The following is a 57,671-nucleotide window of genomic DNA, read 5'->3' on the forward strand; positions in this document are numbered from 1 at the left end:
AAGCCAGGCCAAAAAGAAGACAGCTGCGCCGATGACGGCTTGCGGTACGCCGGTGCCAAGCAAGACCGACGCAAACACTGAGGCTGCACTTAGTGCCAGTAAGATTCCCCAGGCCCGGAAGATTGGATCGCTTAACAATCTGTCACCTCAACAGGTAGATGACGGGGAACAGCAATACCCAAACGAGATCAACCATATGCCAGAAGGCAGCGCCGGTTTCGATATTCCGGGGTGTTGCGAAAAAAGAAACCAGCCCTAGGATGACGATGCCTGCGAGCACATGGGCCGCATGGAAACCAGTGAGCAGGTAATAGAAGGTGAAAAACGGATGCGTTTCCGTCGTTATACCTTGCCCGGCCTTCTCGACATATTCCCAGGTCTTGATCACAAGGAAAACGCAGCCCAGCGCCATGGCCGAAAAAAGGGCAAACCGGCTCTGTTTCTTTCGACCAGTTGAACACAGCCGGTAAGCCAGCGCTGCGAAATACCCGCTGGTGATCAATACGATTGTGTTGATGCCTGCTGAAACGCGGTGCAAGTGATCCTGCGCTTCAGCAAAGCCGGCTGGATCGGTAATCCGAACACTTAGGAAAGCCGCCAGCCCAGCACCAAAAACCAGGAGTTCACTGATGATCAGCACCCACATGAGCAATTCGCCCGGGAGCTGATCCAAAAGCCCTGGTTTCTGAGCGCCGGTGGCCATCCGGGTCTCAGCCACCGACAAGCTGGCGGTAGATCTGCGGCAAGGCCTGGGTCAGCCGGTCCGGATGCGGGATCACCGCAAACCCACCTTGGCCGAACAGCCTCGGGAACCAGGACTGGCCGGATTTGTCGATCGTCACGCCGAACACAGATTGACCGGCCCTACGGGCTTCGCGCACCGCCATCCGAGTGTCTTCAATACCGTGACGTCCCTCATAATGATCCAGATCATTGGGTTTGCCGTCCGTGATGACCAGCAGAAGTTTCCGTTTTCTGCTTTGTCCCGCAAGCTCCGAAGACGTGTGCCGCATGGCAGCACCAAGCCGGGTATAAAATCCCGGTTTTAGTCCACTGATGCGTTGTTCAACCAGCTGTGACATCGGCTCATCGAAGCGTTTACAGGATTGCAGATAAACCCGGTGGCGCTTGAGGGATGAGAACGCATTGATCGAAAAATCATCACCGCAAGCGTTCAAACCCCACGCCAAGGCCGTTAACGCTTCGCGTTCGATGTCGATGACAGCCCGCTCACCAACGGCGCTTTCCGTTGACCGGGACACATCCAATAAAATGGACACGGCAAGATCGCGGGCTTCCGGCCGCGTTTGCATCCAGATCCGGTCGTTCCCGGTGCCGGTCGCCAGCCTCTCAACTTGGGAGCGGACGGCGGCTTCCATATCAAGATTGTCGCCTTCCAAATGACCGCGTGTTGTCACACGGCCCGGACGGAGCGCTTCAAACTGCTTTTTCACAGAGCGGATACGCCGGGCTGCTCTTGGGTCCGTCTTGGCGATCAGATGATCCGGATCCGGTGTGGCGACACTTGAAAAGACACAGACATGATCAGGCAGGTATGCCCCACTGCGCACATCCCATTCCGGATAAAGCGTTCTGCCGGACAGTCTTTCCCGATCAACATCCTCCGGTGCCAGGTCCAGATGAAGCTTCAGCCGTGTCGCCGGCGCTTTGGACACCTGGCCAAGGCCGATTTCATCCTGATCGTCGGCAGCCTTTTTCGCATCGTCGTTTTCGTCGTCATCAACACGGCGGTTCAGATTGAGAAACTCCGCCCAACTCAGGATCGCTTCGAACTTGTGGAGGATAAGACTGTCTTGGCGTTCGGCCTGATCGGCTTTCCGCCGCCGGGCGCGAATTGTCTTGTTGCCTCCAGCCTCTTCCGTCTCTCCTTCGGTCTCGCGGTTTTCAACTTCATCGCCAGCTGAAAAGACCAACTCGCGGAGATCTGGCCACAAAGGGATAGGCCGGAACGGATGGTACCCGCGCGGGGCGTTAATGGCGCTGAAATCACCCTTGGCGACCAAGGCTTTCAAGTCGCGAACATCGGGAGATAAGTCGGCGGGATCGCCAAGCATATGACGGATCAAAGCCTCGATATCTTTCTCGCGGCCCGGCAGCTTCATTTCTGGCCGCTGGCGAAGCGTGCCATTGCAAAGTTCGCTGTAAAGACCCTTCAATCCCGGTGCGGCTTCAATGGTGGCATCCGTCATATCCAAAGCGAGTTTGAGAGCTCTCAAATCTGCCCGCAACGGATCTTCTTCGGCCGGCAGTGGGATCGCATGCGCAGTCATCCCCGTCAGCCAGAGGTAAAGCGCAGCATTGGCTTCGCGGAACGGAAATACCGCCAATTGGGCCGGCAGCCGTAACACTTCGCCATCAAAACTTGCTCTTGGAAGCAATTCTGCTTCGGTCCCGAGCCGCCTCAGAAAACTGAGGCGGTGACGGGATACTTCTTCGGAGACCGGGCGGATCTCAACACTGTGAAGCCCTCCCAGTCCCCGAAAGAAGACTGCAAGTCGCCCGCCGACCTCATTGAGGCCGACCGCGGCTCCATGATGCACCTCAGGCGCATCCAGGCGACTTGCAAATGAATGCCATAGTTTCCCGACCGTTTCTTCGGGTTCCCATGGTTCAAAATCGATCTTGCCCATCGGTCTGGCCTCACCCAAACACGGCCGTGACAAGATCTAGGAGCCCGCGTTTCACGTCCTCATCATCTGTGAGAGGCTCAATCATGGCCGCCAGAATGGCTCGTTCAACTGGCATACCTTGGGCAATCAAAGTTGCGGCATAGACGACAAGGCGGGTGGAAACCCCCTCCTCGAGATCCTGCCCTTTGAGCGCCCTGAGTTTGTTGGCAAGACGGACCAGGGATTTTACCCGCGCTACGTCCAACCCGCTTTCCTCTGCAACAACCTCTGCTTCAAGATCAGCTGCCGGGAAATCGAATTCCATTGAAACAAAACGCTGACGTGTTGAGGGTTTCAGCGTCTTGAGAATGTTTTGGTAGCCAGGGTTATAGGAGGCGACCAGCATGAAGCCGGGCGCGGCCACCAGTTCTTCGCTGGTCCGGTCGATCGGCAATGTGCGCCGGTCGTCGGTCAGCGGATGGAGCACGACGGTCACATCCTTGCGCGCTTCCACCACCTCATCAAGGTAACAGATCGCCCCTTCGCGAACTGCGCGGGTCAACGGACCATCAACCCAGACGGTTTCACCGCCCTTTAGAAGATATCTGCCGATCAGGTCGGCTGCCGACAAGTCATCATGACAAGCGACGGTATAAAGTTTGCGGCCGAGTTTAGCGGCCATGTGTGCCACAAAGCGGGTCTTACCGCAGCCAGTCGGGCCTTTCAAAAGGACCGGCAAACCGTTGGCGTGAGCGGCTTCAAAAACCGTGCACTCATCGCCTTGCGGCAGATAGAAGGGGGCAGATGCCGCCCCCTTTGCCAAGGATACACTTCCTTCCATTGGAATTACTCCGCAGGAGCTGCGGCAGTGTCGCCACGCTCGATGATTTCTTTCCGCGGAACTGCAACCGCGTAGATGAAGAGCAACGCTCCGATGACAACCGCGATACCGGAGCCGAAGCGCATCCAGTAGAACAGTGCCAGCTGATCCTGAACGTCCATGAAGTAGTCGCCGTTGACCCGTTGCAGGTGTGTTTGGATTGTACCGGCAAATGTCAGGACGAAGGTCATGAAGGTCATACCACCGGTCATCAACCAGAAGGATGCCATGTTCAGAACTTGGTTGTACGGATCACGACCGCGCAAGATAGGCATTGCGTAGGAGATGATCGCCAGGTTCAGCGATACATAAGCACCGAAGAAGGCCAGGTGACCGTGGGCCGCTGTGATCTGCGTGCCGTGGGTGTAGTAGTTCACGCCATGCAGAGTGTGCAGGAAGCCCCAGACGCCAGCACCGAAGAAGGCAAGTGTGGCACAGCCGAGCGACCACAGAAGTGCAGCCTTGTTCGGATGATCCCGGCGGCCTTTCCAGACCATTACGAAGGCAAAGGCCATCATTGCGAAGAACGGAATGACTTCCAAGGATGAGAAGATAGATCCTATCCACTGCCAGTAAGCCGGAGTACCGATCCAATAGTAGTGGTGACCCGTTCCAAGGATACCGGAGAACAGAGCTGCGGCAACGATGACGTAGAGCCATTTTTCAACGATCTCGCGGTCAACACCCGTCAGCTTCAGCATCAGGTAAGCAAGGATCGAGGCCATGATCAGTTCCCAAACGCCTTCAACCCAAAGATGGACAATGTACCACCAGTACTGCTTATCAAGCGCCAGGTTTGAAGGGTTGTAGAAGGCGAAGAGGAACAGCAGCGCCAGCCCCCACAGACCGAGCAGCAGGATGTTGGAAATGGCTGTCTTCTTGCCTTTCAGCACGGTCATGGTGATGTTGTACAAGAACATCAATGCAGCAACCACGATACCGACCTTGACCCATTTGGGCTGCTCGATGAATTCACGGCCTTCTTTGCCGAGCAGGAAGTTGCCTTCAAACAGGTTGAAGACGTAGGTGACAACCACACCCAGTGTGCCGACCACCAGAATCAGTAACTGTAGGTAGGCCAACTTTGGCGAATGCAGCTCCCGCTCCGCTTCTTCCGGTACGAGGAAATAGGCGGCGCCAAAGAAGCCGAGCAGAAGCCAGACGATCAGGCTGTTGGTGTGCAACATCCGGATGATGTTGAAAGGCAGCAACTCCGAAAGGAAGTTGGGCTGGACATAGACAAAGCCCGCCAGCAAACCGCCGATCACCTGGATGGCAAAGAGGCCCATAGCGACGGCGAAATACGCCAGGGCAACTTTCTGAGATTCGTATTTCATCTTAAGTTCCTTTTGCGTTCCAATCAGCCGGCGTCGTTCGGCGGCCAGTCCTGGGCGTCGATCTTGTCGGTCCAGATCAGGAAGTTCGCCAAGTCGCGGATTTCCTTATCGGTGAGATTGAAATTCGGCATCTGCCGGCGGCCTTCGATGCCGGTCGGCATAGCTTCCATCCAGGCTTTGAGCGTTTCGAAAGCCCCTTCCGGGTCGTCCAGGACGCCCCAGCGGGTCATCACATTGCCGACTTCCGGAGCGTAGTAGCCCCCCTCGCCGAGGATCGTATGACAGTTGATGCAAGCGTGTTTTTCCCACACGTGCTTACCTGAAGCGACACTTTCGGTGATACCCGCGTGGTCGGTAGACGTCCCGGTGATGTAGAAGTGGCTGTGCACCGACAGCCCTAGGAAGATGAGGATGAAGAACAGTGACCCGCCATAGAATATATTTCGGGCCATGCTTTTAGTCATGACTTCGCGCATTACGCGCTCCTTTCCCCGTGTTGATAGTGGCGAAAGAGTGGCAGCGCGGCGCCTTTTTTCCTTAACCAAAGTCAAGTTTGGTTTCGGCTGGATTGCGAATCGTGAATTTCGCGAATTGTTTCCGCCATTTTTTTCCAATGGCTTAGACGTAATATTCCTTACTATTCACAGATGAGCCGCCACCAGCCGCAGAAACTTGCCATTCCGGGGCCGGTCTATTGTCTGCAGTTCCCAAGTTCTGTGCACATTTTTGCCATCTTTAGCCTCTGACCACCGGCACTCTTAGCAAAAGTCAAGGAACGACTCTCCAGTCCGACGCAACTTGCACCTGCCTCACCTGGATTTGGAGATGAATATGTCACATCCAAGAAATTATAAGCGGGCCGGCCGCGCGTTAGCCGCCAGCTTTGCTCTGATGCTGGGCGGCGTGGCAACGCCCGCTTTAGCTGAAGGCCCCACCTTGAGCGAGGAGGCCTTCGAAAGTTCCAAGCAGCTCTATTTTGAAAGATGCGCCGGTTGTCACGGTGTTCTTCGCAAAGGCGCTACAGGCAAAAGCCTCGAACCAATTGTGAAGAAAAAGAATGCTGATGGCACTGTCACAGAAACCGGTACCTTGAAGCTTGGCCAGGAACGTCTTGAGAAAATCATCTCCTGGGGTACCGAAGGCGGCATGAACAACTTCTCGGACATCATGACCGAGCAAGAAATCAAGGACATGGCGACCTACATCATGATGGAGCCGCCGAAGCCGCCTGAAATGTCCCTTGCGCAGATGAAAGAAACCCGCAAGGTCTATGTCGAACCCAAGGACTACCCGACCAAGCCTCTGCACGGCCGGAACTGGGAAAACTTCTTCGTCGTAATCGAGCGTGACGTAGGTAAGGTTGCTGTCATCGATGGCGACACCAAGGAAGTCCTTGCTCACATCCCGACCGGCTACGCCGTGCACGTGCTGAAAGCGTCTGAGCATCACAAGCTGGACGAACCGGAAAATCCGGGCCGCTTCTGGTACACAATGGGCCGTGATGGCAAGATGACCAAGATCGATCTCTGGCAGACGCCAGACAAGATGTTGGTTTCCGAGGTCTCTATCGGTTATGACGCTCGTGACGTTGCCGTGTCTGGCGATGGCAAATACGTCATCGGCGGTGCCTATTGGCCTCCACACTTTGCCATCGTTGATGCGCACACAATGGAGCCGGTCAAGGTTGTCTCGACCCGCGGCGTCAACGTCGACGGTGACTATGTAGAAGAAAGCCGCGTGGCAGCTATCTACACCACACCGAACGAGCCCACCTGGATCGTAGCGGTTAAAGAACTCGGTCAGCTGTGGCAAGTTGATTACACCGACCTGGATAACCTCCGGATCGACAAGATCAATTCTGCTAAGTTCCTGCACGACGGTTTCTTTGATCCAACAGGCCGGTACTTCCAGATTGCGGCGAACGCGTCGAACAAAATGGTCGTTGTGGACACCAAAACCCACAAACTTGAAGCCATGATCGACACAGCTCCACTGCCGCACCCGGGACCTGGCGCCAACTGGAATGATCCGAACTGCGGACCGGTTGCCGGTACCACCCACCTTGGTGAAGGTACCGTGACGGTTTGGGGCAACGATCCTGAAGGTCACCCCGATAAAGCATGGAAAACCTGCTACGAAGTCGAAACCGACGGCGCAGGCCTGTTCATCCGGACACACCCGAACTCCAAGTACATCTGGGCTGACCAGACGAAACATCCGGAGCCGGAAGTTCAGCAATCTGTTCAAGTCATCTCGAAAGAGACCGGCGAGATTGTGAAAACTATCCAGATCACGGAAGAAGAAGGGAACGTCGCCGTTCACTTCGAATTCAACCAGGATGGTTCGGAAGTTTGGGTCTCCAAATGGAACCGCGCAACTTCGAAAGAGCCAAACGGCGAAATGGTCATCTATGACGCCGAAACTCTGGAAGAAAAAGCACGGGTCAAGGGCCTCTATGCTCCGACCGGCAAGTTCAACGTCTACAACCGTTCGAACCACGTCACATAAAACGACTTAGCTCACATAGGAGGGCGGGCAATCGCCCGCCCTCCTTTTTTGCAAGCGATGCCGGGGCTTTATTGGCACTGCCAGCCGGAACTTACCGATCTTTCCCAGCGTCCTGCATTCCGATTTTCGGCGGCCTTGAAAACAGGCCCGAAAAGACACTCAAAACGGAGCCTGGACATGAGCGAGAGCAGTCAAGGTCAACAAAAAAAGCCGATCTGGCGGCGCTACCTTCTTTGGGGAATGCCCATCGGGGGCGTTGCAGCTGCTTTTGTGGCCGGCATTGTTTTCTGGGGCGGTTTCAACACCGCAATGGAAGCCACCAACACCAAACAATTCTGCATCTCCTGTCACGAGATGCGCGACTTCGTCTATGAAGAATACAAAGGCACCATTCATGACGTGAACCGCTCCGGTGTCGGCGCGGTCTGTTCGGATTGCCACGTTCCAAAAGACTGGACCCACAAAGTAATCCGGAAGATCAAGGCGTCCAGGGAACTCTGGGGCAAGATGGTCGGCACTATCAACACCCGCGAGAAATTCGAAAACAAGCGGCTATATCTGGCAAAGAACGAGTGGGAACGCATGAAAGCGACCGATTCCGTTGAATGCCGGAACTGTCACGACTTCGAATCGATGATGCCGGAGTTCCAAAAACCACGCGCCCGGCAGCAGCACATGAACGCCATGACCAATGGCCAGACATGTATCGACTGCCACAAGGGGATCGCACACTCCGACGCCCGGGACCGTGCTGATGAGGCTTACTTAGAAAAACTCGAAGCGCCGAACCCAAAGTTCGTTCGGGAAATTCCGCAAGAGTATCTGGATAGCCTTGCGCGGATCGAAGCCAAGGAAGCTGAAGAAGCTGCAGCCGCCAAAGCTGCTCAGAAAGCCCAGCGCGAAGCTGTTCAGGCTCAAATTGCAGCTGCAGTCGAGTCAGCCGTTGCCGAGGCCACAGCTGCACAAGATAGTGCTTCTGGAGCATCGGATGCTGGCGGTTCAGGCGGCGGAAACGTCGCTGCGAATGTCGACTGGAACGCGGTTCCTGTCAGTGACATGACCCTGTTCTACCCAGGCCAAGCGTCCTTTGAGTGGGTGCAAAACGGCAAGACCCATGGCGGCGCACGCCCGTTCACCAAGGGCGGTGATGCTTGCACCACATGCCACGCCAAGGAGCTGGAAACCATCGGCAACAAACTCGTCGCTGGTGGCGAATTGGAACCGACCCCGATCCCTGGCAAGCGCGGCACGATCGATGCGACCGTTCAAGCGGCACATGATGATGAAAATCTCTATGTCCGTCTGCAATGGCCCGATGCTGGACACAACCCGGCCCCGTTCGTCGATGGCGGCAAAATGGATCCGGACAACCAGATCAAGGTTGCCATGATGATCACCGGCGACGGGATCGAATATGGCGATCAAGCAGGCTGCTGGGCATCGTGTCATGCGGACAACACCTACATGCCGTTTGACCCGGGCGCCGACGCCATTTCCGGCAATGCCGATGTGGCAGCCCAGCTGGAAGCCAAGGATACGATTACAAAGTATCTGACCGAGAGCCGGACCAAGGTGGAAATCAAAGGCCGCCGCGGCAAAGCGCAAGGTGGCTGGGACAAGCTGAAGCCTGCTGATGAGGTTGCAGCCCTGTTCGACGATGGCACCTACCTCGATCTGCTCCGTGTCTATGCGGACGGTTCGGCAACCAACGGCTACCTGCTCGACCGCCGGGTGAAAAACGACGGTGAAATTGCAGCCGAGGCCAATCTAGCAGGCGGCATGTGGACCGTCGTCTTCTCGCGGCCTCTGGCCTCGGATGCTCCGGGAGATGTACCGCTCGAAGCTGGCAAGACCTATACAGTCGGCTTTGCCATTCACGACGATTTCTCGTCCGCCCGTTTCCACCATGTGACGCTGAACACCAGCCTCGCATTGGATGACGACAGCGCACAGATTAACGTCGCAAAACAATAATATACCAGTGATGGGCGGCCAGATTATCTGGCCGCCCATTTTCTATTTGCGTGGGAGAAATCAAATGTTTCCAGGAATTCGCCAACTTCCCCTCGCCCTATTGGCAGTCTTGAGTGTTCCGGCAGTGTCAGTCGCTGATGAAGCGGCTGAGCTTTGCGCCAAAGCCGAAGAGCGTTACGTCGACATTTTTGGTCAACCCTCGTCAGCGGCAGACGGTGTAACCGTCGTAACGATGTATAAATACCGGTTTTGTCCTGAAAAGCTCACGGTTCCGGTCGGCACGACCGTCCGCTGGGTGAATGTGGACAAGAGAACCAGTCACAGCGTTCACTTGAAAGAAGCGGGCGAACCGGAATCAGACCGGCTCTTCCCTGAGGAAGCTTTTGAGTTCACGTTCCTTTCCGCAGGAAGCCAGCAGTATCTGTGTGGCCCACATTGGGAGACTCAGGAAATGATTGGCATGGTTACAGTAACCGATTGAATTAACGAAACATTGCGGCTTGGCAAAAAATGACTTGAGCTTGACGATAGTCAATCCGGTTCCTCGTTAAACGGGCGATTATAGTCCCGAAGATTTCAGGAAAAACGAGGTCCCGAATGACTGGTAAAGTCTATCTCATTGGAGCTGGTCCCGGCGACCCTGAACTGCTGACAGTGAAAGCCACCCGCATGATCGGCACAGCCGATGTGGTGGTTTATGACCGGCTGGTCTCACCGGAGATTCTGGCACTCGCACCGAGCAATGCCGAGATGGTGTCTGTCGGCAAATCCCCGGATAATCATCCTGTGCCGCAAGAACGGATCAACGAAATCCTCGTTGAACTGGCAACGGCCGGCAAAACAGTTGCCCGCTTGAAAGGTGGCGATCCCTTGATTTTCGGCCGCGGGTCGGAAGAGGCTGCTGTCTTGGTTGAACACGGAGTTCCGGTGGAATACGCACCGGGGATCACCGCTGCTCAGGGTGCAGCTGCCTCCAGCGGCGTTCCTCTGACACACCGAGGATTGGCGACCGGTGTCCGCTATGTCACCGGCCACCGGCAAGCCAACGGGTCGCTTGATCTCGACTGGAAAAGCCTGGCAAGTGAAGAGACAACGTTGGTGGTCTATATGGGGGTCGCCAATATCGGACAGATCGCCCTGCGCTTGATGGCTGAAGGTTTGAGCGATCAGACGCCTGTTATGGCCATTGCGCAGGCCACCACACCGCGTGAAACCCGGCATTTCTCCCGGCTTGGCGATATTGCCATCGACGCCCGCGAAGCTGGTCTCAAAGCGCCGGTTTTGTTCGTCATCGGCAAGGTCGTCACGCTAAGCGCCGAATGGCCGTCGGCCGCTGAAACCCTTGAAATGGTGGAGGCAATACCGGCAAGGCAGCGGGCCAATGCTTAGGATATTGGCCGCTGGCCTGTTTATGATTTCGGCCGTCCAAGCTGAAGAGTTCGTCTCCTCTGACGAACTTAAAAACCTCGTCCATCAGGATTGCGGGTCATGCCATGGGCTTACTCTAAAGGGCGGTCTCGGACCCGATATCCGGCCGGATACGCTTTCTCACTATGACGCTGAAACGCTCGCGACAGTGGTTCTTGACGGAATCCCTGGAACCGCCATGCCGCCCTGGCGGCCGTTGATCAGCGAGGGTGATGCCAAGCGCATCGCCGAATATTTGTTGCAAGGAGAGTTGAAATGAAATGGATTTCAGGCGCGCTTCTGGCCCTGATGCTTGGAACCTCAGCTCACTCCGACACGATTGTTGCAACAGGCGATTTGGGGCTGGTGGTGGAGCGGGCAACCGGCTCTCTTCTTCTTGTTGATCAATCGGAAAGATCATCGATTGGGCAAATCACCGGACTTGGGGATCTCTCGCACGCGAGCCTTGTCTATTCACCCGATCAACGGTTTGCCTATGTGTTCGGCCGCGATGGCGGCCTGACCAAGATCGACATCACCGAAAAGAAAATCGTCAACCGGGTCGTGCAATCCGGCAATGCAATTGGCGGGGCGATTTCCGACGATGGCAAACTGGTCGCGGTGTCCAATTACGAACCGGGCGGTGTCCGGATTTTTGATGCCGACACGCTCGAAATGGTCGCGGACCTGCCGACCGATTCCAAAACCATTGGCCTCGTCGACGCGCCGGGACGCCGATTTGTCTTCACCTTGTGGGATGAAGGCGAAACCTGGATTGCCGATATGTCTGGCGGTGAGCCAAAAATCACCAAGATCACCGATATTGGCGTCAACCCTTATGACGCGCTCATCACCGGCGACGGTCGCCTCTATATCACCGGTCTGTTTGGCGAAGACGGCCTGACGGCCATTGATTTGTGGGACCAGACACCCGAACCGATCCGCGTCTTGCCCAACTACGGCCGCGGGCAAAAGGATTTGCCGGTCTATAAGATGCCGCATCTGGAAGGCTGGGCACGAGCCGGACGGGAGTTTGTCTTACCAGCGGTCGGCCACCATCAAATTCTTTGGGTCGACGGTGAAAATCTGGAAGAGACAGGGCGGACAGACACTTATGGCCAGCCGGTGTTTGCCATGTCACGGCCCGATGGCCGGCAGGTCTGGGTGAACTTTGCTCATCCTTTAAATGACACCATTCAAGTGGTCGATACCGTGAGCAAGGAAGTCGTTCACGAGTTCAAACCGGGCAAAGCGGTGCTTCATATGGAATTCACACCACGTGGACATGAAGTTTGGGTGTCGGTTCGTGATGCTGGAAAGGTCATGATCTACGACACGCAGACCTTCGAAAAACTCGGTGAAATCGACGCTGAAAGCCCTTCCGGGATTTTCTTTACCTCCCGCGCTCACAAGACGGGTTTGTAAACCATGGACCGGATTGGAGATCCCCTTGACCGCCGGCTCTTAAACGACTGGCAGCGCGACTTTCCTGTAACACAACAGCCGTTCCTGCAGATCGCGGAGGAGCTGGATTGTAGCGAACAAACCGTCCTTGGGCGGCTGGAAAACCTGCATGCAACTGGCCGGATAACCCGGGTTGGGGCGACTTGTGCGCCGAACACAGTATCCGCAAGCACACTCGCTGCACTTGCAGCGCCGCCAGAGGCAATAGAAGAGGTTGCTGCAATCGTCGGCAGTCAGCCGGGCGTAAACCACTCTTATCTGCGCGAAAACGACTGGAACCTCTGGTTCGTTGCAACAGGCCCGGACAGGGAATTTGTCGACGCCAGCTTGCAAGATATTCAGTCGCAAACGGGACTGGACGTGCTGGATTTGCGCCTTGTACGGCCATTCAATGTCGACCTCGGGTTCAAACTCAACGGCGGAATGGACCGGCCACCAGTGCCCCGGCCGGTCTTGATAGAGCGCCTGCAGGGGGACGACGATCACCTTCTGCAGGCGCTTACCAAAGGCATGCCGATTGTCTCCCGTCCCTACAAACACATTGCTGATGAGTTAGGCGTTCCCGAGTCCCATGTTCTTGACCGAGTGTCGGACTTGGTGGACGGCGGAATCATCTCGCGCCTTGGTGTCATTGTCCGCCACAGAGCGCTTGGCTGGAGTTCCAACGCCATGGTGGTCTGGGATATCTCCTCCGAGCGGATCGATGCCGCCGGACCGGCCCTGTGCAATCTGCCAGGTGTGACACTGTGTTATGAGCGCAGACCTGTTCCAGGTGTCTGGCCTTACCGGCTTTACTGCATGATCCATGCGCAAAGCCGCAACGACGCGCTTGAAGTTCTCGAAGCTGCGAAACATCTGCCGGAGCTGGCCGGCATCGACTGCAAGGTTCTCTTCTCGAGCCGCTGCTTCAAACAAACCGGTGCCCTCATCAGCCGGCGGGGAGCTGCAGCATGACCCATGAACTGACCCAGCAAGACCGCGACCTTATCAACTTGATGCAGGAAGACCTGCCGCTGACGTCCCATCCCTTTGAACAGGCCGCGCGCCAACTTGGTATCGAGGAAAAGGATGTTGTCGACCGCCTGCTTCATCTCCGCGATGCGGGCGTTCTTACGCGTTTCGGTCCATTTTTTGATGCCGAAGCTTTAGGAGGCGCCTTTTGCCTGTGCGCAATTGCCGTCCCAGAAGAGCGCTTCGAAGAGGTCTTAACGAAAGTCAATGCTTTCGAAGAGGTCGCGCATAACTATCAGCGGGACCACAAACTGAACATGTGGTTCGTGCTGGCGACTGAAAATCAGGCTGGCATCGAACAAACCGCAAAAGCCATTGAGCGCGATACCGGTCTCAAGGTTCTCCTGTTTCCCAAGGAACAGGAATTCTTCATCGGGTTTCGAGTGAAAGCATGAAATTGGATCCGAAAGACAGAGCAATTGTTGAAGCAACCCAGGCCGGTTTACCGCTGGTCCCAAACCCTTTCAAGGTGGTTGCCGATACGTTGGGCATGGCGGAAGACGACCTAATTGAACGCTTCCGGCAGCTCAAGGAGCAAGGCATCGTCCGCCGGATCGGTGCAGCTCCAAACCATTACCGTCTGGGCATGACAGCCAATGGCATGACTGTTTGGGACGTTGACGATGCAGTTGTGGACTCACTCGGCGAGAAAGTCGGCTCTCTGCCCTTTGTCACCCATTGTTACCGCCGCCCGCGCGCCTTGCCGGACTGGCCCTACAATCTCTTTGCAATGGTGCATGGAGACAGCCGCGACGAGGTCATGGCCAAACGCGAGCAAGTCGCAGACTTGCTTGGAGACGCCGTGAAAGCACGGGACGTGCTCTTTTCCACCCGGATATTGAAAAAGACCGGTATGCGGCTGCGCAGGAAGGAAAGCTAAAACATGTTTCGCCTGTCAGAGTATATGCACCAGATCGTGGCCCCGACGCCGGTTCGCGTCCGCAAAAGCACTGGCCCTGTCAAACCCGTCGTGATCTGGAACCTGACGCGCCGCTGTAACTTGCGCTGCCGTCATTGTTATACCGTCTCTGCCGATGTCGATTTTCCAGGTGAACTGACCCACGAACAGGCAATGGAAACCCTGGATGATCTGGGACAGTTCAAAATCCCGGCTCTGATCCTATCCGGCGGAGAACCGATCGACCGCAAGGATCTCTTTGAGATTGCGGTGAAGGCCCGTCCGATGGTCCGTATGCTTGCGCTGTCCACCAACGGCACCAAACTGCACGGCGAGATGGCCGACCGGGTGGCCGACGTTGGCTTCGATTATGTCGGCATTTCCATTGACGGCATCGGCGCGACCAACGACTGGTTCCGCGGCGTCGAAGGTGCCTACCGCGATGCTGTCAAAGGCGTCCGCGAGTGCAAGGCCCGCGGTATCAAGGTCGGCCTTCGCTTCACCATCACTGAAGGCAATCACACTCATTTACCGGATCTGCTAAACCTTTGCGACGACGAGGGTGTCGACAAGTTCTACCTGTCCCATCTGGTCTATGCAGGCCGCGGCGACAAACACCGTGGCGAAGATGCCGTGCATGAACGCTCCCGCAAGGGCATGGATCTTCTGATCGACCGTGCCTGGGCCGGCGTCAATGGGAGCCGTCCGCTGGACATCGTGACCGGCAACAACGATGCCGATGCCGTCTATTTCTTGAATTGGGTCCGCCGTGAGTTCGGCGACGACACAGCCGAACATGTGCGCACGCACCTGGTCGTCTGGGGCGGCAATTCCTCGGGCCTTGGAGTGGCCAATATCGACACCCAGGGCAATGTCCACCCCGACACCTATTGGTCCGATTACACAATCGGTAGCGTCAAAGACACGCCGTTCTCTGAACTTTGGACCGGCAGCGATCCAATGCTGGCGCAGCTGCGCACCCGTCCACGTCCATTGAAAGGCCGCTGTGGGGCCTGTGCGTTCAAGGATGTCTGCGGTGGCAACACCCGCATCCGCGCCTTGCAGCTGACCGGCGATCCTTGGGCGGAGGATCCAGCCTGTTATTTGAGTGACCAGGAAATCGGTCTTGAGGACAGCCTGCATGAGCGTCTGACCGTTACTCCTTTCAAAGGAAAGAGCCATGATCCGGTTCATCGCTTCACTTAGCGCCGCAGTCATTTGTGCGTCTACGGCGCTGGCGGAGCCGGCAAAAATCTACCAGGATGCCTGTCAGGACTGCCACGGCGCCAATCGCCTGGGCGGGCTCGGCCCTGCTCTGATCCCGCAAACGCTGAAACGCATGCGCGGACCGAAGCTTGAAAAAGTCATCCGGGATGGCCGCGTGGCATCACAAATGCCGGCCTTCACCGACAGCCTCAGCGACGAAGAAATCAAGGCGCTTGCTGAGTACATCAAAACACCGCTTGATGAAGTTCCGCCTTGGGATGAAGAGCAAATTGAAGCCAGCCGCCACTTAAACGAAGACTATAAACCGGTCGAAAAACCGGTTTGGTCCTCCGACCCGATGAACATAACTCTGGCCGTTGAGACTGGAGATCATCACGTCAGCGTTTTAGACGGCGACACGTTCGAACGGCTCGACCGATTCCCGACGCCTTTTGCCGTGCACGGCGGTCCGAAGTTCGATCCCAAGGGCCGGTATGTGTTCATCATGTCGCGTGACGGCTGGGTACAGAAATACGATCTCTACGCTCTTCAGGAAGTTGGCCGTGTCCGAGCCGGCCTCAACAGCCGTAACATTGCGATGAGCCATGACGGCAAGTGGCTGGCAGTCGCCAACTATCTGCCGAACACGCTGACCATCCTGTCGACAAAAGACCTCAGCGTTGCGGAAGTCCACGAAGTCAAAGGCAAGGATGGGACACCGAGCCGCGTCTCTGCAGTTTATCAAGCGCCGCCGCGCGAAAGTTTCGTACTGGCTCTGAAGGACGTGCCGGAGATCTGGGAAGTGTTTTATGGTCCCAATCCGCCGCAGATGGGCTTTGCTCACGATTGGCGTATGGAAGGCCCGGTGAAACATCCCTCACCTTTCCCGATCCGGAAAATCACGACGCCGGATTACTTGGACGACTTCTTCTTTGACCAATCCTATGAATACGTCATGGGCGCGTCGCGCAGCGGCGAAGGCGGTCTGGTGATCGATCTGGTGATTGGTCAGAAGACGGCTGATTTGGATTTGCCCGGCATGCCGCATCTTGGGTCCGGCATCACTTGGAAATACGGTGACACCACCGTGATGGCGACACCTCATCTGAAAGATGGGACTGTTTCGGTCATCGATATGAAAACCTGGAAGACTGTGAAACGCATCGAAACGCTTGGTCCTGGCTTTTTTATGCGCAGCCACGAAAATTCGCCCTATGTATGGGCTGATGTCTTCTTCGGACCCAACAAGGACGCCATGCACGTGATCGACAAGCAGAGCCTTGAAATCATCAAGACGCTCCGCCCTGTAGAAGGTGCAACGGTGGCCCATGTCGAATTTACCCGCGACGGCAGTCATGCCCTTGTCTCCGTTTGGGAGGACGACGGTGCTGTGATTGTCTACGATGCGGAAACGCTTGAGGAGGTGAAACGTCTACCGATGCGGAAGCCTTCAGGAAAATATAATGTCTGGAACAAGATTACCTTCTCAGAGGGCACCAGCCACTGAAGCGCTGATCGTCTCGCACGGTCAGCCTTCGGATGCGCAAGCTGGGGAAGATCAGCTGCGAATGCAGGCTGAAAAAATACAGGCCTTGCTTCCCGGCTGGCATATCCGGTCGGCGACCCTTGCTGCGCCGGGTGCGCTCGAACAAGAACTGGATGCCTTTTCCGGTAAACCGTTCCTATTTCCAATGTTCATGGCAGATGGCTGGTTCATTAACACCGCTCTGCCGAAACGCCTTGGGGACCGGGAAGTGCATCAGCTGTCTCCGCTTGGAGTACTGCCGGGCCTACCGCATCAAACGGTCAAGTATCTCAAAGCAGAGGCAAAGCGGCGGAACTGGTCGTGGAACTCCTGCGATGTCATGATTGCCGCTCACGGGTCGGTCACCGGTCCTGCCGCGGCCGAGTGCGCCAACTATTTTGCCCGGCGTGTGCAAACCTTGATGACGTTCAAACAAAAGGTCCGGACCGGTTTTTTGGCGGAAGAGCCCTTTCTTTCTCAAGTCGCTCGGTTCAGCACAGCAAGAACCCTTTTGCTGCCTTTTCTGGCCGGAGTCGGATCTCACCTGACGGATGATATTCCGGAGGAACTGGAAAAAGGCAAATTCCGTGGAGTTCTGCTTCCGCCTGTCGGCGAGGCGCCGTTTGTCCCCAAACTCATTGCCCACAGCTTGAAATCAGCGGAGCAGAAGGCCCTGAACTTCGACCCGATGAACAAAGAAAGACTGGTTGTGAGTTTTGTTCCGCCGGAAGCGGCCTCTACGCCAGCCCCTGATCCGGCCGACCCTATTGAAGCCAATAAAGTTTCGCACAGACCTTCTGGATCAAAAGGACGTTCCCAGTCGGCTGCGGCGAAATTATTGAAACTGCTTCAGGGCTTTCGGAGTTTTCCGTCCGGCACTCATACAAACCGGCTTAAAGCTAGCTAACGGGCTTCGCACTTGGCCGCAGGCCGACAATTAGAAACAAAGCGCGAAACATGCGCAACGTGGTACGTTCCAAGATTGAAGAGGCATTTCCACCATGACCGCTACCGAAAAACCCTGGTCAGTGAAGAAACTTGCCGTCGTCCTTTATCCGTTCGCCGCCGGCGCTGTCGCCATCAATCTCTTCATGCTGGGCCTGATGGGCATTGCTATCGGTCTGCCGGCAATCTCGCCGGAAGTCGCACTGGTTGCTAGTATACCATTGGGAATACCTGCGACCTGGTTGTTTGCAAAATGGGTGCGCAACTTGATGGATGAAGCAGATGGACGAAAGCCGCCAGCTGATTGACTAGATCAGAGGCTGTTCAGGTGGAAGCACTTGAAAAGCCAAAAGCTGATCGATTTTAAAGTTGTAGAGCATCCTGCGTTCAGATGAACGCAGGATGCTTTAGCGGTGGCTTTTTTCGGCTTCAACGAGAATTACGCAGAACCTGATTTACCCATCTAACCATAAAGTTTCACCGTTCTGACGAACGGCAAATGCGGTTGTATCTACATAAAGTGCGAGGATTTCTTTCAGTCCTTTTTCGCCAAGCACCAACGCGGCTGTCGACAAACCGTCAGCGACTGCTGCAGAGCGGGAAATCACGCTGACAGCACTTAAGTCAGTGCGAACTGGCGCGCCCGTTCTCGGGTCCAGAATGTGCGAGGTCTTGCCGGCTTCATCGAAGGTTGTTCCAGTCTGGGCGGAACTGGCGACAGCCATGTCGGACACGGTGGTTTGTTCGGCAAACTCTTTCCGTTTTGGATCTGGCCGGAGAGTAACCGGCCAGCCTTTTTGAATTTCACCCGCGTTAGACTCACCGATGCCGTTCAAACGTAGTTCTCCGAGATCGACGGCAACGTTGGTAAAGCCCTTCGACTTCAAAAGCTCCGACACCCGGTCGGTGATGAAACCTTGCGCAATCCCGTTGAGGGTCAACGCCATTCCAGGTGCCAAAAAGCGAATTTTCCCACTTTCAATCTGAACTTTGGAGAACCCGGTCTGGCTCAGCGCTTGTTTGTGCAAGCGGCTGTCATAATCGCCAGCTGCATAATAGGCCCAGAGAGGTTGAATGGTCGGATCAAAAGCGCCGCCAGTTGCCTCATGAAGCTGTTTTGCAAGCGACAACAACTGAAGCAAGTCGAAGGACGGTCCGTCCAGTAGGCCTTGGCGGTTCAACCGGGACAGTTCACTCTCGGACTTATAAAGGCTGAAGATGTTTTCCAGCCTGGCGATCTCCAACTCGATCTCGCCAAACAGGCTTCTTGCTTCCTGCGCATCATCATGCACGAGATTGATTTCAGCGCCTGCCCCCAGAGCGATACCTGTCCATCGATGGATGGCAGGAGCAGCGGCTGCAGCCCCCGGGAAAAGAGCGACGGCCGAAGCGCTTGCCGCACTGATTTTCAAAAAACGGCGCCGACTTAGTTTGCTTTCCGGCATTTCTATTCCAGTCATTAATGCACCCCGTTCGAACCGGGTTTTAACAGCTGCAGAGCGGAAGACACATCGACCGGTGCCAAAACATAGTCTTCGGAGATATCCGCTAACCGGACGACATCACCGCCGTTTTTGTCAGCAAATTCTCTGGCGCCCGTTTCCGTTCCAAAAGGAATGGTTTCCGGGGCACCCATCCCGCCAGCCTGATTACTTCCGGTTACGAACCAGGCTTCATCGGCATCAATCCAATTGTCGTTGCCTGGCTGGGTCCAGCTGACCGCCTTGTCCATGTCGTTGACATAAATCGCGGCAATCTCGTCGGTTTCTTCAGGTGACAGCTTGAAGGCAACCGCATCCCGCACCTGGGTAAACCAGACCGGGAACGGATTTCCCGCCAGATGGATCTGGGCTTTGGGGCCATCATGCTCCAGGACTGTCATCTGGCAATAATGGCCAGCTGCTTCCGGCGTCAGTTTGATTGCGGCCGGTTTGGCAATTTCAATTTCTTCCTGACAGCCCACCAAGAGGCTGGCGGCCAGAAAAACAAAACCAAGGCGGATCATGGGGTAATCCTCCGGATAAGAACCGTTGCGGCCAGTAGGGCTGCGCAGGCAAACAAGATGAGCGAGGCAAGGGCAAGTGCTGGATCGAACGGCAAGGTTTCGGCAACACCGGCCATTCCGCCAACAAGGCTGCTGGCTTCAAGTGCGGCCAGATTGAACAGCCGGAACGCATCTGCCGGGTTCAGCAAAACCGCATAGGGAAAGACCTTTGCCGCAAAGACGCCGCCCGGATTGGCGACCAGAGCCCCCAAAAGAGCCAGATCGTAAAGGACAACAAACACCAGCCACACAGCAATGGCAGCCGCAGCTGCCGTGCCAACCTGCCGGGTCAGGCAGCTCAAGACATAGCCGATGGCGACGAAACACTGACCCAGTATAAGCGATGTTGCGATCAAACGGGCGAAATCGATCAATCCACTGGTGGATCCTGAGCCGGTCAACACCAGGAAGGCCGCAGTGGTTCCATAGCCGACCACAAGCGCGAAGGTCAAAACCAGGGAATGGCCAATCGCTTTGCCGATAAGGAATTCGGGTCTGGAAACCGGGCAGGAGAAGGTCATTAACAACGTGCCGCGTTCGATTTCACCGCACACAGCATCAAATGCCAGCAGCAGCGCAATAAGCGGCACGAGGTAAACAGACAGGCTGGCCAATGAGGCAACAGTGATCGTCAGGCGGTCCACACCGAGCGTGCCGGCAGGAGCGGAGCCGAGCAAAGCTAAAGCGAGAGAAAACGCCGCGAGGATAATTGTTGCCAGCAGGATCCAACGGTTGCGGATCCCGATCCGGACCTCTTGAGCAGCAATAGTCAGAATTCTGGAGATCATTGCTGAGCCTCCTCTTGAGCCGCTTGCGAGAAGTATTTGTAGACATCGTCCAAACTTGGTGCATGAACGTCCACATCTTCAACGAGATGGCCAAGTGCACTGATCGCAGACAGTGTCCTGACCTTCTCATCCATGCCGCAGTCGAGTTCCACCGACCGGCCATTCATACGGCTGCGGTCGATGTTTCCGAGTTGGTCCGCCACCTCTTCTGCAGCACCCGGCCGGGTCCAGATTTTCAGCCTGATCGGCAGGCCAGCCTGAGCTCGTAAGTTCGAAAGTTGGTCGTCGGCCACCAAATTGCCTTTGGACAGGATCAGGATCCGGTCAGTACGGGCTTCCAATTCGGTCAAGGCATGTGACGACAAGAGTACGGTTGCGCCCTGATCGGCAATTTCGCCAATCAGTTCATAGACATTCTGGCGGGATATCGGATCAAGACCTGTGGTCGGCTCATCGAGCAGCACCAGTCTCGGATGTCCAATCAAGGCTTGTGCAAGGCCAAGGCGCTGACGCATGCCCTTTGAATAAGTGCCGACCCGCCGTTTGGCAGCGTCTGCCAAACCGACCCGGTCAAGCAGGTGCATGACATTCTTCGGTTTTTCACCTTTGAGCCGTGCATAGTAGCTAAGCACTTCCCGACCTGTCAGGGCCGCGGGGAACGCCACAGACTCCGGCAAATAAGCCGTATTTGACCGGGCCTCCTGGCTGCCAGGTTGTGACTCCAGAACGGAGATATCGCCACCGTCCCGGTTCAAAAAACCAAGGACCATCTTGAAGAGCGTTGTCTTGCCGGCGCCATTATGGCCCAAAAGGGCAACACGTTCGCCGGCGGCCAGCGAAAAGGAGACATCGTTGACCGCAGTGTGGCTCGAAAACCGTTTGGTGACATTCTGAACTTCTAAGCTCGTCTTTGTCATCCTTGAACTCCGGAATTGGGTACGGACCCGGCGGGTGGATGCATCAAAGGTGCATTGTCTACGATACCACCCGGCAGCAGGGCCGGAAATTGGGATTGCGTCCAGCGCAGCAACTGCACAGCTGGACTGCCGATCAGGATCTTGGCGGACGGCTGGGTCCACAACACCTGGTCGACCATATCATTCGGACGGTAAGCGGTATCGGCGAGGCCATCGCCATTCATATCGAAAGCCGCGTGGTCACTCCAGAAATTGCCGCGGCCATCTGTGCTCCAATCAAGGGAGCGGCTGCCGACATATTTGACCTGCGTCTTGTTGCGAATGAACGCGTTGCCTTGGAACTTGTTTCTTGCGGATCCCGCTGTGAAATGAACACCAATCGGACATCTTTCGAAGCGGTTGTCCGTCACTTTGTTCTTGTTCGCATTGTACATGAACAGGCATTTCTCACCGCCACCGAAGACTTGGTTGCCTTCGATTTTCGCCCGGTTGGCATAATTCAACATCAAACCGTGATGCTTGTCGCCTTTTGAGACATTGTCGCGAACCTTAAGTCTGTCCGAAAACATCAAGGCATAGCCGATATCATTTCCTTCGGAGACATTGCCTTCGATGACACCACTGTTGCCATGCATGTAGTGAACCGCAAACCGCAATTGCGAGAAGTGGTTGTTGCGGAAGGTATCCTTGTGGCTGGTGTTGACGAACACACCGTCGCGGCCAAAGCGGATCGTGTTGAACTCGGCCAACAAATGCGGCGAGTTCCAAACATAGATGCCATTGCCACGTTCATTGGGGCGTAGATCCTGACGGCCTTCGATCAGGTTGTTGGACACCACGGCATCATCCGGGCCATGAACATCAACACCGGTTAGATTGTTCAGGATCTTGTTGTCCCGGACGGTCGCGCGGTCAGCCTTCTTGGTCAGTTTGACACCGGCATCCAATGTCTGGTGAGACAGACCTGATCCGGTGATGATCAGATTGGAAACCGTCACATCCGGCGCATCGACGGTAATCACACTACCGGTACCAGTGCCTGTGACACGGGCACCATCAGTCCCCAACAGTTGAAGCGGAACTTCAATCGTGATCGGACCTTGGTGATCGCCAGCTGCAAGCCGGAGGATGTCCCCGGCTTGCGCTTTTGTAAGGGCCTGTTGCAAAGCGCCCTGCTCGGCAGAAACTTTCCATTCTTCTGCGGCCAGCGGGTTTAACCCGGCAAGCACCGCAGCGAGAAAGGTTATCCCGCCGGAGAGTATGTGCAGAGCGCTATGCATTGTTAGGCGCCTCTTGGCTCGACGAACATCCGGCCGCGCATTTCCATGTGAAGTGCGTGACAGAACCACTGACAGTAGAACCAGTGTACACCCGGACGTTCCGCAATGAAGGTCACAGAAGCCGTGGCCTGCGGTCCAACTTCCATGGCAACACCGTAGTTTGCCAGGCAGAAGCCGTGAGTCAGGTCGTCGATGTCATCAATGTTGGTGACATAGACGGTGACTTCATCGCCCTGCTTAACCGTGAATTTCTCCATGGAGAAGTTCGGAGCAACCGAAGACATGTAGACTCGGACCTTGTTGCCGTCGCGGATAACATCCGCTGCGTCTTCAAGATCAACACCATCGGCTTTGGCTTGCTCAATCGCATCGGCAAAGCTCGGGTCATTCCGATCCCAAACAATCGCCGGGTTCACTTTTGAACGGTGAACGACGATGCTGTCATGCGGCTCGGCAAAGGTCGGGCCGTCATGGACAACCTTCATTTTGTCGCCAGAGATGTCGATCAGCTGCTCGTTTTCCGGCTTCAACGGACCAACGTTCAAGAAGCGGTCCTTCGAGAACTTGTTCATCGAAATGAGCCACTTACCGTCTGCTTCTGCGGTCTCACCCATGGATGTCGAGTTGTGACCCGGCTGATAGTGGACGTCGACTTTATCCAGAATTGGATCAACGTCCGCACCACCATAGGCGTCTATTGCCTTTTGGATGTTCCACTTGGCCACCTGACTGTCCAGGAAGAGGGTGGTGTAGCCGTTACCGTTGTTGTCGAACGCAGTGTGAAGCGGGCCAAGACCCAATTGCGGTTCTGCAACGATGGCGGAACGCGGATCAGCGTTGTCTGCAAACAGTGCATCCACTTTGGTCACGTCGATCACAGAAACTGTCGGAGACAGCTTGCCATTGATGACGATGTGCTTCTTGTCCGGAGCCGCGTTGACACCATGCGGGCTGTTCGGAATCGGAATATAGCGTGTGAAGTTGGAGTTGGCATCTTTGCGGCCATCAACAACCGGAACACCTTTCATTTCCGTATAGTTGCCGGCAGCAACAGCTTCCTCGATGGCCTTAATGTTGAAGACAACAACATGGTCGAGTTCGCTCTCGGTCATTTCGGCAAGGTTGGTTCCCATTTCCGAGTTATAGGAAGTCGAGAAGGCGTATTTGCCCTGGTAGTCACAGTCGGTGTTGTCGAGGTTACCTGAAACAATCACCTGCCATGCGACCTTCATGGTGTCACCGTCGATCGCGGTGAAGATGCAGGCGTATTTATCCGGCTCATCCAGGATGCTGCCGTCGTTGACCAGCGGCGCTTCATGTTCGCCGTTTGCGAAGACGTAGCCCGTGCGCGGATATTTCTGCGGACGCATGCCATGAATGTCATGGGCATTCGGGATCTCGATGATCTTGTCCGTCTTCATCATTTTCAGGTCGATACGCGCAACGCGGGTGTTCGCCTTGTCGTTGGCGAAGATGTAGCGACCGTCGTATGTGCCGTCGGTGAAGGACATGTGCGGATGGTGAAGGTCACCATTGTCGTAGGTCACTTTGCCCTGAGCCTTCAAGAAGGCTTTGGTTTCCGGCAGCAGGCCTTCGGTCAGGATTTTCAGAGACTCGTTGGTCTGACCCCAACCTGTAGCGGAACAACGGTTAAAGACCGGAATGCGCATCAGTTCGCGCATAGAAGGAACACCGAGAATGCGGACTTCGCCTGTTTGGCCTGAAGACCAGAAACCGTAGTATTCGTCCAGCTCGCCCGGCGCCAAATGTGCGCTCTGGCCGCCTTCAGCAGCAGTTGCCGGTGTCGCGCTTCCAAGAGCAGCGGCGCCCATGCCGGCTACAACAGCCGTTTTTGCAGTTCCCCCTAGCAATGCCCGGCGTGACATTGCTCTTTCTTTTAAACTCTCCGTCATGACTTTTCTCCTTGTGTCGGTGTCGGAGTTCATCCAGCTGAGTTGGCGGTAGTCACCCCGCCGTCCGGTGCCGGTTTCGTGTTCCCTGTCTGAGTTTCAAGTTTCTGCCGATCGGCGCGTTTCTGAGCCCAGACGGGGCATTCCTTGTTGTGTCTCCTCGTGTGGGAGTTCACCCAGCTGGGTTAGCGGTAGTCACCCCGCCAGCCTGTGCCGGTTTCGTCATCCCTGTCTGCTTCTCGAACTTCCGCCGCTTGGCGAGTTTCTTGATGCAGACGGGACATTTCTGATCGTGCTGATACAGGACCTGGCAATGCAGGCAGTTCAGGCACTCGTTCGGATTGATGTTGCCTTCCGGATGGATGGCTTGGACCATGCATTCCTTGCCGCAGCGCTGGCATGGATCGCCGCAGTCGCGGTAGCGTTTCAGCCAGTCAAACATGCGCAGGCGCGCCGGGATCGCCAGGGCAGCGCCCAGCGGGCAAAGGTAGCGGCAGTAGAACCGTTCAATGAACAGACCAGCCACCAGCAGCGCGACCGCAAAGAGGACGAAGGGCCACGCCCGCTGGAATTTCAGGATGATCGCTGTCTTGAACGGCTCCACTTCCGCATAGTGTTCGGCAACGTCAAGAGAGTAGAGGGACAGGCCGAACAATCCGAGGAAAATCATATACTTGAGTGGCCACAGGCGTTCGTGGAGAGCCCAGGGCACTTCGATCTGAGGAATACGGGCAACCTTAGCTAGCCGGTTGGTCAGCTCCTGCATCGCACCGAACGGACACAGCCAGCCGCAATAAGCACCCCGCCCCCAGAACAAGAGCGCTGCAGCAACGGAGAACCACAGCAGGAATACCAACGGGTCCATGAGAAAAGCATCCCAGCTGAAACTACTGGTCAATGACGAGAAGAACGCCATGACGTTGACGACCGAGAGTTGCGCATTTTGCATCCAGCCCAGCCAAACCAGCGTGAACGTCAGGAAGGCAATCCGGAACCAGAACGTGAAGCGTTCGTTGCGGGTGACCTGCATCTGGAAGAAGAAGACGATCGTCAGAATACCGATCGCACTGGCCAAGATAATGATGTCGGCCTTGCGGTCTTCCCAGATACGGACCCAAAGTTTCGGCGCGTCATCATCGCCGTTGACAAGAGCCTGTGTTGAAACTGGATCGCCAGCGGCGAGCGCAACTTCTTCGACCTTCAGATACGCATCCGGCAATTGATAGCCGAGATCAAATGTCAAGAAGACCTTGTCGATCGGGCCGACCGCGCGCTGAACCAACAGCTGCAGACGGAAATCCTTGGAAGGATCAAACCCGGCATCGGCAGGAATGATGAACAGATCCATCTCGACAAAGGCTGGAGACCCATCTGCTGCAATTTCACCAACGCGCACTTGCTGCTTGTCGAAGAAGCGAACGGAGATATCGTCCTGGATTAGCTGGATCCGGTCAAAAATACCGCCGCGGACATACCCAGATCCTTTGAAGGAATACCGTCCCCGCCCCATGACCAGGATCGCATGCTCACCTTCTTTCAAACGGTTCTTGAGATTGTCGTACTCCCGTTGACCAAGAAGGGATAGACCAATGGACGGCACATTTGCCAGACCCATGTACATGTCGATGAAGGTGTCTGTATCCGGGCCATCTTCCGGGCGCTTGATCGCACGCGGATCGCCTTGAGCGACGAAGGCTTCATTCACCTGAGCCACGTCCAAGGACATACGCCGGACAGAGCCATCGCCAGTCATGGTCATCCAGTCACTGACGGCCACCTTCTCGTAATCGATGATCTTCTTGGGGCCGGTGTCGGCTACAGCTTGGACCAAACCTCCCAAACCGAGAAAACGGGCGACTTTAATACCTGCGCGGACGATCGAATCGTCAATCACCATGATAGTGACGGTCGCACCCGAAATGATGTCCAGCTCGTGCGCGGAGCCGCCTTGCTGCGCTTCGATTTTGAGATCCAGACCGGCATAACCTTCTGTCACCGCCTGAATTTTCGAATCGGGAATACCAATTAGAACAATCGGTTCTGAGTGTTTGACCAGCCGTACTCCGGTTACGACTGCATCAGGGTCAACGCCAACCATCGTGTGGATCGGCTTGCCCGAATATCCCGTTGTCGAAACAAAGTCAGATGTCAGGAAGACCCAACCAACTGTTTCACCGCCTTTAAGGGCAGGAACAACCGGAACATCGTCCCGCACAGCACCGAAACTATCGGCACCGGGAACCATTTCAGATGGTTGAACTTTATCCAGAAACCTTGAAACCAGCGCGTCAGCAGCGTTGGCCGTCGGGGCCAATACCAATGCAGCTAGAATGGCCAGGCACAAGCACAGTATCTGAATTATTTTACCGGGACGCCCCACGGGACACGCTCCAACAAATCATGCATAATATTTTCAAGATTTGTTTTGCGCCTTCGCCGATCTGTTTTCTTTGACGATAGTCAAGAAGACACGTAACGAATTGCAATCTTGTACAAACTTCCGCTTGGCGCGTTGCGACAGAAAGCGCTTCCGCCGTCGAAAACAAGAAGCGCTCTGATTGGAGTTATTTCTGTTTGCGAGGCGTTGTCAGGATCGGGAAATAGACACCGAGATAGAGCGAAAATGCTGCAATCCAGAGCCCGCCAGACAGGAACATGACTGTGTAGTACTCAACAAATTGCGTTCCGAACGTCCGGACCAAGGCGCCGGCGATGATCAATACATAAGCAATAGAAATCGGAGCTGGAGCGATAAGCGGCCGACCACTGTGGCCAAGAGACGCACGGGTCATCATTGCCATGGTCATACATCCGACAGCGCCTACAGCCAGAAGATGAAGGGCTGCCGTTTCTGGCAACACAGCAAACAAGATAGAACTGCCGTAGACGATATACCCTGCCCCGAGCAGCAAATAAGCTACGTGAAGAACCCACAAAATCGGATTGTTTAGAGTTTTCAACCCTACCCATCCGAAAAGACGGGCCAAGTTCACGCCACCTGCCACCAAACAAATCAGTCCCAAAACCTGCTCTGGTACGAACGGCAAGCATGCCAAGACGGCAAGCAACGCTGATAGGATGCCAACACGGTCCAGCCATTTGTGGGACGCAGGCAATTTGCCAGTATGACCTGCCCGGTTCAGGGCATTTCGAGTAAAAGCTGGAACGACCCGGCCTCCGATGATCGCAATCATCGCGGCGCTGGCAAAAATACCCAGCCGGACGCCAGCTTCGGTATTGCCTCCGGCCCAACCAAGCCACTCAAGATGCATGAACAGATTGCCGATAAAAAGCGCGGCCAAAAGAAACAGAAAAATGACATTTCTGAGTTGAGACAATTGTGCAAGCCGCCCAAAAATCGCGATCGAAAGCACCGGAACAAAGGCCAAATCGATTGCGGCGACCAGAAGCGGATCAAGCACCGAGGACATGCCGACTGCAATCCGGCCTGACAGCCAGACCAGACCGGCAATCATGACAAAAGCAGGCCCTGCTTCATTGCTGCCTGTCCAATTTGGGACAGCTGTCACAAAAAAACCGGCCATCACCGCAACAGTGTAGCCAAACATCATCTCGTGGGCATGCCAAAGGTGTGGCGCTGTGTTTATAGGAAGTGCCAGAAACGCGCCGCCTGCTGCATGCACACCGAGCCAAAACACCCACGCCACCATTGCAAAGACGGCATAAAGACCGGCAAACAAGAAGAAAAAACGGAAACCTGCGGTAAAGACTACCGGAAACTGAATTTGGCTCTTACCGTCTTTTGACATCGCAGCTTCAACCATGACCCTACCTTCATCAAAACGATGGAAGACCCTGCAATGGTGAAGATTGGTGACAGCACCTTTGAACAGTTTCGTCCAATGAGATGATTACAGCGTCTCCGCAGCCAAGGCTTGACCTTGGTCAATCAGGGGCGGTTATTGGTGAGAGCTGGTGTCTTGCAGGCAATTTCCCGGCAGTGACACCGCCGGGAAATCATAAGTCTCTTAGCGTTTGGGAAGCTGGATCCACTCGGTCATAGCAACATCGGCGTGGGCGAATTGAGGCATGCTGGCGCTCAGGTCATCCATATTCTTGATGTCTTTCTCATTGAGGAAATCCTGCGTGATCAGAGTCGGTGGAACAATCACGGAAGCACCAGGGTTTTCTCCAGCCAGCATCATCGCGAGCGCCCGTACCGAGACTTCGCCAACCACGGCAGGATTGGTCGCAACTGTTGCGACCCAGGCTGACCCCGGCTCCCGCATTGCCGAAATATCAGCTGTCGAAACATCGGCGGAATAGATGTCGATGTCGTCTGTCAGACCGGCTTCGTCGACTGCGATTTTGACGCCTTTCGCAAATTCATCATAAGGCGCGAAGACCACATTGATGGTCGGATTGGCCTGAAGGACCGCACGGGCCTGATTGGCCACGGAGTTCGCGATTGGGTTGTCCAGCGTGCCAAACATGGCTGCTTCTGTGATGCCCGGATTGGCGTTCTTGGTTTCTTCCCAAGCAACGTGGCGGCGATCCAGCGGTGCAATGCCCGGGACATAAACATAACCGGCTGTGAAGTCGGTACCATTGTCCTTGACGGCTTGCTCAAGTGCGAGCTTTCCGAGCATGTAATCGGATTGTTCGATCTGCGGAATAGCTTCATTTTCGACGTTCACATCGAATGCGACAACTTTGATGCCGGCATCAACTGCCCTCTGAGCCGCTTCTTTCATGGACTCGGTCAAACCGTGCTGGATGATGATGCCATCCACACCGAGCGCAATCGCCTGGTCGACCATATCTGCCTGCAAGGCAGCATCCTGGCGGCTGTCAAATACCCTAAGATCGACACCAAGCGCTTCCGATTGGTTCTCCACCCCGGACAAATAGGCCTGGAAGAAGTCTCCCGTTGACAGATAGCGCACCAGAGCAATGGTCACGTCTTCCGGTTTGTCAAACGGTGCGGGCATATCTGCTGCCAGGGCCTGTCCGGCGCCAAGAGCAATTGCGGTCGCTCCGGCCAATTTCAATAAACTGCGTCTCAACATTGTTTTTCCTCCCAGTTATCTACGTCTTTCATGAATGTCCGCTGCCGGCGCGCCGCGCAGACAGGTAAAAAGTGAAGACCAGCGCCAGAACAAGGACCGCGCCTTTGACAAAGTCCTGGGTGTAGTAAGGGGCATTCATCATCGTCATTCCCTGAAGAAGGATGCCGACAAAGAGGGCGCCGATCGCAGTTCCAAAAGCGTTCGGACGGGCAGCGCCCAAGACGGCAAACCCGATCAGGGCTGCGGCCACGCTGTCTAAAAGAAGATTGTTCCCGCTGGCAATGTCTCCGCGTCCAAGCCGCGCGGCCAGCAAAATTCCGCCGATCGAAGCGGTGACACCGGAAATCATATAAGCGGTGATTTTGTAGGTGTTGACCGGTGTTCCCACCAATGCTGCCGCCCGTTCATTGGAGCCAATGGCATACTTGAGGCGGCCGTGGCGGGTGAAGCCAAGGTACAGCCAGATCAGGATGGCAATCAAAATGAATATGACGACAGGCACCGGCACCAATCGGTCCAGAACCAAATCAAACCGGTGACGTCCAAGCCAGAGAAAAGCCTGCGAGAAGCTGCCTTCGGCCACAGACCCATTTGGCAATGCCATGCCGGTGGCAATGGAATTGCCTTGTGTTGGAATGCGCTGCAATCCGATCAGCAAGAACATCATGCCGAGCGTTGCCAGAAGATCCGGCACCCGGAACTTCACAATCAATACGCCATTGATGAAACCAACAGCGGCGCCCATTAAAAGACATAGAAGAACAGCGACATAGGCCGGCTGCTCCAGAATAACCATGGAATAGGCGGAGAGCATCAAAGCCGAGGTGGCAACGGCTCCGATGGACAGATCAAACCCGCCGACCACCAAAGTGCAGGTCACCCCAAGTGCCAAAATGCCTGTTATGGCAACCGACTGAAGAACAAATACAGCAGACCGCGGGCTCGCAAAGCCAGATGCCGCCAAGCTGAAATAGATAATAAGACCGGCCAGCAGGATCAAAAAACCGTACCGTATGGCGAATTTCAACAAGTTATCCTGCATTTACCTGCCCAGAAGTTGTCCCTGAAATTTGTGCGACGAGCGCACCAAGATCGACGTTTGCATTGATGTGCTCTCCGGAAATACTGCCTTCGTTCATGACGATGATCCGATCCGCGATCTCAAGCGCTTCATCAATCTCGGCCATGAAAACCAGTGTGGTCCGGCTCCCTGCCGTCTGACGGATGTGTGCGCCGATATCCCGCCGGGCACCGATGTCCACGCCTTGGAAGGGTTCGTCCAAAAGAAGCACTCGGGAAGCTTTCAACAGCCAGCGACCGATCATCACCTTTTGCTGGTTGCCACCCGACAGTGTTCCGATGCCATCGCCGCTTGACTGGCAGACAATCCCGATCTGATCGATCATTTCATTGGTTGACCGCCGCTGATTGATCCCGGCAAGAAACGAGAACCTGCTGAATGCTCCCAAAAAAGGAAGTGTCATGTTGTTGGCGATGTCGAACGCCGGGATGACCGCATTTGTTCCGCGATCCTTTGGAGACATGAATACGCCGCGGGAAATGGCCTCACGGACCGAACGTGGCTTGTAGCCGGATCCGTCCAATCGCATGACACCGGCGTGCGGCTGGGTTATCCCGAAAATGATTTCGGCCAAGCGGCTTTTGCCGCTCCCCAGCAAGCCCGTGATTGCAATCACTTCTCCCTGCCGGGCAGAAAGATCAATTGGATCGCAACCTTCCTGGATTTCCAGACCATTGAGTTCCAGAACAGGTTTGTCACCAGAAACAGGAACAACATCGACGTCGGTCATCTTGTGTCCGAGCATCGCGGTGACAGCCGCTTCCAGATCAAGCGGCTCTTGTTCGAAAACGCCCGAAATCTCGCCATCACGAAGGCAAACGATACGATCGGCTATCCGGCGGATATCCGACATGCGATGCGAGATATAAAGAATTGCCACACCCTGTGCCCGAAGCCGGTCAACCAGAGCGAACAAACGCTCGGCCTCTGCAGCTGACAAGGATGAGGTAGGTTCGTCCAGAATCAGAATCTTTGGGGTTCTTGCCATCGCGCGAGCAATTGCAATCATTTGCCGGTCGGCGACCGACAGGTCGGAGACGCGAGCACGAACATCCACTTCAATCCCCATAGACTGGGCGATTTCTTTGGCGTGCTGGCGCAACTGCCGTTCCTGAACAAACAGCCCTGCGCCTTTTTCCGTCAACCGGTCCAGCATCAAGTTGCTGGCGACATCGAGATCCGGGATGACACCGTCATCAATCGATTGGTGGACTGTAACAACACCTTGCGCGATGGCCTCAGCAGCGTCGCGCGGGGCAAAGAGTTTTCCCGAAACCAACACTTGTCCGCCGTCGGCCGAATGAAATCCGCTAATGACTTTGACGAGTGTTGATTTTCCAGCGCCATTTGCGCCCATAAGCACAGTCACGGAGCCTGCCGTGAGCTGCAGGTCCACGCCTCGCAATACATGATTTCGTCCGAAAGACTTTTGCAATCTTTCTATTTCTAGAACGAAATCAGTCAACTAACCCTCCCAGATAGGTCGTTCTCGTTATCTTCGAGAGGAAGCCTACACCCAAAAATAAACAATAGTCAATGCGATTGACATTTGACAGAAACGAAGCCTAACCTGCAATCAAACTTGGGAGAACACATCCAAATGGACGCGTCAGACAGCTATCAGGCCCTCACAGTTGAAAGCCTCTCCAAACGTTTGGGGTCATTGGATGCAGTGACAGAAAAGGTCGGCGGAGACCCGTCGTCCTGGCAAGTGGAGGAGGTCGGCGACGGCAATTTGAACCTGGTCTTCATCGTCACCGGCCCCTTGGGAAAGGTCATTGTCAAACAAGCGCTTCCCTATGTCCGGTTGGTTGGCGACAGCTGGCCGCTGCCGCTGTACCGCGCCTATTTCGAGTACCATGCACTGGTTCGACAGGCAGAAAGAGATCCGGGCAGCGTGCCGGAGATTTTTCATTTCGATGAGACACAAGCCCTGATCGTTATGGAGTTTCTTGCACCGCATGTGATTTTACGCCGCAAGTTAATCAACGGCGAAAGGGTTGAGGGCCTAGCTGAAACCTTAGGAAAGTTTTGCGCACGCACGGCGTTCCGCGGGTCAGAACTCTCCATGAAAAGCGCGGACAAAAAGGCAGATGTCGGGTTGTTTTCCGGCAATATAGAAATCCCGGCAATCACGGAAGCGCTCGTTTTCACCGATCCCTATTTCGATGCTGAGATGAACCATCACACCGATGGTCTTGATCCAGTGGTCGCTGAAATCAGACGCAACGCAGACCTGAAGGCGCGGGTTCAGCGCATGCTTTTGAATTTTTCGGCGAACACCGAAACAATGGTTCATGGCGACCTGCATTCTGGCTCGATCATGGCCACCGAAACCGAAGCCAGAGTGATTGATCCAGAGTTTGTCCAATATGGTCCGTTTGGGTTTGACCTTGGAATGATGATCGCAAACTTTCTGATGGCCTATTTCAGTCAACCGGCTCACCGCGGAGATGATCTGGACAGCTATCAGGCATGGATACTAACCGTGGTGGAAGACTGTCACACTGCATTTGTTGATGAGTTCCGCAGTCTTTGGGCCAGTGAGCGGAACGGGATGTTGTATCCCTCAGCCCTCTTCGAAGATCAGGGCCAGAGTTCCGGATCTGCCTGCACCGCGTTGCTGGCCGATATCTGGACAGATGCACTTGCGATCTGCGGAATTGAAATGCACCGCCGCACCTTATCTTTGGCGCACAATGCAGACTTTGAAGAGATCGAAGACACGGCTGTCCGCGCGCCTCTTGAGGCCCGCAATCTCATGCTCGGCGCCGAGCTGATCCAGGAATCCGAAACAATACCAAATGCAAAAACTTTGACGAACCTGGCGCGCGATTTCAACAAAAGGAACTTCCTATGAAGGTCAACGGAAAACACTACCGGTCGCTTTGGTGGGACTCAGAGCAGAATTGTCTGCAGATCATTGATCAGCGCTGGTTGCCGCATGACTTTCGCATTCAGCCGGTGCGGACAATGGAAGAATTCTCGGACGCGATAGTCGAGATGCGCGTTCGCGGCGCCCCTTTGATCGGCGCGACCGCCGCCTATGGGATGGCGCTGGCGATGGCGAATGACGCGTCTGACAACAATCTGGATGCAGCTTGGACATTCTTGGAAAAAACCCGTCCAACGGCAATCAATTTGCGGTGGGCGCTCGACCGATGCCGGACCGCTCTGAAACCTTTACCGGTAGTGGAGCGCGCTGAAGCCGCGCTGAAACTTGCCCACGCCATTTCAGATGAAGATGTCGAAATCAACCGCCGTATCGGCGAGAACGGTCTCAAGCTGATTGAGGAGATTGCTGCTAATAAGCCGAACGGAGAGCCGGTTCGCCTGTTGACTCACTGCAACGCCGGTTGGATCGCAACTGTGGACTGGGGGACAGCGACGAGTCCCATGTACCAGGCGCATAATGCCGGCATCCCGCTTCATGTCTGGGTCGATGAAACCCGCCCAAGAAATCAAGGTGCCTTGACGTCCTGGGAGCTGGGTAGCCACGGCGTGCCGCACACCTACATAACAGATAATGCCGGCGGCCATCTGATGCAGCATGGCCAGGTGGATATGGTGATCGTTGGAACCGACCGCACAACACGGCGCGGCGACGTTTGCAACAAGATTGGCACCTATCTGAAGGCGCTTGCAGCACGGGATAATAATGTGCCGTTTTATGTTGCCCTGCCGTCCCCGACCATTGATTGGACAGTCGACGATGGCGTGGCCGAAATCCCGATCGAGGAACGGTCTGAACGCGAAACAACGCATATTCAAGGCAAAGCTGAAACCGGAGGTTTCGGCGTCGTTCAGGTAACGCCGGATGGCACGGCCGGCGGCAATCCAGCATTCGATGTGACGCCAAACAGGCTCGTAACCGGTTTGATCACGGAACGGGGGATATGCAAAGCTTCACCAGAAGGATTGGCGAGCTTGTTCCCGGAAATGACGCAAGCTGCCGAATAGGATAAAAATGGCCGGAAGCACACCGCCTAAAAAATCTAAAGGACATTCCGAAATAGACCGGATAGCCTCACGCGACGATGCACCATTTGTCGAGGCGGCTTGGCTTTATTACCATGACGGCCTCAACCAAAACGAAATTGCAGACCGGATGAAGGTCAGCCGGGCAACGGTGGTCAATTACCTCAACGAGGTGCGTAAGCGGGACTGGGTGCGTGTCTATCTGGACAGCAATGTTTTTCTGGAACATCAGCTCGCCGACGAATTGTGCAAAGCGTACGGTCTCAAAGAGGCGTTGATTGCACCGGATGATCCACATGACCCGGTGTCCTCAGGAGCCCGGGCTGTTCGTGCGGCCGCGGACTGGTTGCCACGCTTACTGGTTCCGGGGGACCGGTTGGGCGTGTCCTGGGGCGAAACCATTTATCAAGTCGCGCAGAATGTTGCCCATGTGCCGATCGACGATTTGACCGTTGTTCAGCTTTTGGGATCACGGCCGGCTGCGCTCGGATTTGCTGCCGAAGCTTGTACATCGATGCTGGCGCAAAAACTGGGCGGACAATGCATCAACCTGCATGTACCTCTGTTGCTCTCCAACAAAACAATCCGCGATACCCTTTGCGAAGAGCCGGTTATTGCTGCTCAGCTCAAGGCTTTGGCGACGTGCAACAAGACCATTCTGGCTTGTGGCAAATGTAGCGAAGATGCGCATGTCGTCCGAACCGGGATCTTGAATGTCAGCAATGTTGCAAAATATCGCGAGCAAGGTGCTGCCGGTGTCATTTGCGGCAGACTAATTGACACAGAAGGCGAACCTATTGTTGCGGCCATCGAAGACCGCATGATTGGCGTTTCTTTAGAGCAAATGCGTGGTAAGGAAATGTCTTTGCTGGTCGCCGCAGGTTCTGGCCGGGCAACATCCGCCCGCGCAGCCATATTGGGCGGCTACGTTACCCATCTGGCCACCAGCACATCAATTGCACGCGAGCTTCTGGACATGGCAGCTTGATCCACTGCCAATGATGTTTGTCCGGCTTCATCGGAGGCGGCAATACTCCGCACCATTTCTCGACAGTTCGCGCCTATTCCGGCTCGCTTTAGGCCTGGCTTAATCCCGGACTACAAACACCGAACAGCCCGCCCGACGCACAACCCGGGACGCGGTCGACCCCAAAAAGTAGTCCTGAGCGGACGGATGATGTGAGCCCACCACAATCAGATCGACACCATTGTCTTCCGCAAAGAGAGCGATCTGCACGCCGGGTTTTCCGGTCACGACCATGCAGCCTATTTGATCGTCGTCGCCTGTGGCCTGCCGCAATTTGGCTTCGACTTTTTGAGTCAGATGATTGTCGATGTCCAGATCGACAAATTCAGACACAAATCCCGGAATGTTTTCCAAAACAGTGAGCAATGTGATCTTGCCGTCGTCTGACAATAGGTGCCGGGCGACCTCCATTTTTTGCGCAATCAGGGTTTCATGGTCCAGCGCAACGGGAATGAGGATATGTGAGTACATGGGATCAGTGCCTCCTCTCATTTGGTCTGCATCAAGGGGTCCCCGTCAAAGGCGGTAAGACAACCAGCAAACCGATTGCAATCACAGCTGCCAGAAAAACGGTTTGCGCGATCAAAAACGCAGCTGCGCTCTTACCCACCTTCATGAGATCTTTCGGGACGGTTTTCAGGCCTACCGCTGCAATTGCGAGCAGGAGGAGCCATCGCGATATGGAAGCAGATGACTCAGTGATAATGGACGGCAAGTTGACCAAGGAATTCAATGTCGCCAGACCGACAAAACCGACAACAAAAAGCGGAATAAGAGGCGGTGAATCCGAGCCTTCGTCCGCTTTGACATTGGAAAGCCGGAGTACAAGCAGCGCGAACAGAACAATCGGCGCCAACATGGCAACCCTTAGCAACTTGACCAAGGTTGCAGTTTCACCAGCTTCTTCAGACACGGAGAACCCAGCGCCGACCACCTGGGCGACATCGTGGATCGTCGCTCCAAGATAGATCCCGGCCATCCGGTCAGTGAAACCTAGGCTCTGACTAAGAATCGGGTAAAGGATCATGGCGACGGTCGACAGGATGGTGACACCAACAACGGTGAAAACCAGCCGGTCTTCCGACCTTTCGTCTTTCGGCAATATGGCCGCGATCGCCATGGCAGCAGACGCTCCGCATATGGCGACAGAACCCGCCGACAAAAACGCAAAACGCATTCTAAATCCAAAAAACCGGGCGAATACCAAGCCAAATCCAATAGTCAGAAAAGTGCCACTCACAACAAGGGCAACGACAGGAAGGCCTAAAGCGGCAACCATGTCGAAACTGATCCGGAGCCCCATCAGCGCGACGCCGAACCGGAGCATCTTCTTCGCCCCAAAAGCAATGCCGGCTTTGCACTGCGCATCTTCGGACAGAAAATTCAGGGCAATCCCGATCAGAAGTGCCAACAGCATGGCCGGTGCGCCGTAGTGCTCGGCAATAAACTGGCTGGCGAGCGCGATGACTGCAGCCACCAAAAGGCCCGGCAGGAGCAGTTGCCCCTTTTCCATCAACGCCCGAACTTTTTCGGAAAGCCGCAGTTCTGCAGTTTGTTCCATCAAGAATTCCTTCAGGACAGGTGGCCGGAAGACCGGCCACCTGACAGTCAACTCACGCGCTTCTGTAGAGTTTAGTCATTGAGAACTCGCGGTGACCGAGGGCTTCGGCAGCGGTGTTGCGGCCGTTGGCGGTGCGGCGGATCATCTCGATCAGCGCATCGCCGGCCTCATCAATGGTCATCTCGCGGCGCAGGATGCCGGAGACATCCACATCCACGTGTTCACTCATGGTGCGCACGGTACGCGGGTTGGCGGTGATCTTGATCACCGGCACAATCGGATTGCCAACCACATTGCCCTGGCCGGTCGGGAAGGTGTGAATGACAGCACCGCCCGCGGCCATCAGCGTCACACACTCGGCGGCCGCAGACGAGGAATCCATGAAGTAGAGACCATTGCCGGAGTTCGGCGCTTCGGCCGGTTCCAGAATGTCGATGTACTGCGACGTGCGGCCGATCTTTTCCAGATTGCCGAGCGCCTTTTCTTCAATGGTGGTCAGACCGCCCTCAATGTTGCCCTTGGTCGGCTGACTGTCAGAGAGGTCATCTGTCTGGTGGGCAAAGATGACGTCGTCCGAATAGGCTTTCCACATCTTGTACCAGCGTTCGCCGACTTCTTCGTTGATGGCCCGTTTCTGACAGATGTGTTCGGCGCCCGTGATTTCGGACGTTTCACCAAAGAAACCCGTGATGCCCTCAGGCAAGAGCTTGTCATACATGTTGCCAACGGTCGGACAGGAGCCAAGACCGGTGGTGGTGTCGCTCTCGCCGCATTTGGTCGACACCCATAGATCGGAGATCGAGCATTCCTCGCGCTGGTATTCCGACGCCATATGGACGAAGTCCTTCGCAGCCCAGGACGCCTGACGGATCGTTTCGAAGTCGCCTTTCTGCTCGATGGAAAACTCAGCGACCGGCTTGCCGGTTTTCCGGATGCCGTCGGCGATGCGTTTGGTCCAGCCCGGCTCGATGCCGATGACAACGACGGCGGCAACATTCGGGTTGGCGCCGGTGCCGATGATGGTGCGGAAATGCAGTTCCAGATCTTCACCGAACTGCAGCCGGCCATAGGCATGCGGAATGGCGAGCGTGCCCTTGACGTTGTTGGCAACGGCTTCACAAGCGGCGTTGGAGATATCATCGACGGGCAGGATGAGAACGTGATTGCGCACGCCGACGCGGCCGTTTTCCCGCCGGTAGGCCTTCACCGTGATATTCGAATATTTGGACGACATGAAACGGCTCCTTACCAGCGCTTGGTTTTGCAATTGTGGGTGTGAACGTGGCCGCCCTTTTCGATATCGGCGATGATCTTGCCGATGTCCTCGCCGTATTTGATCGCCGTGTCGCCGTCCTTCAGGTCTTTCAGCGCGATCTTGTGACCGATCGGCACATCCGCGCCGGCCGTTAACCGGAACGTGGAATTGTCATGGGTGACGCAGCACAGCATATCCGTGCCGGCACTCAAGCCTTCCACAACAACAACACCGACATTGTCGGCATGCTCGTGGACAAGCAAATGCGGTATCTCTGACATCATTTAGCTCCTCAAGAGACTGGAGTAAGTAGAATTTTGGGGACCATCACCTGGCCCGCACGCAGGTCGGCGAAGGCCCTTTGGCCGTCTGACAATGGCCGTGTCTCAACCCAATTGAGCTCACCGAGCCGCCCATCAAACATGGCCTGTGCGGTCTCGCGGAAGTCTTCGGCGGTGTAGGTGTAGGTGCCGATGAAGGTGATTTCCTGAAGCGTCATTCGGCGGATATCGAGGCCGCCATCAGCAGAGCCGAGCCCGATATGGACAATCACAGCCCCCGGTTTTGCCAGTTTCGAAGCACTTGCCCGTGTTGCGGCATAGCCGACCCCGTCGATGATCAGATCGTAAAACCCGCTGGCGTCGGCTGCCTCTGGCGTCAAAACCTCGATTCCACACATAGACTTGAGATACGCAGCACGCTCAACATTCGGTTCGACTAGCCTGACATTCGGGACGCCTTGGGCCTTAAGAGACAATGCTGCGCCGAGACCGATGGCTCCACCGCCGATCACAAGCGCCTTTGCTTCACTCGGATCTGTAGCCAGAACTCTTTTTGCAAGGCGCACGCCGTGCCAGCCACAGGCGATCGGTTCGGCCAAAGCAGCTTGCGCATCCGTAACATGGTCCGGCACTGCCACCAGGTTTGCTTCCGGCATTGTGAGGTATTCTGCGAACCCGCCCTCGCGCGGCGGCATGGAAATGATCTGACGGTCGGGGCACAAATTGTCCCGACCAGACTGACAGGCATCGCAGGTACCGCAGGTAACCAGCGGATTAACAGTGACCCGCTTGCCCTCAAGCCTTCCGGAAATCACAGTTCCAGCCACTTCATGGCCAAGGATGAGCGGTGCCGGGCGGCGTTCGTCATGCCCCAAAAAAGCATGCATGTCCGAGCCGCATATTCCGGTGTGAGCCACCTTGATAAGCGCCTCCCCTTCGGCTTGCACCGGATCGGCAACTTCCAAATACGCTTGGCTTTCCGGGCCTGTGTAGACAAGAGCTTTCATTTTGCGGTGAACCCTCCGTCGACCATCAACACCTGACCGGTGACAAAGCTGGATGCGTCCGAACAAAGAAAAAGGAGCGGACCATCGAGGTCCTCCAGCGCGCCATTGCGACCGACGCAGGTTTGATCGGCATTGCGCTTGGCCCGCTCCTCATCTCCAAAGACTGCCGCAGTCAATTCTGTCGGGAAAAAGCCTGGGCCAATGGCGTTGGCATTGATGCCGTCTTTCGACCAGGCTTCCGCCATGGCGCGGGTCAGCTGTCCGATACCGCCTTTAGAGGTGCCATAGGCAATGCCGCCAGGAAAAGCGCGGGTGGTTTGTAGCGACGCGAAATTGACAATCCGGCCCCAGCCCTTCTCCCGCATCGCCGGAACAAAGGCTTTGCTTAAAAAAAACGGCACTGTCAGGTTGAGCATCATCGTGATGTCCCAGCCGGCATCTGTCACATCGTCGGCAACTTCACGTGTGTTGATACCGGCCGCATGAACGACGATCTGCGGCGAACCAAATGGCTCGGAGATTTTCCGGCTAATCTGTTCCAGAGACGCCCTGTCGCTCAGATCGGCCGGGACAACCGCAGTCGTACCGGCGACTTCTGACCGCCAAGCCTCAAGGTCAGCTTGGCGGCGGGCCACTCCAACCACCGCGGCACCGGCGTGGGCCAGTACCGTTGCTGCGCGCCGGCCAAGACCGGAGCTTGCACCCGTGACACAGGCGACCTTGCCTGAAACATCAAACAAACCAGTCATGACCTTACTCAGCCGCCTCTCCGGTCAGGTCGAAGTTTTCACTTGGGAAGTATTTTCTTAGCCGGATGTCTGCTGTTCGGGCGTGCCCCTCCATGCCTTCCAGGCGGGAAATGCGTGCCGTGGCTTCTGCGACCGGCTTGGCACCTTCCCGGGTTGCCCGTTGCCAAGTCACGATTTTCATGAACTTGTGCACCGACAGGCCGCCTGTGTAAGAAGCAGCTCCCGAAGTCGGCAATACATGATTGGTGCCGGACGCCTTGTCGCCGAATGCAACGGTGGTTTCCTCGCCCAGGAACAGCGAACCGTAGCAGGACAGCCGCTCCAGCCACCAATCGAGATCCTCGGCCTGAACGGTCAAATGTTCTGGCGCATAGGCGTCCGAGGTAGCTGCCATTTCTTCTCGGGTGTCGCACAGGATCACCTCTGCATAATCCCGCCATGCAGCGGCGGCGTTGTTGCTGTTGACCTCCGGCAGATCGTCAATCAGCTTCGGCACCAAGGCCATCACCTCTTCAGCGAGCAGCCGATCATCCGTGACCAGCCAGACCGGAGAGTTGTAGCCGTGTTCGGCCTGACCGACGAGATCGGCGGCAACCACCTCGGCGTCCGCAGTCTTGTCTGCAAGGATCAGACTGTCGGTGGGGCCGGCGAACATGTCGATGCCGACACGTCCGAACAAAATCCGCTTGGCTTCGGCAACAAACTGGTTGCCCGGTCCGACCAAAATGTTGGCCTTGGGCAGACCGAACAGGCCGAAGGTCATGGCGGCGACGCCCTGGACACCGCCCATGGCGACGATCTTGTCGGCACCGCAAACATGCGCTGCATAGATAATCGCCGGATTGATGCCAACGCCCGGCCGAGGCGGCGAGCAGGCGACGATATTTTGGCAGCCGGCTACCTTGGCCGTGGTCACAGTCATGATCGCGCTGGCAATGTGGCTGTAACGGCCACCCGGAATGTAGCAGCCCGCTGTGTTAACCGGAATGCTTTTCTGTCCTGCTATCAGGCCTGGAACAATCTCGACCTCGACGTTCTGACAGGTCTCCTTCTGGGTCTGCGCAAAGCGCTCGACATTGGCATGGGCGAACTCAATGTCCCGCTTCAGCTTGTCCGGAACCTTAGCGCTTGCAGCCTCGATTTCCACATCGGTCAGGATGATGGCACCGTCATACTTATCGAACTTGGCGGCGTACTCCATCGCGGCGGCATCGCCGCCCTTTTCGATCGTGTCGAGGATCTCCTGAACGATCTTCGTCGTCTCGGAGGCGTCCGTCGTGGATGTCAGGTCCGCTTTCTTGAGATATTCAACAGTCATTTCAAAACCTATTGGTAAATTTCAGGCAGCAGCGTTGTGGAGATTGCCGGCACATAGGCAATCAGCAGGGTTACGCCGAGCATGAAAAGGACGAAGGGAACGGCACGGGCGGCGATCTTGAGGATCGATTCACCGGTAAGGCCGGACACCACGAAGAGATTGAGACCAAGCGGCGGTGTGATGAACCCAACACCCAACGCTGTAATCATCATGATACAGAATTGGATCTCGTTCATACCGATATTGTCGGCGAGCGGCTTCAGGATCGGAGCCAGGATCACGATGTTGGGTGTTGTTTCCATGACGCAACCCGCGGCGATCAGGATGAGGATCATCATCGCAATCAGAACAGCCGGTTCATTGGAAATCGAGGTCAGCGCGTAAACGAAGCCCTGCGGCACACCCAAAATGGCCAGCGCTTGAGCCAGCGGCAGTGAGAACGCAATGATCGGAATGATCACACCATTGACCTTGGCCGAGCTCACCAGCATTGCCGGGAAGTCCGACAGCTTAAGGGTGCCGAGGATGAAGCCCATGACGATGGTGACAACCACAGCAATGGCGCCGGCCTCTGTTGGGGTCAAGCGGCCGGAGAAGATACCGTAGAAGATGATCCCCGGCACAATGAAGGCATACCAGCCGGATTTCAGCGCCTGGCCGAAATTGGCCGCCCACTCAGAGAACGTCATCAGACCGCCGCCCTCATAGGCATAGATGCGGTTCATCACGATGTTGGTGACCAGGATCGACACGAGGATCGCGATACCGGGAATGACGGCAGCCAAAAACAAAGTTGAGGCAGAAATACCGAGCACAAGACCGATGATGATATAGGCGATCGACGGCGGGATCAGGATCCCTGTACAGGCACCGGCCGCGACCAAAGCGCAGGCATAGGGCCGCGGATATCCGCTTTCCACCAGCCGATCAATTGTCATACGGCCAACCGCCGCCGCACCCGCCGCATCAGACCCGGAAATGGCCGCGAACATGCCACAGACGAGAACCGTCGCCGAGCCAAAGCCACCTTTGGCCCAGCACGTGAGAGCTTCCGCGACATCGAGAAATTTCCGGCTGAGCCCGGTCCGCACCAGGACGTCGCCGGTCAGGATGAAGAGCGGGACCGCGGTGAGCGCAAAGTGATCGATCCCGTGAAACAAACTTTCACCGACCAGCGACAGCGGTAGTGCACCCGATATAACCAGCATGGCGATCGCAGCCGAACCGATAGCAGCCCAAACGGGCACCGCGAGTGCGACAAGGGCGACGAAAATCAGAACCGGGCCATAGAAGTCCCAACCGAGTTCAATGGTCTGTTGTTGCATATGTTGCCAGAGCATCGTCGTCCCCCTCAGTCGAACAACTTGTCGCCTTCGTAAACGGGCTTGCCGTCACGAAGATCGCGAATGTCACGCAGGAAGGATTGGGCAAGGCGGAAGAGCACAAGACCAAATCCGAAGGGAACAGCCATCAGGAACCAGACTTGAGAAATCCGTAGGCCATGAGTGACCGAGCCGAACTTGGCTGACACAAGGACGGTTTCAAAAGACCAATAGAACGCAACCAAAGCGACTGCGGCCATAACGATGTCGCCGAAGATGTAGAGGATCGCCTTCACTCGCGGGCGGACATATTGCATCAGCACGTCGATGCGGATGTGCCCACGTTCCTTGACTGCAGCGGCAGCGCCGATCCAAGCCAGGTAAATGAAGGAATACCGGACAATCTCTTCGCCCCAAATGGACGAATAAGCAAACACTTCACGCCGGACCACTTCAACAAACATGGTCAGGACAAGCATGACGTAGAACACCAGAAGCAGCCAGCGTTCGGCGTTCTGATCCAGAGCTTGTAGAACTTTCGACATGGGCACTCCTCTACCGGTCCCATCAGACAACGAGCCTGATGCGGTGGTCGCGCGAATAGGGAAAGTGAAGGCACAGTGAGAACTGCCGGCGCTTTTTGTTGGCGCGCCGGCAGGTGAGATTAATGTTTATGCGTCGTGGACGTATAGACGGCTTTGTGTATTGGCAGCCTCCTCGAGGCGGCCAAACGCGTCCATTGACCCGGCGAGATCTTTCTTGAATTGATCCCACTCAGAACGTTGATAGCCACCTGCGTCTTGCCACTCACCCAGTTGGTCTTCGCTCAGCGAATGGAACTCCACGCCGGATTTCGCAAGCTCGGCCATGGCATAGGACCGTGCTGCCGGTACCTTAGCGAGGTTCTGCTGCGCGGTGATTTCACCAGCGAACTCAATCCCTTCCTGAACATCAGCCGGCAGCGAATTGAACCACTCCAAATTCATGGAATAGACCTGACTGTCAGGGACGGCCTGGGTAAAGGTCACGTGGCTGAGGATGTCCTTAAAGCCAAACACGTAAAGAGCCCCAACAGACGGGTCGAGTGCATCGGCCACGCCTTGTTTGATCGCCGATGGCGTTTCGCCCCAGGCTACCGGCGTCGGATTGGCGCCGACCATACGGTAATATTGCTGCAACATGGCGGATCCCGGCACGCGGAACTTCACGCCGTCCAGATCGCCTGGTGTAATCACCTTGTTGCCACCCTTGCGGACTGCCACAACGCGCGGATCGATCACGACATAAAAGAGCGCCTTGAAACCGGATGCCTCGACCTTCGGATGCACTTCCTTTTTCCAAGCGTCCGATGTGACGAGGTTGGTGAACCGCTGATTAGATCCGCAGAAATACGGCATGTTGATGAGGTCAACCGCCGACGCGAACGGAGCGAAGTTCGACAGTGAGTGTTGCGCGGCCTGGATCGTCCCACCTTGAACGGCTTGAGCAAGCGCACCACCTGCACCGAGCTGACCACCCGGAGCGAGCTTGACGTAGACCTTGCCATTGGTGGCGTTCTGGATGTTTTCTTTTAGGTCCAGTTGCATGATCGGATAACTGCGGGACGCACCAAGTACATATGCGGTCGCCAGCGTCATTGTGTGAGCTGCTGCTTTTTCACGCTCCCGCTCTTCCTGTGCAGTTTGCGCGACTGCTTCATCTGACCATAAGGTTCCTGCAGCTCCTGCAACAACGGCTGCTGTGAAGCCGCCTGCACCTGCCAGCTTCAAAAAATTCCGACGCTCATGCGACGTAAGTCCGTCCTGCTTTTTCATGAATTCCTCCCAGAACTCTGGATGTTGATGTTACTGGTTGCCAAGCTTTTCGTTTGCTTCCCGCTTTAAGATCGCCACCACAAACGACACAGATGCTGCAAGCAACAGCAGCATTTCTCCGACAATCCCCAACAGTGCTGTGCCGGTGATTGATCCCATCGAAACATTGATTACGAACACAGCGAACAGGCCGCCCGCCAATGCCAAAAACATGATCACCTCCCAACGACCATTTCACCCGGCTGGGAAAAATGTAAGCGCTTACATTTTCATTTGCAAGCAGAAATTTGTTTTCTTGATTACGCCCTGTCTGTATTGAGGTTTTAAAGATCAACAGAACTCCTGGTTCACCGAACGCATAGTCCAATGGAAGAATTCTCCAATCCTCCCACTTCTGAAGTGCCGAAACTTTCAGATGTTGCCGCCTTGGCAGGGGTATCGACTGCGACGGTTTCCAGATGCTTGAACATGCCGGACCGCGTCTCAAAGAAGACGCTTAAATCTGTCATGGATGCCATTGACGAACTCGGATATTCGCCTAACTACAGCGCTCGCGCATTGGCGGCCGGACGGACGAACACCATCGGCGCAATCATTCCAACGATGGAAAATGCGATTTTTGCCCGCGGCATCCAGGCCTTCCAGGAAGAACTGCAAAACAATGGCTGCACTCTCTTAGTTGCAAGCTCATCCTACCGGCCGGACCTTGAAGAAGATCAGATACGGACCCTCACCGCCCGCGGAGCCGACGCCTTGTTGCTGATCGGTTACGACCGGGATCCGCAAATTTACGAGTTTCTGGAAAAGAGAAGAATACCCACTGTCCTGACTTGGGCTGCGGATCGGACTGGAAAACACCTGTCGATTGGGTTTGATAACCGGAACGCTATGAAAGCCCTAGCAAACGAAGTGATTGCCAAAGGCCACCGGACGCTCGGGTACATTTCTGCAGAAACGGCAACAAACGACCGGGCAAGAGAACGCGTTGAAGGCGTTTGGGACGCAATGCGCGCCGCAGACATTGATCCGGCATCGCTTCGCCTTGTCGAAACCACTTATTCGATCGAAAACGGCGAAGCCGCCTTTGAAAAACTCATGGCCGATGACAACCCGCCGACAGCTGTAATGTGCGGCAACGACGTTCTGGCTGTCGGTGCCCTGCGAGCTGCAACGGCTCAGAACCTGCGTGTTCCTGAAGATGTCGCAATTACCGGCTTCGACGATATTGAACTTGCCAGCGTTGCACCAATCCCGTTGACAACCGTTCACGTACCACATCGCCGCATGGGCCAGCTTGCCGCTCAAGCCCTTATAGACACACTTAACGGCTTGAAACCTGAGAGCGTTGAATTGCCGACATCCATCTGCCGCCGTAATACGCTTTAGATTTACCAAAACTCCGACGTTTTCACCGCCTCAAGTGCACAAAACAAAAGGCAGGAGATCCCCTTAGAATCTCCCGCCTTTTTTGAGCTTTTCTGACCGAACGTCCAAAGGACTTTGTGAGACCATGCTGCACTGCCAGTCTCAGGGCCAGATCCGGTCGACTTCCTAGGTGATAAGCGTGAGCAGCTTATCAAGCGAGGCTTTTGCATCGCCATAGAACATCCGGGTGTTTTCCTTGTAGAACAGCGGGTTTTCAATGCCGGAATAACCCGTGCCTTGTCCACGCTTGGAAACAAACACCTGCTTGGACTTCCAGCACTCTAGAACCGGCATGCCGGCAATCGGTGAGTTTGGATCTTCCTGAGCTGCCGGATTGACGATGTCGTTGGATCCAATCACGATGGCCACATCCGTTTCCGGGAAGTCATCGTTGATCTCGTCCATATCCAGTACGATGTCATAAGGAACCTTCGCCTCAGCCAGAAGCACGTTCATGTGACCTGGCAGACGTCCAGCAACCGGGTGGATCGCAAACCGCACTGACTTGCCCTTTGCCCGCAGACGGCGGGTCAGTTCGGCAACATTCTGCTGAGCTTGCGCAACGGCCATGCCGTAGCCCGGAATGATGATGATATTGTCAGCATCTTCCAGCGCTGCGGAAACACCGTCGGCGTCAATGGCGATCTGCTCGCCTTCGACTTCCATTTGTGGACCTGCATCACCACCAAAGCCACCAAGAATAACCGAGACAAACGACCGGTTCATGGCTTTACACATGATGTAGCTGAGGATCGCACCGGAGGAACCGACCAAGGCACCGACAACAATCAGCAAATCGTTCCCGAGGGAGAAACCAATGGCCGCAGCCGCCCAGCCCGAGTAACTGTTCAGCATGGACACCACAACCGGCATGTCGGCACCGCCGATGCCCATGATCAGGTGATAGCCGATGAACAGCGCCATGATCGTCATAAGGATCAGGGGCAACAGGCCACCAGTGTTGAAGTACCAGATAAGCGACAGAACAGAGATCGCCGCGGCGCTGGCATTCAGTACATGTCCGCCAGGCAATTTTGTTGCTGCAGACGTCACTTTTCCTGCCAGTTTGCCATAAGCGACAACCGAGCCGGTGAAGGTGATCGCACCGATAAACACACCAAGGAAAAGTTCGACCCGAAGGATCGAAACTTCCACGGCATCTTTCTTCGCCAGGATCGCCGCAAAACCCTCAAGAGTTTTCTTCGCTGAGTCGTCCATGGCCAGCACGCGGCCAAGTTCAAAATGAGCGTTGAAACCAACAAACACAGCAGCAAGACCGACCAGCGAGTGCATCGCGGCGACCAGCTCCGGCATTTGGGTCATTTGCACCCGATTGGCCAAGAAGAATCCAATGATGCCACCTGCACTGATCAAGACGAGCGACAACAGCCACAAGCCAGAACCCGGGCCAATCAGCGTGGCAAAGACCGCGAGGGCCATGCCGACAATGCCATACCAAACGGCGCGTTTAGCGCTTTCCTGTCCTGAAAGCCCCCCAAGCGAGAGGATGAAGAGAACAGCCGCGACCACATAGGCCGCTGTCGTAAAACCGAAATCCATCTGACTACTCTCTCAATTCAGGACTTTTGGAACATGGCGAGCATCCGGCGCGTCACGAGGAAGCCACCGAATATGTTGATGCCGGCCATGAAGACCGAGACCGCCGCTAGCAGGATCACAAGGAAGCTGCCCGAGCCGATCTGCATCAGCGCGCCCAAAATGATGATGGAGGAGATCGCGTTGGTAATCGCCATCAGCGGGGTGTGTAGGCTGTGTGCCACGCCCCAAATCACCTGGAAACCAACGAAGACTGCCAGAACAAACACGATGAAGTGCTGCATGAAACTTGCCGGAGCAACGAGCCCCACACCGAGGATCAAGGCGCCACCTACCGCCAAAAGCGTGACTTGCCGTTTGGTCTGCGCCTTGAACTCAGCCAATTCCTTCGCGCGTTTTTCTTCTGGCGTTAGTTCCTTCGGCTTTTCCTGAGGCTTGGCAGCAATCGCCTGCACCTTGGGCGGTGGCGGCGGGAACGTAATCTCGTTCTTGAACGTAACCGTTGCACCGCGGATCACATCATCTTCCATGTCGTGAACGATCTGCCCGTCCTTTTCAGGCGTCAGGTCGGTCATCATGTGGCGGATGTTTGTGGCGTAAAGTGTAGAGGACTGAGACGCCATCCGGCTCGGGAAGTCCGTATAGCCGATGATCGTCACACCGTTGTCGGTGACAACTTTTTCGTCCATCACCGTGCCTTCAACATTGCCGCCTTTTTCAGCAGCTAGGTCGACGATGACCGAGCCCGGCTTCATGGCCTTGACCATGTCTTCCAGCCAAAGCTTCGGCGCTTCACGGTTTGGAATCAGAGCGGTCGTAATGACGATGTCGATATCAGGAGCAAGTTCACGGAACTTGGCCAATTGCGCTTCGCGGAACTCTGGGCTGGAGACTGCAGCATAACCGCCCGTCGCGGCCCCATCTTGCTGCTGTTCTTCAAAGTCGAGATAGACGAATTCTGCGCCCATGCTCTCAACTTGCTCGGCCACTTCCGGACGCACATCAAACGCGTAGGTGATTGCACCTAAGCTCGTTGACGTGCCAATTGCGGCAAGACCTGCGACACCGGCACCAACAACAAGAACCTTAGCAGGTGGTACCTTGCCGGCAGCTGTAATCTGACCGGTAAAGAACCGGCCGAAATTGTTACCCGCCTCAATAACGGCCCGGTAACCGGCAATGTTGGCCATGGATGACAGAGCATCCATTTTCTGGGCCCGGCTGATTCGTGGCACCATTTCCATGGCGATCACGTTGGCGCCCTTGGCCTTGGCAGCTTCCATGCCAGCTTCATTGCCACCGGGATTGAAGAAGGAAATCAGCGTTTTGCCGTCGCTCAGCTGTTCCAGCTCATCTTCGTTCGGCTGACGTACTTTTGTGACGATGTCTGATTTAGACCACAGATCTTTTGCAGTCTCGACCACTTCCGCGCCAGCGGAGCGGTAATCTTCATCGGAAAAACCCGCGGCAGCCCCTGCCCCGGTTTCAATCAGCGGCTCAAAGCCAAGCTTGATCAGCTTCTCGGTGCTTTCCGGAGTCAGCGCTACACGCGCCTCACCGGGAAATACTTCCCGAGGCGTTCCTATCTTTTGTCCCATACAATTACGCCTTTTTCTTCTTGGGCGGCATCAAATCGGTGATAGTCCCTTCAAACATCTCTGCTGCGAAGTCGCAGTTTCGGGCCAGGCGGGATTTGGCCGGATACTATGCCTTAATTCTGCCGCACTGCAACCCATCTCAATGTCGAATGCCGCTATAGTTATAAATACCTCAGCGTTTGTGCCGATGATACGTGCCCTAATGACGCGATTATCATCTGCATTAAAACCTGACTTCGGGACGCCAAGAGGTAACTCGCTCGCGCATAACTTACGCGAAACCGCTGCCGTCAAAGGCACACAGCTTTGTCTACCTTTTTATCAAAGATGGCCCAAATCCGCCGATTCAGATCAAAAATGTGCAAGACCAACAGACGACTGACAGACCGAGATAGGGGCCGGGTTTTCGAAACCAAAGTCTGGCGAGATCCGGAAACCGACGGCCAGGACGAGCAAACGTGCTCCGATGCGAATAGAAATACTCTGTCCGATAGGCTGGCTGGTATGAAGTTTTCCGGCAATGCACAAAATCGCGTAAACGCCGAGTCCCAACCCGCCCATGAGCGCCACATGCCATCCAGAAAATTCTGTCCATGGCGCCCCCACCCGGGGAATACCAGCAAGCATCAATCCGGTCCCGGCCAGAAACGACGATCCTGCAAGCATCAGGATTTCAGATTGGAAAACCGCCTTGCCAATGTAGGCTTCCGCCACCCGGTCCATGAAGGCAGCGTCAGCATTACCGAAAGACAAAAGGCAAATGCCAGCAATCTCTCTGTTTTCTCTACCAAGAAAGGCGGAGCACATAGAATAGGAGCACCGATAGCCATGCCACATCGGCAACAGCGCCCAGAAATCCCAAATCATCCCAGCCGAACAAACCGATGATGCGGCCGGCACTCCAAACGGCAGCAAGAGACCAAAGCGCCCTCCCCTGAAGCGGTGGACTATCCGTCCATTCCGGCGCCACCGTTGTTAAAAACCCAATCAAGGCGGCCCTGAAGGCGCAGATGGCTTTTCGTTGCATGTGGAGGCACGACTTCGCCGTCTTTGATATCGAGAAGGACAACCGCCGGGCCGCCTTCGGCTGACATAACAAGAGGCATCAACTGCGCAGCCCTATAGACTTACTTCGACGGCAATTTGCCTGTGTCAATCGAACTCGTACCGGCCAACGCTGAAGCGGAAAGCGTCAACGACAGTGCGGTCGCCAGAAAGAATCTCATCTTTCAAGTCCTCTTGTTTTGAACCGCGAAAAAAGCGGTAAAGTTACTGGCTAGCTGTTGCCTGGCTCTTGGATGGAATTGGCCGGGCCGGCCTGGAAAGAATGAATGCTGCGGCGAGCGTCATGCACGCTGCTTGCACAAATAAGACGGGCACAGGCGCGGAAAGCCCGACGCTCAATGCGAATGCTCCGGCCATCATCACGATCGAGACAAATTTGAAACGTGTGGCGATCGCACCGTTCGCTTGCCAATCAGCAATGATGGGTCCGAAAACCTTGTTGTTTTCCAAATACGCCTGAAGACGCGGAGAGCTCTTTCCGAAAGCAAAAGCGGCCAGGATTACAAAAGGAGTCGTTGGCAAGACCGGAAGGGCAACTCCCAAAAAACCGAGGCCTAGGGCACAAAACCCGATAAAATGCCAAAAGGTATCTTCTGCATGGGGTTTGAGAGTTTTAAGAACGCGCTTCACGAGAGAACTCTAATCTGGAGTATATAACTCATATTTTAGACTGAGCGAACCAACTGCGGTTTGACAAAGGTCAAGCAGGTGAAATTCTTAAGGCCTCCAGAATGCCTGTTGAGGAGTGGATGGTGTCCAAAGCTGGAAACGATGCCGGTTTCCAAGGATGCTTGGAGACCGGAAGTAGCGGGACGTTTTGCAAACTGAAAATGCTCAAACCGGCCGTCAGTCACTTGGGCCAATCATTTTCTCAGGACGCACGAGCGCATCAAAGTCGGCTTCCGTGACATAACCAAGATTCAATGCTTCTACGCGCAATGACGTTCCGTTCTTGTGGGCCGTCTTGGCGATTTCAGTCGCCTTGTCGTAGCCGATGGCTGGCGCAAGGGCGGTCACCAACATGAGGGAACGTTCCATCAATGCGGTGATGTTGCCTTCATTCGCTGTGATCCCGGACACACAGCGGTCGGCGAAGCTGACAGATGCATCAGCAAGCAGCTTGATGGACTGCAGCATCGCATAGCCCATGACCGGCTTGTAGACGTTCAGTTCAAAATGACCCTGGCTGCCCGCCATTGAAATCGTTGCGTGGTTGCCATGAACCTGGGTGCAGACCATGGTCATCGCTTCACATTGGGTCGGGTTGACTTTGCCCGGCATGATTGATGAACCCGGCTCATTTTCCGGCAAGGAGAGTTCACCAAGACCGGAGCGCGGGCCGGACCCAAGAAAACGAATGTCATTCGCAATCTTGAAAAGCGAGACTGCCACAGTGTTCAAGGCGCCGTGCGCGTAGACATAGGCATCGTGGGCGGCAAGTGCCTCGAACTTGTTTGCGGCTGTACGGAAGGGCAAGCCGGTAATGGCGGCCACTTCCGCTGCAAACGAGCGGTCGAAACCTTTTTTGGTATTCAACCCAGTTCCAACGGCCGTTCCGCCTTGGGCCAGGTCATAAAGTCCGTCGAGCGCTTCCGTGACACGCCGGATACCCAGCTCCAGCTGGGCAGCATACCCGCCGAACTCCTGCGCCAGGGTCAAAGGGGTGGCATCCTGCGTATGGGTACGCCCAATCTTGACGATATGCGCCCATTCTTCGACCTTTTTGTCGAGGGCAGTTTTTAGATGCACCAAGGCTGGCAGGAGCGTTTCCTTGATTTCGCGGGCTGCAGAAATATGCATGGCCGTCGGGAAAGTATCGTTCGAGGACTGGCTCATATTGCAGTGATCGTTCGGATGAACCGGATCCTTGGAGCCAACAACACCGCCGAGGATTTCAATCGCGCGATTGGCAACGACTTCATTGGAGTTCATGTTCGATTGAGTGCCCGAACCGGTTTGCCAAACGACCAGCGGGAAGTGCTCATCCAGCTTTCCCGATGCCACTTCAGAAGCTGCCTGTTCAATCGCCCCGGCAAGTTTTGGATCAAGTTTGCCTTGCGCTTTGTTCACCCGCGCCGCCGCCTGTTTGATAACACCAAGTGCGTGCACCAGCGGGCGCGGCATTGTCTCGCCACCAATCGGGAAATTGATCAGCGAGCGGGCGGTCTGGGCGCCATAATACTTGTCTGAAGGAATTTCGAGGCTACCGAACGAGTCGGTTTCGGTACGAACTGTCTGGGACATGGGTTCCTCGTCTAGAAAGGCTGATTGGTGTTTTAATTGGAGGATGCGGCCGGTATTTCCATGCAGGTAGAAGCACCGATTAGGTAACTTGTTTCGGAGACAGACCGAACTCCCGTTTGAAGGCGGTCGAAAAATTGGCAGGCGATGAATAGCCTGAGATATGCGCAGCCTCAGAAATTGTCAGGCCGTCGCGCTCTAGCGCCTCCCGCGCCTTCTCCAGCATGAACCTTCGGATAAAGCGCGCTGTCGACAGGCCATAGGTGCGGTTTAGCAAACGCTGGAGGGAGTTGGGGCTCATACCTGCTGTGAACGCCAATTCATCAGCTGTGATCCAGTGCCCTTGCTGTTCAATCAAAAACCGCTCGACGGATTCCAGCTTCTGCCGGTCCTTGCCATCGACCGCGTTTACGAATGCAGGTGTGTGCTGTGAGGAAAACTTCTGGAAGGCTTCTTCCAGCACCCCATAGGCACGGGTGGCGATGTAAAGTTTATATTGGAACGGCGTGCGTTTTGGCGCGGCGATGATTTGCTCCGCTAGGCTGATCGCATGTGCACTGGGTGTCCATTTCAACGTTGCGAAATGACGTTCTGCGAAATCCTTGAACACAGCAAAGTCCTGGTCGGACAATTCGAGATGCCCAAACAGCCACTCGTGCGAAATTGACAGGATCACCTTTTTGATCCGCACGCCTTTGCGGGCTATGCGGACAAATTTTTCCGGTTTGCTCTGGGAAAATACCAGCGCGGCTGGTGTCCAATGGTGGGCTTCTGGATCATAGACCGGCATAGGCATTTTGAATTCACCAATGAATGCGTCGATCTGGCCTTCAAGAATAAGCGATACACATATGCGCGGCCCACACTCAGCTTCCAGCGTCAGGTCATGCAGATCTTCCGCATTCGAAAAACGAGCCGTCAGGCCGTCTTCAAGTTTTACAAAACCTATGGCACCACGCAGCACTTGATCATCGGTCTCCAGACTTGGACTAAGCCAGCGTTTGGGACGCGACTCCTTTTGGCCCATCAGATCTTCCTTGGTGACGAAATGACGGTGATGATCTGCTGGTATGAACATGCCAGGAACCATTCTTGAGTGGATCGATGCTGCAGAGGATCCTGTTTGGCTGAAGATGCTTTTTCAAAAAGCGCCATTTGGCTTCAGGCATCATTTCGCAAAGTAGTTTGACTAATCCGCAAACGCTTTCCGAATTGTCCGGTCGCAGTCCGCCCTTTATTAAATACCTGAATATTACAGTCAAGTTATGATGGCCTGATCCTCCCCCTTTGAAGTGGTCCGCCATTATGTTTAGAAAAACGGAGGATCAACATGGCTACGAAACGTCACAAGCCAGAAGAAATCGTCTCGAAGTTGCGGCAGGTTGAAGTCCTTGTCGGCCAGGGAATGTCGCGTATCGATGCGATCCGGCAGGTTCGCATCACAGAGCAAACATTTTACCGTTGGCGGAAGCAGTATGGTGGGATGGGAACCGCCCAACTGAAGGAACTCAAGCGCCTTCAGAAGGAAAATGAACGTTTGCGCAAGGCGGTATCTGATCTGACCTTGGACAGGCTGTTCTTGTCGGAGGCTGCAAAGGGAAACGTCTGAGCCCCGCCCGTCGTCGCGCCTGCATCAATCACATTCGTCAGCATCTGGGCGTGTCAGAGCGCCGAACCTGTCGCGTGCTGGGTCAGCATCGGTCCACGCAGAGGAAACGTCCAACAGGGCGTGCTGACGAAGAACGTCTTGTGGCGGATATGATCGCACTCGCCCGTGGTTATGGCCGTTACGGTTACAGGCGTATCGCAGCTCTGCTTAGAGATGCCGGTTGGCATGTGAATGACAAGCGCGACGAGAGCGGCTGAAAGTGCCAATGAAACAACCGAAGAGAGGGCGGCTCTGGCTGAACGAGGGATCATGTGTCCGGTTGCGACTAGAGTATCCCAATCATGTCTGGAGCTATGACTTCGTGCATTGCCGAACCAATAATGGAAAGGCCTTCCGGACGCTGAACATCCTGGATGAGCACACCCGGAAGTGCCTGGCAGTCCGGGTGAAACGAAAGCTGAATTCCACTGACGTGATTGATGTGCTGACGGATCTCTTCATCCTTCGAGGTGTTCCAGCCTACATCAAGTCAGACAATGGGCCGGAGGTCGTTGCTCAAGCCGTCAGGAACTGGATCAACGCTGTGGGGGCAAAGAAGGCGTACATCGAACTAGGTTCGTCCCTCTCAGCGATTGCAGGCAATCGCCTGTCGGGCAGTGCATGGGAGAACGGATACTGCGAGAGCTTCAACGCCCGTTTCCGAGATGAACTTCTGGACGGAGAAATCTTCTACAGCCTGAAGGAAGCACATATGCTGATTGAACAATGGAGGAAACATTACAATACCAAGCGCCCACAAAGCGCCTTGGGTTACCGACCACCAGCACCGGAAACCATCGTCCGGATGGACCAAAGCCCAGTCATGCACTAACAATTAAAACGGATCACTCAAGTGGGGCAGGTCAGTTGAAAGGTGCTAGTTGCCACCGGCATACGCATATCTAACTTCCCGCCGAGCCGTGCAAACCGGACTTTCCGTTATGCATCCTCAAACCAGACCTTCACAAGATCGTAGTGTTCAGCTTGAAACCGACCATCTGCACACCGTGGTTATCGCGATGAGTGAGTAGAGTGCTCTTGGGTTTCTAGCTTCTCTGACAAAATCAACGGAAAGTTTGCGTTCGTTTCGCTGGTCACCCAGCGTTTCCGAGTGCTACCGTCTTACAAATTCTTGAACAGCCACTTCGCGCATTGACGGCCAGCCAGTTGGATCACCTTGCATGATTGAATTCTTGCGTTTGTGTCTGTGTTTTTCGTTTCTTCTGGCAGGTGCGTTTTCAGCCACGGCACAAACCTCAGCACATCCAGACTATGTTGGCAGCAAAACATGCATCGGTTGCCATGAGGCAGAAGCGGCCGCGTGGCAAAAGTCTCACCATGCAAAGGCCTGGATGGAACCGAGCGAAGTCACGGTCGATGGTGATTTCCAAGGCGCTGACGTCACCCACAAGGGCCGTACGACCAAGTTCTTTCGGGAAGATGGCAACTATTTTATTGAAACAACAGACATTTCAGATGCGCCCGAGGTTTTGAAAGTCGTCGGCGTGGGCGGCACTTATCCGCTCCAGCAATATCTGATCGAAACCGAACCCGGTCGGATGCAATCGCTCGATATTGCCTGGGATCAGCAGAAGAAGATTTGGTACCACATCTATCAGGATCAAGAGCTCAAGCCGGAAGACGGTTTTCACTGGAGCGGGTCCTACAAAAACTGGAACGGACGATGTGCCGAGTGTCACGCAACGGGTTTTCAGAAGAACTACAACATTCGTGAGCGCCAATATCAAAGCAAGCAAGCCGAGATAGGGGTTGGCTGCGAAGCCTGTCACGGACCGGGAGACGCGCATGTCGCCTGGGCGGGCGGCGGGGCCGCGAAAACAGAAAGTCCGTTTCCGGGTTTGACCGATGCCGCGCTGGTGATTGGCTTTTCGAAAGAAAACGCCGAAACCGAAATCCAACAATGCGCGGGTTGCCATTCCAGACGAGAGCCTTATGAGGACGGCAACCCGCTTCCCGGAACACCTTATCATGATGCCTACAGGCTCGCCCTCTTAAGACAGGGCCTTTATCACGCGGACGGACAGATCCTGGACGAGGTCTATGTCTATGGGTCTTTCCTGCAGTCCAAGATGTATGAGGAAGGCGTGCGCTGTTCCAATTGCCACGATGTCCATAGCGGCGTACTGAAAGCGGACGGTAATGCAGTCTGCACCCAGTGCCACTCGCTTGCAGGCAATGCGGATTTTCCAACGCTTGTTCTCAAAAACTACGACAACCCAACCCATCATTTCCACGAGCCGGACACGGACGGCGCGCAATGCGTTTCCTGTCACATGATCGATCGCACCTACATGGGCATCGACGATCGCCGGGACCATTCCTACCGGATTCCAAGGCCAGACCTTTCCGTCAGAATCGGAACACCGAACGCCTGTACGGATTGCCATGAGGACCAAACAGCTGAATGGGCGGCAAAGGAACTTGAGGATTGGTTTCCAGGCAGCCCACACCGGGGCCAACATTTCGGTGATACCTTTCATGCGGCAAGAAATGGTTCGCCCGGTGCGGGGAAAGACCTTCTCGAAATCGCCCGTCACGAAACGTTTCCGACCATTATCCGGGCGTCCGCACTGGATTTGTTGTCCGGCTATCGCGATCAGGGCCTGTCCGAAGCGGCAGCAAGCCTCCTAAGCGATGACAGTCCGATTGTCAGAGCTGCTGCTTTGAAACTTCAGGAGACTGTTCCGGACCAGCAAAGAGTGGACCGGGTTGTAGCGGCTTTGGAAGATCCCACCAAAACCGTCAGGATCGAGGCTGCGCGCCAGCTGCTTGGATTACGAGGGATCCGCCTTCCAGAAACGGCTGTTGCAAACGCGCAAAGAGTTTCGAATGAATGGCAGTCATCGCTCGCCGCCAAGGCAGACTTTCCAGAAACGCACATGGCCATCGGCGGAGCCAGCCTTACGATGAGAAACTGGCAAGCTGCAATCGCTGCATTCAAGGAAGTCACGATACTTGACCCTCAGCTC

General features: G+C 55.3%; 52 protein-coding genes and 2 pseudogenes (1 of these 54 only partly in view). 20 read left to right on the forward strand and 34 right to left on the reverse strand.

Annotated elements, in window-relative coordinates; translation table 11 throughout:
* Positions 1-142: 142 nt before the first annotated feature.
* Genes FJ695_RS27600 through FJ695_RS27620 form a run of 5 tightly spaced genes read right to left on the reverse strand, consistent with a single transcriptional unit; the run spans position 143 to position 5,323 of the window.
* Positions 143-703 carry a cytochrome c oxidase subunit 3 family protein gene (locus tag FJ695_RS27600; RefSeq protein WP_209010845.1) on the reverse strand — a complete coding sequence of 187 codons (561 nt, stop codon included), beginning with the start codon at positions 701-703 and terminating at the stop codon, positions 143-145.
* 7 nt (positions 704-710) lie between these two features.
* Entirely contained in the window at positions 711-2,651 is a 1,941-nt protein-coding gene (locus tag FJ695_RS27605; protein ID WP_141188437.1) for a nitric oxide reductase activation protein NorD, read from the reverse strand.
* A gap of 10 nt (positions 2,652-2,661) precedes the next feature.
* The gene (locus FJ695_RS27610) at positions 2,662-3,471 is read right to left on the reverse strand and encodes a CbbQ/NirQ/NorQ/GpvN family protein (protein ID WP_209010846.1); all 810 of its coding nucleotides are present in this window, start codon (positions 3,469-3,471) and stop codon (positions 2,662-2,664) included.
* Between the two features lie 5 nt (positions 3,472-3,476).
* Complete coding sequence (locus FJ695_RS27615) at positions 3,477-4,847, reverse strand: cbb3-type cytochrome c oxidase subunit I (RefSeq protein ID WP_141188439.1); 1,371 nt, start codon at positions 4,845-4,847, stop codon at positions 3,477-3,479.
* A 23-nt stretch (positions 4,848-4,870) separates the two neighbouring features.
* Positions 4,871-5,323 (reverse strand): cytochrome c, encoded by a 453-nt coding sequence (locus FJ695_RS27620; RefSeq protein ID WP_141188440.1) that lies wholly within the window; start codon positions 5,321-5,323, stop codon positions 4,871-4,873.
* Positions 5,324-5,678: 355 nt separating this feature from the next.
* On the opposite strand from FJ695_RS27620, the gene FJ695_RS27625 reads away from it, so the two are divergent.
* The 14 genes and pseudogenes from FJ695_RS27625 to FJ695_RS27685 all read left to right on the forward strand — a co-directional run bounded on the left by FJ695_RS27625 (position 5,679) and on the right by FJ695_RS27685 (position 18,093).
* On the forward strand, positions 5,679-7,355 hold the full coding sequence (locus tag FJ695_RS27625; RefSeq protein ID WP_141188441.1) for a cytochrome D1 domain-containing protein: 1,677 nt from the start codon (positions 5,679-5,681) through the stop codon (positions 7,353-7,355).
* Between the two features lie 240 nt (positions 7,356-7,595).
* A pseudogene (locus tag FJ695_RS28370) lies at positions 7,596-8,087 on the forward strand (NapC/NirT family cytochrome c); the annotation flags it as partial.
* 108 nt (positions 8,088-8,195) lie between these two features.
* Positions 8,196-9,329 (forward strand): ethylbenzene dehydrogenase-related protein, encoded by a 1,134-nt coding sequence (locus FJ695_RS28375; protein ID WP_371708998.1) that lies wholly within the window; start codon positions 8,196-8,198, stop codon positions 9,327-9,329.
* A gap of 64 nt (positions 9,330-9,393) precedes the next feature.
* Positions 9,394-9,810 carry a plastocyanin/azurin family copper-binding protein gene (locus FJ695_RS27635; protein WP_141188443.1) on the forward strand — a complete coding sequence of 139 codons (417 nt, stop codon included), beginning with the start codon at positions 9,394-9,396 and terminating at the stop codon, positions 9,808-9,810.
* Between the two features lie 116 nt (positions 9,811-9,926).
* Positions 9,927-10,718, forward strand: a complete 792-nt coding sequence (gene cobA / locus FJ695_RS27640; protein ID WP_141188444.1) for a uroporphyrinogen-III C-methyltransferase — start codon at positions 9,927-9,929, stop codon at positions 10,716-10,718.
* Entirely contained in the window at positions 10,711-11,016 is a 306-nt protein-coding gene (locus FJ695_RS27645) for a cytochrome c (protein WP_141188445.1), read from the forward strand. Before cobA ends, FJ695_RS27645 begins: the two co-directional genes overlap by 8 nt.
* Positions 11,013-12,161, forward strand: coding sequence for a cytochrome D1 domain-containing protein (locus tag FJ695_RS27650; RefSeq protein WP_141188446.1), 1,149 nt, complete (start codon positions 11,013-11,015; stop codon positions 12,159-12,161). Before FJ695_RS27645 ends, FJ695_RS27650 begins: the two co-directional genes overlap by 4 nt.
* 3 nt (positions 12,162-12,164) lie before the next feature.
* Positions 12,165-13,154 carry an AsnC family transcriptional regulator gene (locus FJ695_RS27655; RefSeq protein WP_141188447.1) on the forward strand — a complete coding sequence of 330 codons (990 nt, stop codon included), beginning with the start codon at positions 12,165-12,167 and terminating at the stop codon, positions 13,152-13,154.
* Positions 13,151-13,606, forward strand: coding sequence for an Lrp/AsnC family transcriptional regulator (locus FJ695_RS27660; RefSeq protein WP_141188448.1), 456 nt, complete (start codon positions 13,151-13,153; stop codon positions 13,604-13,606). Before FJ695_RS27655 ends, FJ695_RS27660 begins: the two co-directional genes overlap by 4 nt.
* Entirely contained in the window at positions 13,603-14,091 is a 489-nt protein-coding gene (locus FJ695_RS27665; RefSeq protein WP_141188449.1) for an Lrp/AsnC family transcriptional regulator, read from the forward strand. Before FJ695_RS27660 ends, FJ695_RS27665 begins: the two co-directional genes overlap by 4 nt.
* A 3-nt stretch (positions 14,092-14,094) precedes the next feature.
* Positions 14,095-15,315 carry a heme d1 biosynthesis radical SAM protein NirJ gene (nirJ, locus tag FJ695_RS27670; protein ID WP_141188450.1) on the forward strand — a complete coding sequence of 407 codons (1,221 nt, stop codon included), beginning with the start codon at positions 14,095-14,097 and terminating at the stop codon, positions 15,313-15,315.
* Positions 15,290-16,822: a nitrite reductase gene (locus tag FJ695_RS27675; protein WP_141188451.1), complete on the forward strand. Its 1,533-nt coding sequence runs from the start codon at positions 15,290-15,292 to the stop codon at positions 16,820-16,822. Before nirJ ends, FJ695_RS27675 begins: the two co-directional genes overlap by 26 nt.
* A complete protein-coding gene (locus tag FJ695_RS27680; RefSeq protein WP_141188452.1) occupies positions 16,779-17,747 on the forward strand; it encodes a sirohydrochlorin chelatase in 969 nt (322 codons plus the stop codon). The genes FJ695_RS27675 and FJ695_RS27680 overlap by 44 nt, the downstream gene beginning before the upstream one ends.
* A 94-nt stretch (positions 17,748-17,841) precedes the next feature.
* The gene (locus tag FJ695_RS27685) at positions 17,842-18,093 is read left to right on the forward strand and encodes a hypothetical protein (protein WP_141188453.1); all 252 of its coding nucleotides are present in this window, start codon (positions 17,842-17,844) and stop codon (positions 18,091-18,093) included.
* Positions 18,094-18,240: 147 nt separating this feature from the next.
* Here FJ695_RS27685 and FJ695_RS27690 read toward each other — a convergent pair whose 3' ends face one another.
* The 11 genes from FJ695_RS27690 to FJ695_RS27740 form a co-directional block, all read right to left on the reverse strand.
* A complete protein-coding gene (locus tag FJ695_RS27690) occupies positions 18,241-19,245 on the reverse strand; it encodes an FAD:protein FMN transferase (protein WP_209010847.1) in 1,005 nt (334 codons plus the stop codon).
* Positions 19,245-19,790: a nitrous oxide reductase accessory protein NosL gene (locus tag FJ695_RS27695; protein ID WP_141188454.1), complete on the reverse strand. Its 546-nt coding sequence runs from the start codon at positions 19,788-19,790 to the stop codon at positions 19,245-19,247. Before FJ695_RS27695 ends, FJ695_RS27690 begins: the two co-directional genes overlap by 1 nt.
* Positions 19,787-20,617: an ABC transporter permease gene (locus FJ695_RS27700; protein WP_141188455.1), complete on the reverse strand. Its 831-nt coding sequence runs from the start codon at positions 20,615-20,617 to the stop codon at positions 19,787-19,789. The genes FJ695_RS27695 and FJ695_RS27700 overlap by 4 nt, the downstream gene beginning before the upstream one ends.
* Positions 20,614-21,534, reverse strand: coding sequence for an ABC transporter ATP-binding protein (locus tag FJ695_RS27705; protein ID WP_141188456.1), 921 nt, complete (start codon positions 21,532-21,534; stop codon positions 20,614-20,616). Before FJ695_RS27705 ends, FJ695_RS27700 begins: the two co-directional genes overlap by 4 nt.
* Entirely contained in the window at positions 21,531-22,814 is a 1,284-nt protein-coding gene (locus FJ695_RS27710) for a nitrous oxide reductase family maturation protein NosD (RefSeq protein WP_141188457.1), read from the reverse strand. The genes FJ695_RS27705 and FJ695_RS27710 overlap by 4 nt, the downstream gene beginning before the upstream one ends.
* A 2-nt stretch (positions 22,815-22,816) precedes the next feature.
* Complete coding sequence (nosZ, locus tag FJ695_RS27715; RefSeq protein ID WP_141188458.1) at positions 22,817-24,727, reverse strand: TAT-dependent nitrous-oxide reductase; 1,911 nt, start codon at positions 24,725-24,727, stop codon at positions 22,817-22,819.
* Positions 24,728-24,896: 169 nt separating this feature from the next.
* Positions 24,897-27,104, reverse strand: a complete 2,208-nt coding sequence (locus tag FJ695_RS27720; RefSeq protein WP_247653756.1) for a NosR/NirI family protein — start codon at positions 27,102-27,104, stop codon at positions 24,897-24,899.
* Between the two features lie 184 nt (positions 27,105-27,288).
* A complete protein-coding gene (locus FJ695_RS27725; protein WP_141188459.1) occupies positions 27,289-28,509 on the reverse strand; it encodes an NnrS family protein in 1,221 nt (406 codons plus the stop codon).
* Positions 28,510-28,713: 204 nt separating this feature from the next.
* A complete protein-coding gene (locus tag FJ695_RS27730) occupies positions 28,714-29,754 on the reverse strand; it encodes a substrate-binding domain-containing protein (RefSeq protein ID WP_141188460.1) in 1,041 nt (346 codons plus the stop codon).
* 28 nt (positions 29,755-29,782) lie between these two features.
* Positions 29,783-30,796, reverse strand: a complete 1,014-nt coding sequence (locus FJ695_RS27735) for an ABC transporter permease (RefSeq protein ID WP_141188461.1) — start codon at positions 30,794-30,796, stop codon at positions 29,783-29,785.
* Positions 30,786-32,300 carry a sugar ABC transporter ATP-binding protein gene (locus FJ695_RS27740; RefSeq protein WP_209010848.1) on the reverse strand — a complete coding sequence of 505 codons (1,515 nt, stop codon included), beginning with the start codon at positions 32,298-32,300 and terminating at the stop codon, positions 30,786-30,788. Before FJ695_RS27740 ends, FJ695_RS27735 begins: the two co-directional genes overlap by 11 nt.
* A 135-nt stretch (positions 32,301-32,435) precedes the next feature.
* Here FJ695_RS27740 and mtnK point away from each other — a divergent pair, with 135 nt between their 5' ends.
* From mtnK to FJ695_RS27755, 3 genes are read left to right on the forward strand one after another with little or no spacing between them, the layout of a single operon-like run.
* Positions 32,436-33,695, forward strand: a complete 1,260-nt coding sequence (gene mtnK / locus FJ695_RS27745; protein WP_141188462.1) for an S-methyl-5-thioribose kinase — start codon at positions 32,436-32,438, stop codon at positions 33,693-33,695.
* Entirely contained in the window at positions 33,692-34,795 is a 1,104-nt protein-coding gene (gene mtnA / locus FJ695_RS27750) for an S-methyl-5-thioribose-1-phosphate isomerase (RefSeq protein WP_141188463.1), read from the forward strand. Before mtnK ends, mtnA begins: the two co-directional genes overlap by 4 nt.
* A 7-nt stretch (positions 34,796-34,802) precedes the next feature.
* Positions 34,803-35,801, forward strand: a complete 999-nt coding sequence (locus FJ695_RS27755) for a sugar-binding transcriptional regulator (RefSeq protein ID WP_141188464.1) — start codon at positions 34,803-34,805, stop codon at positions 35,799-35,801.
* Between the two features lie 99 nt (positions 35,802-35,900).
* Here the strand turns inward: FJ695_RS27755 and FJ695_RS27760 are convergent, their stop codons facing one another.
* The 11 genes from FJ695_RS27760 to FJ695_RS27810 all read right to left on the reverse strand — a co-directional run bounded on the left by FJ695_RS27760 (position 35,901) and on the right by FJ695_RS27810 (position 45,360).
* Complete coding sequence (locus FJ695_RS27760) at positions 35,901-36,311, reverse strand: universal stress protein (RefSeq protein WP_141188465.1); 411 nt, start codon at positions 36,309-36,311, stop codon at positions 35,901-35,903.
* A 31-nt stretch (positions 36,312-36,342) separates the two neighbouring features.
* The gene (locus FJ695_RS27765; RefSeq protein ID WP_141188466.1) at positions 36,343-37,401 is read right to left on the reverse strand and encodes a YeiH family protein; all 1,059 of its coding nucleotides are present in this window, start codon (positions 37,399-37,401) and stop codon (positions 36,343-36,345) included.
* A gap of 52 nt (positions 37,402-37,453) precedes the next feature.
* Complete coding sequence (locus tag FJ695_RS27770) at positions 37,454-38,635, reverse strand: UxaA family hydrolase (protein WP_141185294.1); 1,182 nt, start codon at positions 38,633-38,635, stop codon at positions 37,454-37,456.
* Between the two features lie 11 nt (positions 38,636-38,646).
* A complete protein-coding gene (locus FJ695_RS27775) occupies positions 38,647-38,937 on the reverse strand; it encodes a UxaA family hydrolase (RefSeq protein ID WP_141188662.1) in 291 nt (96 codons plus the stop codon).
* Positions 38,938-38,948: 11 nt separating this feature from the next.
* Positions 38,949-39,944 (reverse strand): alcohol dehydrogenase catalytic domain-containing protein, encoded by a 996-nt coding sequence (locus tag FJ695_RS27780; protein ID WP_141188467.1) that lies wholly within the window; start codon positions 39,942-39,944, stop codon positions 38,949-38,951.
* Positions 39,941-40,693, reverse strand: coding sequence for an SDR family NAD(P)-dependent oxidoreductase (locus FJ695_RS27785; RefSeq protein WP_141188468.1), 753 nt, complete (start codon positions 40,691-40,693; stop codon positions 39,941-39,943). The genes FJ695_RS27780 and FJ695_RS27785 overlap by 4 nt, the downstream gene beginning before the upstream one ends.
* A 4-nt stretch (positions 40,694-40,697) precedes the next feature.
* Complete coding sequence (hisD, locus tag FJ695_RS27790; protein ID WP_141188469.1) at positions 40,698-42,011, reverse strand: histidinol dehydrogenase; 1,314 nt, start codon at positions 42,009-42,011, stop codon at positions 40,698-40,700.
* Between the two features lie 8 nt (positions 42,012-42,019).
* Positions 42,020-43,351 (reverse strand): TRAP transporter large permease, encoded by a 1,332-nt coding sequence (locus tag FJ695_RS27795; protein ID WP_141188470.1) that lies wholly within the window; start codon positions 43,349-43,351, stop codon positions 42,020-42,022.
* Positions 43,352-43,362: 11 nt separating this feature from the next.
* Positions 43,363-43,878, reverse strand: coding sequence for a TRAP transporter small permease (locus tag FJ695_RS27800; protein WP_141188471.1), 516 nt, complete (start codon positions 43,876-43,878; stop codon positions 43,363-43,365).
* A gap of 126 nt (positions 43,879-44,004) precedes the next feature.
* Positions 44,005-45,147, reverse strand: a complete 1,143-nt coding sequence (locus tag FJ695_RS27805; protein ID WP_141188472.1) for a TRAP transporter substrate-binding protein — start codon at positions 45,145-45,147, stop codon at positions 44,005-44,007.
* A 30-nt stretch (positions 45,148-45,177) separates the two neighbouring features.
* Positions 45,178-45,360 carry a hypothetical protein gene (locus FJ695_RS27810; RefSeq protein ID WP_141188473.1) on the reverse strand — a complete coding sequence of 61 codons (183 nt, stop codon included), beginning with the start codon at positions 45,358-45,360 and terminating at the stop codon, positions 45,178-45,180.
* A 153-nt stretch (positions 45,361-45,513) separates the two neighbouring features.
* On the opposite strand from FJ695_RS27810, the gene FJ695_RS27815 reads away from it, so the two are divergent.
* On the forward strand, positions 45,514-46,533 hold the full coding sequence (locus FJ695_RS27815; RefSeq protein ID WP_141188474.1) for a LacI family DNA-binding transcriptional regulator: 1,020 nt from the start codon (positions 45,514-45,516) through the stop codon (positions 46,531-46,533).
* Positions 46,534-46,698: 165 nt separating this feature from the next.
* Here the strand turns inward: FJ695_RS27815 and FJ695_RS27820 are convergent, their stop codons facing one another.
* From FJ695_RS27820 to FJ695_RS27850, 7 genes are all read right to left on the reverse strand, one after another.
* Positions 46,699-48,132 carry an NAD(P)(+) transhydrogenase (Re/Si-specific) subunit beta gene (locus tag FJ695_RS27820; RefSeq protein WP_141188475.1) on the reverse strand — a complete coding sequence of 478 codons (1,434 nt, stop codon included), beginning with the start codon at positions 48,130-48,132 and terminating at the stop codon, positions 46,699-46,701.
* Between the two features lie 17 nt (positions 48,133-48,149).
* Positions 48,150-49,727, reverse strand: a complete 1,578-nt coding sequence (locus FJ695_RS27825) for a Re/Si-specific NAD(P)(+) transhydrogenase subunit alpha (protein ID WP_141188476.1) — start codon at positions 49,725-49,727, stop codon at positions 48,150-48,152.
* 351 nt (positions 49,728-50,078) lie between these two features.
* Positions 50,079-50,480, reverse strand: coding sequence for an NnrS family protein (locus FJ695_RS27830; RefSeq protein ID WP_168206506.1), 402 nt, complete (start codon positions 50,478-50,480; stop codon positions 50,079-50,081).
* A gap of 31 nt (positions 50,481-50,511) precedes the next feature.
* The gene (locus tag FJ695_RS27835; RefSeq protein WP_141188478.1) at positions 50,512-50,754 is read right to left on the reverse strand and encodes an NnrS family protein; all 243 of its coding nucleotides are present in this window, start codon (positions 50,752-50,754) and stop codon (positions 50,512-50,514) included.
* 242 nt (positions 50,755-50,996) lie between these two features.
* Positions 50,997-51,422 (reverse strand): YbaN family protein, encoded by a 426-nt coding sequence (locus FJ695_RS28525; RefSeq protein WP_209010849.1) that lies wholly within the window; start codon positions 51,420-51,422, stop codon positions 50,997-50,999.
* Between the two features lie 216 nt (positions 51,423-51,638).
* A complete protein-coding gene (gene fumC / locus FJ695_RS27845; protein WP_141188479.1) occupies positions 51,639-53,036 on the reverse strand; it encodes a class II fumarate hydratase in 1,398 nt (465 codons plus the stop codon).
* A 79-nt stretch (positions 53,037-53,115) separates the two neighbouring features.
* Positions 53,116-54,111, reverse strand: a complete 996-nt coding sequence (locus FJ695_RS27850; protein WP_168206507.1) for an AraC family transcriptional regulator — start codon at positions 54,109-54,111, stop codon at positions 53,116-53,118.
* 252 nt (positions 54,112-54,363) lie between these two features.
* Here FJ695_RS27850 and FJ695_RS27855 point away from each other — a divergent pair.
* Together FJ695_RS27855 and FJ695_RS27860 are read left to right on the forward strand one after the other, a co-directional pair.
* Positions 54,364-55,513 (forward strand): annotated as a pseudogene (locus FJ695_RS27855) (IS3 family transposase).
* Between the two features lie 349 nt (positions 55,514-55,862).
* A protein-coding gene (locus FJ695_RS27860; RefSeq protein WP_141188481.1) for a multiheme c-type cytochrome crosses the window boundary here: on the forward strand, positions 55,863-57,671 show its 5' portion. Its footprint extends 144 nt past the window's final position; the window shows 1,809 of its 1,953 coding nt (coding positions 1-1,809); the start codon lies at positions 55,863-55,865; its stop codon lies beyond the right edge, outside the window.

Source organism: Labrenzia sp. PHM005 (genome assembly GCF_006517275.1).
In the GTDB taxonomy this organism is placed as follows: Bacteria; Pseudomonadota; Alphaproteobacteria; order Rhizobiales; family Stappiaceae; genus Roseibium.

What these genes read in the sequence shown, in the direction of transcription:
- FJ695_RS27850 (WP_168206507.1), bottom strand. Translation starts at nt 54,111, where the DNA reads ATGTTCATACCAGCAGATCATCACCGTCATTTCGTCACCAAGGAAGAT.
- FJ695_RS27665 (WP_141188449.1), top strand. Translation starts at nt 13,603, where the DNA reads ATGAAATTGGATCCGAAAGACAGAGCAATTGTTGAAGCAACCCAGGCC.
- FJ695_RS27730 (WP_141188460.1), bottom strand. Translation starts at nt 29,754, where the DNA reads ATGTTGAGACGCAGTTTATTGAAATTGGCCGGAGCGACCGCAATTGCT.
- FJ695_RS27660 (WP_141188448.1), top strand. Translation starts at nt 13,151, where the DNA reads ATGACCCATGAACTGACCCAGCAAGACCGCGACCTTATCAACTTGATG.
- FJ695_RS27645 (WP_141188445.1), top strand. Translation starts at nt 10,711, where the DNA reads ATGCTTAGGATATTGGCCGCTGGCCTGTTTATGATTTCGGCCGTCCAA.
- FJ695_RS27760 (WP_141188465.1), bottom strand. Translation starts at nt 36,311, where the DNA reads ATGTACTCACATATCCTCATTCCCGTTGCGCTGGACCATGAAACCCTG.
- FJ695_RS27825 (WP_141188476.1), bottom strand. Translation starts at nt 49,727, where the DNA reads ATGGGACAAAAGATAGGAACGCCTCGGGAAGTATTTCCCGGTGAGGCG.
- FJ695_RS27600 (WP_209010845.1), bottom strand. Translation starts at nt 703, where the DNA reads ATGGCCACCGGCGCTCAGAAACCAGGGCTTTTGGATCAGCTCCCGGGC.
- FJ695_RS27785 (WP_141188468.1), bottom strand. Translation starts at nt 40,693, where the DNA reads ATGACTGGTTTGTTTGATGTTTCAGGCAAGGTCGCCTGTGTCACGGGT.
- FJ695_RS27805 (WP_141188472.1), bottom strand. Translation starts at nt 45,147, where the DNA reads ATGAAAAAGCAGGACGGACTTACGTCGCATGAGCGTCGGAATTTTTTG.
- FJ695_RS27700 (WP_141188455.1), bottom strand. Translation starts at nt 20,617, where the DNA reads ATGATCTCCAGAATTCTGACTATTGCTGCTCAAGAGGTCCGGATCGGG.
- FJ695_RS27655 (WP_141188447.1), top strand. Translation starts at nt 12,165, where the DNA reads ATGGACCGGATTGGAGATCCCCTTGACCGCCGGCTCTTAAACGACTGG.
- hisD (WP_141188469.1), bottom strand. Translation starts at nt 42,011, where the DNA reads ATGACTGTTGAATATCTCAAGAAAGCGGACCTGACATCCACGACGGAC.
- FJ695_RS27650 (WP_141188446.1), top strand. Translation starts at nt 11,013, where the DNA reads ATGAAATGGATTTCAGGCGCGCTTCTGGCCCTGATGCTTGGAACCTCA.
- FJ695_RS27705 (WP_141188456.1), bottom strand. Translation starts at nt 21,534, where the DNA reads ATGACAAAGACGAGCTTAGAAGTTCAGAATGTCACCAAACGGTTTTCG.
- nirJ (WP_141188450.1), top strand. Translation starts at nt 14,095, where the DNA reads ATGTTTCGCCTGTCAGAGTATATGCACCAGATCGTGGCCCCGACGCCG.
- FJ695_RS27800 (WP_141188471.1), bottom strand. Translation starts at nt 43,878, where the DNA reads ATGTCGAAAGTTCTACAAGCTCTGGATCAGAACGCCGAACGCTGGCTG.
- FJ695_RS27795 (WP_141188470.1), bottom strand. Translation starts at nt 43,351, where the DNA reads ATGCTCTGGCAACATATGCAACAACAGACCATTGAACTCGGTTGGGAC.
- FJ695_RS27725 (WP_141188459.1), bottom strand. Translation starts at nt 28,509, where the DNA reads ATGGTTGAAGCTGCGATGTCAAAAGACGGTAAGAGCCAAATTCAGTTT.
- FJ695_RS27610 (WP_209010846.1), bottom strand. Translation starts at nt 3,471, where the DNA reads ATGGAAGGAAGTGTATCCTTGGCAAAGGGGGCGGCATCTGCCCCCTTC.
- nosZ (WP_141188458.1), bottom strand. Translation starts at nt 24,727, where the DNA reads ATGACGGAGAGTTTAAAAGAAAGAGCAATGTCACGCCGGGCATTGCTA.
- FJ695_RS27620 (WP_141188440.1), bottom strand. Translation starts at nt 5,323, where the DNA reads ATGCGCGAAGTCATGACTAAAAGCATGGCCCGAAATATATTCTATGGC.
- FJ695_RS27765 (WP_141188466.1), bottom strand. Translation starts at nt 37,401, where the DNA reads ATGGAACAAACTGCAGAACTGCGGCTTTCCGAAAAAGTTCGGGCGTTG.
- FJ695_RS27775 (WP_141188662.1), bottom strand. Translation starts at nt 38,937, where the DNA reads ATGTCAGAGATACCGCATTTGCTTGTCCACGAGCATGCCGACAATGTC.
- mtnA (WP_141188463.1), top strand. Translation starts at nt 33,692, where the DNA reads ATGAAGGTCAACGGAAAACACTACCGGTCGCTTTGGTGGGACTCAGAG.
- FJ695_RS27690 (WP_209010847.1), bottom strand. Translation starts at nt 19,245, where the DNA reads ATGACTGGAATAGAAATGCCGGAAAGCAAACTAAGTCGGCGCCGTTTT.
- FJ695_RS27635 (WP_141188443.1), top strand. Translation starts at nt 9,394, where the DNA reads ATGTTTCCAGGAATTCGCCAACTTCCCCTCGCCCTATTGGCAGTCTTG.
- FJ695_RS27815 (WP_141188474.1), top strand. Translation starts at nt 45,514, where the DNA reads ATGGAAGAATTCTCCAATCCTCCCACTTCTGAAGTGCCGAAACTTTCA.
- FJ695_RS27625 (WP_141188441.1), top strand. Translation starts at nt 5,679, where the DNA reads ATGTCACATCCAAGAAATTATAAGCGGGCCGGCCGCGCGTTAGCCGCC.
- FJ695_RS27605 (WP_141188437.1), bottom strand. Translation starts at nt 2,651, where the DNA reads ATGGGCAAGATCGATTTTGAACCATGGGAACCCGAAGAAACGGTCGGG.
- FJ695_RS27770 (WP_141185294.1), bottom strand. Translation starts at nt 38,635, where the DNA reads ATGTCGTCCAAATATTCGAATATCACGGTGAAGGCCTACCGGCGGGAA.
- FJ695_RS27780 (WP_141188467.1), bottom strand. Translation starts at nt 39,944, where the DNA reads ATGAAAGCTCTTGTCTACACAGGCCCGGAAAGCCAAGCGTATTTGGAA.
- FJ695_RS27755 (WP_141188464.1), top strand. Translation starts at nt 34,803, where the DNA reads ATGGCCGGAAGCACACCGCCTAAAAAATCTAAAGGACATTCCGAAATA.
- FJ695_RS27615 (WP_141188439.1), bottom strand. Translation starts at nt 4,847, where the DNA reads ATGAAATACGAATCTCAGAAAGTTGCCCTGGCGTATTTCGCCGTCGCT.
- FJ695_RS27735 (WP_141188461.1), bottom strand. Translation starts at nt 30,796, where the DNA reads ATGCAGGATAACTTGTTGAAATTCGCCATACGGTACGGTTTTTTGATC.
- cobA (WP_141188444.1), top strand. Translation starts at nt 9,927, where the DNA reads ATGACTGGTAAAGTCTATCTCATTGGAGCTGGTCCCGGCGACCCTGAA.
- mtnK (WP_141188462.1), top strand. Translation starts at nt 32,436, where the DNA reads ATGGACGCGTCAGACAGCTATCAGGCCCTCACAGTTGAAAGCCTCTCC.
- FJ695_RS27680 (WP_141188452.1), top strand. Translation starts at nt 16,779, where the DNA reads ATGTCTGGAACAAGATTACCTTCTCAGAGGGCACCAGCCACTGAAGCG.
- FJ695_RS27810 (WP_141188473.1), bottom strand. Translation starts at nt 45,360, where the DNA reads ATGTTTTTGGCATTGGCGGGCGGCCTGTTCGCTGTGTTCGTAATCAAT.
- FJ695_RS27695 (WP_141188454.1), bottom strand. Translation starts at nt 19,790, where the DNA reads ATGATCCGCCTTGGTTTTGTTTTTCTGGCCGCCAGCCTCTTGGTGGGC.
- FJ695_RS27685 (WP_141188453.1), top strand. Translation starts at nt 17,842, where the DNA reads ATGACCGCTACCGAAAAACCCTGGTCAGTGAAGAAACTTGCCGTCGTC.
- FJ695_RS27675 (WP_141188451.1), top strand. Translation starts at nt 15,290, where the DNA reads ATGATCCGGTTCATCGCTTCACTTAGCGCCGCAGTCATTTGTGCGTCT.
- FJ695_RS27820 (WP_141188475.1), bottom strand. Translation starts at nt 48,132, where the DNA reads ATGGATTTCGGTTTTACGACAGCGGCCTATGTGGTCGCGGCTGTTCTC.
- FJ695_RS27835 (WP_141188478.1), bottom strand. Translation starts at nt 50,754, where the DNA reads ATGCAACGAAAAGCCATCTGCGCCTTCAGGGCCGCCTTGATTGGGTTT.
- fumC (WP_141188479.1), bottom strand. Translation starts at nt 53,036, where the DNA reads ATGTCCCAGACAGTTCGTACCGAAACCGACTCGTTCGGTAGCCTCGAA.
- FJ695_RS27710 (WP_141188457.1), bottom strand. Translation starts at nt 22,814, where the DNA reads ATGCATAGCGCTCTGCACATACTCTCCGGCGGGATAACCTTTCTCGCT.